Below are 56,625 nucleotides of genomic sequence, written 5' to 3'. Positions count from 1 at the left end.
GCGGCGTCCGTCGTCGCGTCGCTCGTGTCCGGGGTGCTGTTGCGCCCGGGGCCGCCCGGCCCGCCCCCGCCCCCCCCCCCCCCCCGACCGGGTCCGACCGCTATGCGGCCCGACGCCCCCGCGACGGCGCACTGCTGCGCCCGCCGGTACCGCCGGCGCCCCCGGCCCGCCCGGCCCCGGCACCACGACCCGCGCCGCCCGAGCCCGCACCACGACCCGCGGAACCGCCGCCCGAGCCCGCACCACGACCCGCGGCACCCGAGCCCGCACCAGCACCGGCACCGGCACCCGCACCCGCACCCGAGCCACCGCGCCGACCCCGGCCCCGGCTCCCGGAGCGGAAGGACCCACCGGCCGCCGCACCCGCACCAGTGCCCCCGCCACGCGTACGCGGCTTGGGCGGCGTCGGCTGCGGCACCTCGATGACGATCGCGATGCCGGACGGCTCACGCGCACCGGTGATCCGGCTGAGCTCCTCGTCACTGGACTTGATCCGGGTGGTCCGCGGTGCGATGCCCGCGTCCGCCATCAGCCGGGTCATGTCCCGCTTCTCCTCGGGCAGCACCAGCGTGACGACGCTGCCGGACTCCCCGGCGCGCGCCGTGCGCCCGCCGCGGTGGAGGTAGTCCTTGTGGTCGGTCGGCGGGTCCACGTTGACGACCAGGTCGAGGTCGTCGACGTGGATGCCGCGGGCCGCGACGTTCGTCGCGACGAGCGCGGTGACCTCGCCGGTCTTGAACTGGTCCAGCGTCCGGTTGCGCTGCGGCTGGGACCGGCCGCCGTGCAGTGCGGCAGCCCGTACGCCACTGGCGAGCAGCCGCTTGGCGAAGCGGTCGGCGGCACGCTTGGTGTCGACGAACATGATCACCCGGCCCTCACGGGCGGCGATCCTTGTGGCGACGGCCTTCTTGTCGGTCTCGTCCGCCACATGCAGCACGTGGTGCTCCATGGTGGTGACGGCGCCCGCGGACGGGTCGACCGAGTGCACGACCGGGTCGGTCAGGAACATCTTGACCAGCCGGTCGATGTTCTTGTCCAGGGTCGCGGAGAACAGCATCCGCTGCCCGTCCGGCTCGACCTGCTTGAGCAGGGCGACGACCTGCGGCATGAAGCCCATGTCGGCCATCTGGTCGGCCTCGTCGAGGACGGTGATGGCGACCTCGTCGAGCCGGCAGTCGCCACGCTCGATGAGGTCCTTGAGCCGTCCCGGCGTGGCGACGAGCACCTCGGCGCCACGGCGCAGCGTGCCGGACTGCTTGCTGATCGACATGCCGCCGACCACGGTCGCCATCCGCAGGTTCACGGACGTCGCGTACGGCGTGAGCGCGTCGGTCACCTGCTGCGCGAGTTCACGGGTGGGAACGAGGACGAGCGCCAGCGGGGCGTGCGGCTCGGAGCGGCGTCCGGCGGTGCGCGCGAGCAGGGCCAGGCCGAAGGCCAGGGTCTTGCCGGAGCCGGTGCGGCCACGGCCGAGGATGTCCCGGCCTGCCAGCGAGTTCGGCAGGGTGGCGCCCTGGATGGGGAACGGGTCGGTCACACCCTGCGCGGTGAGGGTCTTCTGCAGCGCGGCAGGCATGTCGAGCTCGGCGAACGCCTCGACGGCAGGCAGCGCGGGGGTCATGGTTTCCGGCAGGGCGAATTCGCCACCCTGCGACGGCGCGGGCCGACGGCGGGACGGCGCCTTGGCGGAGCCTCTGGCGTTCACCTGTGCCCGGTCCGTGCCGCGCCCCCTTATCGGGCGGCTGCGGGTCGGTCGGTCCTGGCGTTCGGAGCGGGTCATACGGAATTGCCCTCCTGGGGGATTCCTGGGGTTACTGCCGACTGCTGTGGACTGCTTGATGTGCGCCCCAGGATGCAAGCACAGAGCAGGTGTCCCCGGAGACAGAGCAAACCGGAAACAGCACAAACCGGGGCCCGCACCTTCACGGTGCGGGCCCCGGTTGCGAGGTACGCGTCCGGCAATTAGGCCGGGACGATGTTCTCCGCCTGCGGGCCCTTCTGGCCCTGCGTGACGTCGAAGGAGACCTTCTGGCCCTCCTGGAGCTCACGGAAGCCCTGGGTGGCGATGTTGGAGTAGTGGGCGAAGACGTCGGCGCCGCCGCCGTCCTGCTCGATGAAGCCGAAGCCCTTTTCCGAGTTGAACCACTTCACGGTTCCAGTAGCCATGTCATTCTCCTAAAAGAGGTGCAGTGCCGGAAATCCGCACTTTACGAATTCCAAGTCGCCGCATTGAGCCCCATCCGGAGAAAGCCGGAAAACAATAAAGCGCCTGAGGAGGGTTCCCGTCAGGCGCACATAAAGTTCATGGGTACCAAAACTGCAACTGGGCAACCGTAGCACGTTCTGCCGTCCGGCGGCAGCTCCCACCACGCCGCCGGATGGAAAGGTTCGCTGACCAGCGGGGTCGCGGCGACCGTTCGGCTCGGGTTCCGGAATCGTTCCCGGATGCTTCCCGCGCCGTTCTCCCAAGGGAGACAGGCCCTTCGGAGACGGCGAACGGAACCGAGTCGTCCGCCGGAGCCGCTCGCCGGGAAGTCATTCACCCGAATGACACAGGAGACGCGTCCGGACGGTGCGGGCTCGTGCCGCAGAGCCGTCAGGAGCCCGTGCCGTGTTGCGCCGAGCGGGTGTCGCTGCCGGACCGTACGGCCGCCCGGCCGGCTTCACATCTCGCGGGGTGGACTGTCGTCGTTACCCCGGCGGATCGTGCGCAGCGCATGGCCGGGACGCCAGACCTGCAGGACCAGGTCGTCGCCGTCGAGCCCGGTGCGGACCACTTCTGCCGGCTCGGCGCGGAAGAGGAGGAACGGCTCCGGCGGGGTCACCTCCTCGACGAAGCGTGCCAGGACAGTGGCGTCGGTCACCTCCACGGCCCGGCCGGAGATCCGGACGTCACCGTCGGCCATCTCGGCGTCGGGGCCCGGGTTTGCGTGCATGGCGAATCGCGGGTCGCGCCGCAGGTCGAGCGCCTTGCGGGAGCCCGGCATCATGCCGAACCACAGCTCGTCCAGCCGGAATTCCGCCTCCAGGCCGGTGACCCGGGGCGATCCGTCCTTGCGGAGGGTTGCCAGGACGTGGTGCTTGTACTGCTGGAAGCGTTTCTGCACGGTGTCGGCGAAGGCCGGCTCCGCGGCCCGGAAGTCTTGCCACGAACTCGATGTCATGGGGCCATCGAACCCTTCAATCCCGACACCTTCTGTCGGGATTCGCCGCACGTCACCGGAACGGATGCCGCCTTGTTGCAATCGTGGTGTGCTGGAAGGGGTGTGGCCGTCGCTCCGGCGGCGGGGAGGACCCCGCCGAGGTGATGTCCCATGGCAGTCTTCATGAAAACCGTCCTGCCCGGCACCACGGCCGAGCAGTACGACGCTCTCAACGCCGAGCTGCAGGCACTTCCCGGTGACACCTTCGCAGGATGTCTCTCGCATGTGTGCGTGCCGACCGGTGCGGGCCTGGAGATCTACGACCTCTGGGAGTCCCGGGAGGCGATGGACACGTTCGGCGCGCTGATCATGCCGATCGCCGAGAAGCGGGGCCTCCCCCCGGCCGCCGGGCCGCCGGAGGTCTCCCCGGTGCACCGCTACTGGGTGCCCGGCGCGTAACCGTCCACGATCCGCCGTCACGCGGTGCCGGGCGCGTAACCGTTCACCGGCCCGGCAGGGTGACGACGACTGCGTAGCCCCGTGTGCGCAGGACACCCGGTGAGTCCCCGACGGCCAGCACCGCGTCGTAGCGGGCCAGTTCGACGTCCGCGGCGCCCTCGATCACCGCGCCGTCCTCGAGTGCGACGGCGACGACCGTCCCGCCGGCCGGCGGGATCAGCCGCACCGTGCCGCGTACGACCGCGGTCGACGCCGCGGCACGGTCCCGGCGGTACATCACGTTGAGGTTGACGACCGGGCCGCCCAGGAGGCGGCCTTCGGTTTCCAGGTCCCCGGGGAAGTCGTGCGGCCACAGCGGCTCGTCGACGATGTGGTGTTCGCCGCCGACCACGAGGTCCATTCCCTCGCCCTCGACAACGGTCAGGGTGCGGTCGGTGCCGGCGAAGAAGGAGAACGGGCCGTCCGCGGCCACCTCGGCGAGGCTGATCCGCCAGTCGAAGGTGTCCGTCGTCGCGCCTTCGGGAGCCGCCGCGATCTCCCGGGTGACCCCTTTGCCGTTGTGCCAGGGTGCGGCCGCCCGACCGGCCGCCCTCAGTACGCGCAGGGTCATCGGACGATCCCCTGGGCGCTCGCCGCGGCAGGCCGGTGCGAGCGCCCGGCGACCAGCCGGTCGTACGTGGTGGTGGACGTACCGGCCATGTCGGTCTCCGATCGGGGTTCCGGCTGCGGGACTTCCGAGAGTACGGGCTGTCCCGTACCCGGATGTACCCGTCTCCCCCGGCGTTCGCTATCTTGATCGCCGCCGCCCCAGCGGCCCTCCTCTCCGCCCACGAATGAAGGAGCCGGCCATGGAGGCCGCCGCCACCTCGTGTTACCGCCACCCGTCGTACGAGGCACACGTGCGCTGCACGCGCTGCGACCGGTACATCTGCCCCGACTGCATGCGTGAGGCGTCGGTGGGCCATCACTGCGTGGAGTGCGTGAAGGAGGGGCAGCGCTCGATCCGTCAGGCACGCTCGCTCTTCGGCGGTGCGGTTACGGCGACCGCTGCTCCCGTGGTGACGTATGTGCTGATGGCGCTGAACATCGTCGCGTACGTCGTCGAGGTGGCGCGTTCCGAGACGGTGGACAGGTTCGGGATGCTCGGTGCGGTTCTCGTCGATCCGGCGGGCGGGCAGTACTACTACAAGGGGGAGACGGTCCCCGGCTTCGATCTGGCCGGAGTCGTCGACGGTGAGTGGTACCGGTTGCTGACCGGTGCTTTTCTGCATCTGCCGCCCGACACGTCGTTCGGTGTGATGCACCTCGTCTTCAATATGCTCGCGCTCTGGAATCTGGGCCGGGTCGTCGAGGGACACCTCGGCCGCGCACGGTATCTGGCGCTGTATCTGCTGTCCGCGGTGGGCGGTTCGGTACTGGTCTATCTGGTCTCGCCGGACACCACGGCGGTCGGTGCCTCGGGAGCGGTCTTCGGTCTGGCCGCGTCGTTCTACGTCATCAACCGGCGTCTGCGCAGCGACATGCATGCAGTCAATCGCTTCATGGCCGGTTTTCTGCTCTGGATGGTCGTCTCGGCCGCGTTCACCTCCTGGGAGGGCCACCTCGGCGGACTGCTGACCGGCGGCCTGGTGACGTACGGGCTCGCGTACGCCCCGGCAAAGTTGCGGACCTCCGCGATGCAACTGGCCGGCGGTGCGGTGCTGGTCGCTCTGCTGGCCGTAGTGGTGGCCCTGAGGACGGCATCACTGACCGGCGTCGCCTGACGGCACGTACGGCTCAGCCCTCCGACGCACTCCTCCCGAGGACCGGCTCTCCGGGCCGGGCGGTGCCGCGGGGCCCCGGACGCGCCACGGCGCCCGCCATGGTCCGGTCGGGGACGAGGCGGGCGCCGTGTTCAGTTCCGTACGCCGTTGTACGGGACGTGTGTGTGCCGTGATCAGACCATCATCGAACGGTCCGTCGGGCGGATCGGGGCCGGCAGTGCGCTGGCCCCGGTGAGGAAGCGGTCCACGCCGCGTGCCGCGGAGCGGCCCTCGGCGATGGCCCAGACGATCAGGGACTGGCCGCGGCCCGCGTCACCGGCGACGTAGACGCCGTCGACATTGGTGGCGTAGTCCTTGTCGCGCGCGATGTTACCGCGCTCGTCGAGGTCGAGGCCGAACTGCTGGACGAGGCCGTTGGCCTGGTCGGTGCCGGTGAAGCCCATGGCGAGGGTGACGAGCTGGGCGGGGATCCGCCGCTCGGTGCCGGGCTTCTGCTCGAGCTTGCCGTCCTTGAACTCCACCTCGACGAGGTGCAGCGCAGCCACGTTGCCGTCCTCGTCGCCCTCGAAGTGGGTGGTGGAGACGGAGTAGACCCGCTCGCCGCCCTCCTCGTGCGCGGAGGTGACCTTGTAGAGCATCGGGAAGGTCGGCCAGGGCTGGTTGGCGTTACGGTCCTCGCCCGGCCTCGGCATGATCTCCAGCTGGGTGACGGAGGCCGCGCCCTGCCGGTGGGCGGTGCCGACGCAGTCGGCGCCGGTGTCGCCGCCACCGATGACGACGACGTGCTTGCCCTCGGCGTTGATCGGGGCGACCGTCAGGTCGCCCTCCTGCACCTTGTTGGCGAGCGGGAGGTACTCCATCGCGAAGTGCACGCCGTTCAGCTCACGGCCCGGGACGGACAGATCGCGGGAGACGGTGGCACCGGCGGCGATGACGATCGAGTCGTAACGGCGCCGCAGCTTCGCGGCGTCGATGTCACGGCCGATCTCGATCTCGGTGCGGAACTTGGTGCCTTCCGCGCGCATCTGCTCGATGCGGCGGTTGATGTGCGACTTCTCCATCTTGAACTCGGGGATGCCGTAGCGCAGCAGGCCGCCGATGCGGTCGGCCCGCTCGTAGACGACGACCGTATGGCCGGCCCGGGTGAGCTGCTGGGCGGCGGCGAGGCCGGCCGGGCCGGAGCCGATGACGGCGACGGTCTTGCCGGAGAGGCGCTCGGGCGGCTGCGGGGTGACGTCGCCGCTGTCCCAGGCCTTGTCGATGATGGAGACTTCGACGTTCTTGATGGTGACGGCCGGCTGGTTGATGCCGAGCACACACGCCGACTCGCAGGGTGCGGGGCACAGCCGCCCGGTGAACTCCGGGAAGTTGTTCGTGGCGTGCAGGCGCTCGGACGCGGCCGTCCAGTCCTCGCGGTAGGCGAAGTCGTTCCACTCGGGAATGAGGTTTCCGAGCGGGCAGCCCTGGTGGCAGAACGGGATACCGCAGTCCATGCAGCGGCTCGCCTGCTTGCTGATGATCGGGAGCAGCGAGCCCGGAACGTAGACCTCGTTCCAGTCCTTGACGCGCTCGCCGGCGGGGCGGGTCTTGGCGACCTCGCGGCCGGTGGTCAGGAAGCCCTTGGGGTCAGCCATTGGTCGCCGCCTCCATCATCTTCTCGGTGGTCTCCTGCTCGGAGAGACCGGCGAGCTCAGCGGCGTCCTTGGCGGCGAGCACTGCCTTGTAGGTGGACGGGATGATCTTGCTGAACCGGGCCACCGCGGTGTCCCAGTCGGCAAGCAGCTTCTCGGCGACCGTGGAGCCGGTCTCCTCCTGGTGGCGGCGCACGACGTCGTGCAGCCACTGCTTGTCGCTGTCGTCGGGGGTTCCGACGGCGCCGAGGTTACCGGTGTTGACGTTGTCGGTGTCCAGGTCGATGACGTACGCGACTCCGCCCGACATGCCTGCGGCGAAGTTGCGTCCGGTCTCGCCGAGGACGACGGCGTGGCCGCCGGTCATGTACTCGCAGCCGTGGTCGCCCACGCCTTCCGAGACGACGGTCGCACCGGAGTTGCGGACGCAGAAGCGCTCGCCCGTCCGGCCGCGCAGGAACAGCTCGCCGCCGGTCGCACCGTAGGCGATGGTGTTGCCCGCGATGGTGGAGTACTCGGCGAGGTGGTCGGCGCCGCGGTCCGGGCGGACGATGACCCGGCCGCCGGAGAGGCCCTTGCCGACGTAGTCGTTGGCGTCGCCCTCCAGGCGCAGCGTCACACCGCGCGGTACGAACGCTCCGAAGGACTGGCCGGCGGAGCCCGTGAAGGTGATGTCGATGGTGTCGTCGGGCAGGCCCGCACCGCCGAACTTCTTGGTCACCTCATGGCCGAGCATGGTGCCGACGGTCCGGTTGATGTTCCGGATCGCGATCTGGGCCCGGACGGGCTGGGCGGCCTCTGCGCTCTCGGCGCCCAGGGCGTCGGCGGCGAGCTTGATCAGCTCGTTGTCGAGCGCCTTGGCCAGGCCGTGGTCCTGCTCGGCGATCTGGTGGCGCACCGCGCCCTCGGCCAGCTCGGGCACGTAGAAGAGCGGCTCCAGGTCGAGGCCCTGCGCCTTCCAGTGCGTGATGGCCCGGTCGGTGTCGAGGAGCTCGGCGTGGCCGACGGCCTCCTCGATCGTGCGGAAGCCGAGCTCGGCGAGGATCTCGCGGACCTCTTCGGCGATGAACTCGAAGAAGTTGACGATGTACTCGGCCTTGCCGGAGAAGCGGTCGCGCAGGACCGGGTTCTGGGTGGCGATGCCGACGGGGCAGGTGTCGAGGTGGCAGACGCGCATCATGACGCAGCCGGAGACGACGAGCGGCGCGGTCGCGAAACCGAACTCCTCGGCGCCCAGCAGCGCGGCGATGACGACGTCGCGGCCGGTCTTGAGCTGGCCGTCGGTCTGGACGACGATGCGGTCGCGCAGGCCGTTGAGCAGCAGGGTCTGCTGGGTCTCGGCGAGGCCGAGCTCCCAGGGACCGCCCGCGTGCTTCAGCGAGGTCAGCGGGGACGCGCCCGTGCCGCCGTCGTGGCCGGAGATGAGGACGACGTCTGCGTGGGCCTTGGAGACACCGGCTGCGACCGTGCCGACGCCTACCTCGGAGACCAGCTTCACGTGGATGCGGGCCGCCGGGTTGGCGTTCTTGAGGTCGTGGATCAGCTGAGCCAGGTCCTCGATGGAGTAGATGTCGTGGTGCGGCGGGGGCGAGATCAAGCCGACACCCGGGGTGGAGTGCCGGGTCTTGGCGACCCACGGGTAGACCTTGTGACCGGGCAGCTGGCCGCCCTCGCCGGGCTTGGCGCCCTGCGCCATCTTGATCTGGATGTCGTCCGCGTTGACCAGGTATTCGCTGGTCACACCGAAGCGGCCGGAGGCGACCTGCTTGATGGACGAGCGGCGTGCCGGGTCGTACAGCCGGTCCGCGTCCTCGCCGCCCTCACCGGTGTTGGACTTGCCGCCCAGCTGGTTCATGGCGATGGCGAGGGTTTCGTGCGCCTCCTGGGAGATGGAGCCGTACGACATCGCGCCGGTGGAGAAGCGCTTGACGATGTCGGAGACGGACTCGACCTCGTCGATGGAGATCGGCTCGAGGCCCGACTTGAAGCCGAAGAGCCCGCGGAGCGTCATGAGGCGCTCGGACTGCTCGTTCACCCGGCCGGTGTACTTCTTGAAGATGTCGTACCGGCGGTTGCGGGTGGCGTGCTGGAGGCGGAAGACCGTCTCCGGGTCGAACAGGTGCGGCTCACCCTCGCGGCGCCACTGGTACTCGCCGCCGATCTCCAGCGCGCGGTGCGACGCGGAGATGCCGGAAGCGGGGTACGCCTTGGTGTGCCGGGCGGCGACCTCCTTGGCGACGACGTCGAGTCCGGCGCCGCCGATCTTGGTGGCGGTGCCGTTGAAGTACTGGGTGACGAAGGCCTCGTCGAGGCCGACGGCCTCGAAGACCTGGGCGCCGCGGTAGGAGGCGACGGTCGAGATGCCCATCTTGGACATGACCTTCAGGACGCCCTTGCCCAGCGCGTAGATCAGGTTGCGGATGGCCTGCTCGGGCTCGATGCCCTCGATGAACGTCCCGGCGCGGACGAGGTCCTCGACGGACTCCATCGCGAGGTACGGGTTGACGGCGGCGGCGCCGTAACCGATGAGCAGCGCGACGTGGTGGACCTCGCGTACGTCGCCGGCCTCGACCAGCAGGCCCACCTGGGTGCGCTGCTTGGTGCGGATGAGGTGGTGATGCACGGCCGAGGTGAGCAGCAGCGAGGGGATCGGTGCGTGCTCGGCGTCGGAGTGCCGGTCGGACAGGACGACCAGGCGGGCGCCGTCCTCTATGGCGGCGTCGACCTCGGTGGTGATCTGCTCGATCCGGGCGGCGAGGGCCTCGCCGCCGCCGCTGACGCGGTAGAGACCGGACAGGGTCGCGGCCTTCATTCCCGGCATGTCGCCGTCGGCGTTGATGTGTATGAGCTTGGCCAGCTCGTCGTTGTCGATCACCGGGAAGGGCAGCGTGACGCTGCGACACGCCGCGGCGGTCGGCTCCAGGATGTTGCCCGCGGGGCCGAGCGTGGAGCGCAGCGAGGTGACGAGCTCCTCGCGGATGGCGTCCAGCGGCGGGTTGGTGACCTGGGCGAACAGCTGGGTGAAGTAGTCGAAGAGCAGCCGGGGGCGCTCGGAGAGCGCGGCGATCGGCGAGTCCGTGCCCATGGAGCCCAGCGGTTCGCCGGCGGTGCGGGCCATCGGGGCGAGGAGGACGCGGAGTTCTTCCTCGGTGTAGCCGAAGGTCTGCTGGCGGCGGGTGACGGAAGCGTGGGTGTGGACGATGTGCTCGCGCTCGGGGAGGTCCTCGAGCTCGATCTCGCCGGTTTCCAGCCACTCGGCGTAGGGCTGCTCGGCTGCGAGGGACGCCTTGATCTCGTCGTCCTCGATGATGCGGCGCTCGGCGGTGTCGACGAGGAACATCTTGCCGGGCTGCAGGCGGCCCTTGCGGATGACCTTGGCGGGGTCGATGTCCAGGACACCGACCTCGGAGGAGAGGACGACGAGACCGTCGTCGGTGACCCAGTAGCGGCCGGGTCGCAGACCGTTGCGGTCCAGGACCGCACCGACCTGGGTGCCGTCGGTGAAGGTGACGCAGGCCGGGCCGTCCCAGGGCTCCATCATCGTGGAGTGGTACTGGTAGAACGCACGCCGGGCGGGGTCCATGGACGCGTGGTTCTCCCACGCCTCGGGGACCATCATCAGCACCGAGTGCGGCAGCGAGCGGCCGCCGAGGTGGAGCAGCTCCAGGACCTCGTCGAAGGAGGCCGAGTCGGAGGCGTCCGGGGTGCAGACGGGGAAGATCCGGTCGAGCTGCGCGGCACCGAAGAGGCCGGAGGCGAGCTGGGACTCGCGTGCCTTCATCCAGTTGCGGTTGCCCTTGACCGTGTTGATCTCGCCGTTGTGCGCGACGAAGCGGTACGGGTGTGCGAGCGGCCAGCTCGGGAACGTGTTGGTGGAGAAGCGCGAGTGGACCAGCGCGACCGTGGTGGCGAAACGGCGGTCGGAGAGGTCCGGGAAGAACGGCTCCAGCTGCCCGGTGGTGAGCATGCCCTTGTAGACGATCGTGCGTGCGGAGAGCGAGGGGAAGTACACCCCGGCCTCACGCTCGGCGCGCTTGCGCAGGACGAACGCCTTGCGGTCGAGGGCGATGCCGCTGCTCGTACCGTCCGCGACAACGATCTGGCGGAAGTCGGGCATCGTGGCCCGGGCGCCGTTGCCGAGGATGTCCGGGGTGACCGGTACCTCGCGCCAGCCGAGGACGTCGAGGCCCTCTTCGCCGGCGATCTTCTCGATCTGCTGGACGGACTCGCTGGAGTCGTCCGCGGACAGGAACGCGATTCCGACGGCGTAGGAACCGGCCTCGGGGAGGTCGAAGCCGACCTCTTCGCGGAGGAAGGCATCCGGGACCTGAAGCAGAATGCCGGCGCCGTCACCCGAGTCGGGCTCGGATCCTGTGGCGCCGCGGTGTTCGAGGTTGCGCAGTACGGTCAGCGCCTGCTCGACCAGCTCATGGCTGGCCACACCGGTCAGAGTGGCCACGAACCCGACGCCACAGGCGTCGTGCTCGTTACGGGGGTCGTACATCCCCTGCTGAACGGGGCGACCGTCCATGGGCGACCAGGCGTCGGAACGCATCGGCTCTCCCGTCGTCGTCGTGGCATGTGCTGTGCCGAGGGACGACGTTGGCCCTCTGCGAAATTTCGTGCAGGTTACATGATGGAACGCTTCTCAAAAAGCGGAAAGGCTGTTCCAACATGCGGACACCACGGAGCCGTGGTGGCGGAGGTCTTGAGCGGACGACCTGGAGATTCGCCGTCCGGGAGACCGCAGAGAGCAGGCGTCGTTGCCTGCGGTGTCTACGGCTCTTTCCCAGCGGTCACAGAATTGAAACCGCCGAGTAATGGCTACTTATGTGTAGCGCTGTATAGCGTCCCATTTTAAGCCGCTCCGCCTCATCCGCCCAGTGGTGCACGCCACGACGTACGTCACACCGGGGCCGCGATCACGTCACACGGGAACCGCGGTCACGGGCCTCGGCACGGGGGAAACCGGCGGCCGGCGGCTTGCCCGGGCACACCGCCCCGGGCGCGGAGCAGCGGTCACCGGGCCACGCCGACCATGCCCGGATGCGCCCTGCCCCCACTCGGTAGAAGGGTGCCAAGAAGCGTCTGTTCCGCCGGTGGAGCAGTGTTCCCCCTGTTAACTTCGGTGACGTTTGGCAACGTAAACAGGGGGGACGCACATGCGTCGAATCAAGATCATCAGCATCGCACTCATGCCCACACTCACACTGACGCTCGGCCTCGTCGGCACGGGCGTCACCACGGCCCTCGTCGTGGGGGCTCCGGCGGCCTCGGCGGCCGAGCGGCCGTGGGGGGCGCCTGCCGCGCTGACCGGCACGGACAGCGCCAACTCCGGCGCGGGTGTGAAGGTCACCTCGGACGGCACCGCCGTCACGGTGTGGACCCGTGGCCCAGGGGGCGGGGGCCCGCAGGAGCTGTGGGGCGCGACCCGTCCGGCCGACGCCACGGCGTGGAGCGCCCCGGTGCGCATAGCCGCCGACCAGAAGCTCTTGACCGGCGTGTACCTGGTCACCGGCAAGGACGGTTCGGCCACGGTCGCCTGGAAGCGCTTCAAGACGGAGGGCTTCGACTCGTACAGCACCTCGACGCTCCTTGCGGGCGCCGGGGCGTGGACGGCGCCCGTACCGATCACGTCCGCGCCCTTCGCGAACGACCTCATGCTGGTGAGCGGTCCCGGCAGCCGTCTCACCGCCCTCTGGAACGGCAACCCGACCCCTGGGGAGGACGAGAACGACGTGGGGGTGTACGCCTCCGATCTGGCGGCACCGGGAGCCGCCTGGTCCGAGGCGGTCCATGTCGGCGGGGGGAGCGTCTACGAGCTGGAGGCGGTGGCGGAGAACGACGGTGCGGTGACCGTGGCCTGGCAGGCCGACGTCTCCGGGACGGAAGCACTGCGGGTGTCGACCCGGGCGGCGGGGTCGACCGAGTGGAGCGCCCCGGGGATCGTCAGGACCGGCGGCTCGTCCCTGCTCGACCTCGACGTTCAGGCGGCTGCGAACGGCGCGGCGCTGGTCAGCTGGTCGGAGGTCGGCCTTGACCGCGCCCTCGTCCACCGCCCGGCCGGCAGCGCGACGTGGGGCGGGACCGAATTTCTCCCCGCCGACCCGCAAAGGGGAACCGCCTCCCCGCCGCAGCTCGAATCCGACGGCCGGGTGACGGCATTGTGGGACTCCGACAGCACCATGCTCCGGACGGCGACCCGTGCGCTGGACGGCACGTGGTCACAGCCCCTCACGCTCGCCGCCGACAACCACGTGTTCAACCTCTGGGGTCCGAGCATCGGCGCCGACGGTTCGCTCGCCGCCGTGTGGACGACGCTCGAAGGCGAACTGTGGTCCGTGGTGCGCTCCGACGGCACCTGGGGTGAGCCCGTACGCGTGGGCGAGGTCGATCTCCATGCGCAGGGCTCCGTCGCCGCCGGCACGGACGGCAGATCCGTCGCCGTATGGAACAAGCAGCTCGGACTCACGGCTGACTACTATGCGATCGACCAGGTCTGGACGACGGCCACGGGAGCCGCGAAACCGGTCGTCCCGGCCGCGCGCCGGGACTATGTCGGCAACGACGGCTTCCCGGACCTGTACGCCCGCGGGACGAACGGCTCGCTGCTCGTGTACCAGGGCAACGCGGCCGGGAGGGTGTCGGCCACGGCCGACGGCGGGACCTGGCCCACGACGTCCACGCTGATTCCCTTCGGAGACCTCAACGGTGACGGGGCGAACGACACCCTGGTCACCGACGGGGCGGGCGATCTGTACCGCTACAGCCCGCAGCAGCGGGGCACCGCCGTGACTCCCCGGTCACCGTCGCGGAGGGTCGGCAATGGCTGGGCGGCCTTCGACGGCCTGACCTACTCCGGCGACTTCACCGCGGACGGTCTGCCCGACCTGGTGGCCCGCGAGACCGCCACCGGCGACCTCTACCTGTACGCGGGCACCGGCAGCGGCGGCTTCACCCGTACCGGCAGGATCGGCACCAGCTGGAAGTCCCTCACCATCGTCGGCGCGGGTGACCTCAACGGCGACAAGCACGCCGACCTCGTCGCCCGCACCACCAACGGCGACCTCTACCGGTACTACGGCACCGGCAAGGGCACCGTAGGCGCCGGTGTGAAAATCGGTTCCGGCTGGGGCGGCATGGCCGACTTCGTCGGCATCGGCGACCTCACGGGCGACGGCAAGGACGACATCCTGGGCCGCACGACGGGCGGCGACCTCTACCGGTACGCCGGCAACGGCGCGGGGGCCATCGGCGCAGGAGTCAAGATCGGCACCGGCTGGAAGAACTTCGCCGGCGTGCGGTAGCGGTCGCACGGGAACACCGAAGGCACGGCCCGCGACGGGGCCGTGCCTTCGCCGTACGCCGGAGAAACCCGGCCGCTGGTGCTGCCCCGGCGCGCCCACCGCAGCCCTGGCCCCCCGGGGGGCCCTGACGGGTCCGCGGGGTGCGCCGGGGGGCCATGAAGATCCAGGCCGTGACCGCGGCACCGGCCGTGCCGCCGAGGAGGGCGGCCCGTCAGCCGACGGCCACACCGAAGAGCGCGCCCAGACCGTACGTGATCGCCGCGGCGGCCCCGCCGAGGACGAGCTGGCGCAGTCCGCTGAACCACCAGGTGCGCGCCGTCACCCGGGCCACCACCGCGCCGCAGCCGAACAGCCCGATCAGGGCGAGGAGCACGGCGGGCCACATCCGGTCGGCACCGAGCAGGTAGGGCAGTACGGGCAGCAGGGCGCCCAGGGCGAAGGCGCAGAAGGAGGACAGGGCGGCGACGAGGGGCGAGGGCAGGTCGCCCGGGTCGATGCCCAGTTCCTCGCGGGCGTGTATCTCGAGCGCCTGCTCAGGGTCCCTGGACAGCTGCCGCGCGACTTCCTGGGCGAGCGCGGGCTCGACCCCGCGGGACTCGTAGAGCGCGGCGAGCTCCCGCATCTCGTCCTTGGGGTGTTTGCGCAGCTCACGCCGCTCGACGGCGAGCTCGGCCTCGACGAGCTCGCGCTGCGAGGCGACGGAGGTGTACTCCCCCGCGGCCATCGAGAACGCACCGGCGGCGAGACCCGCGAGACCCGTGATGACGATGGTCTGCTGGGAGACCGCGCCTCCGGCGACGCCCGTCATCAGGGCGAGGTTGGAGACGAGACCGTCCATGGCGCCGAACACCGCGGGCCGCAGCCAGCCGCCGTTGACGTCACGGTGGGTGTGGTTGTCGCGGTGGGCCTCGTGCAGTACGGCGTCGGTCTCGATGATGGACACAGAGCTCTCCCCTTTTCCGGGAGCGGGCCCCATGTTCTCCTCCGCTCCGCACCGTCGAAAGTACGCACGAAAAACGCCTCCCGCCAGCAAGGAAGGCCGAACTTACCTGCCACGAGGGCGTCACCCGGGCGGCCGATCTGTACGAAATGCGCGCCTCTCTTCGACAGGAATGGGGCAAACCTCGCGTATCCGGATGTCTGCGGGTGCGAGCGAAGGGGCGACACGATGGAGCTCATGGCGGACGGTGCGGGCCCCGGCACGGGTGACCGGGCCCGGGGGGCGCTCCTGGGGCTCGCGGTGGGCGACGCTCTCGGTGCCCCGGCGGAGAACATGCGGCCGTCCGAGATCCGCCGCCGCTGGGGCCGGATCGAGGGATTCGTCAGCGACGATCCGGCGGGGACCGACGACACCGAGTACGCGATCTTCTCCGGTCTGCTGCTGGCCCGGCACGGCTCGGCGCTCACCGTCTCGCATGTCGAACGGGCGTGGCACCACTGGATCGCCGATCTCGACGAGGGCCCGTTCCGCGGTGCGGGGTTCAGTGAGCGGGGCACGCTGGAGAACCTGCGGCGGGGACTCGCCGCCCCGATCTCGGCCCAGCACCGGCACGCCTGGAGCGACGGCCTCGCGATGCGGGCGGCGCCGTTCGGGGTGTTCGCCGCGGGCCGGCCCGCGGAGGCTGCCCGGCTGGTGGCGGTGGACGGCGGGGTCAGCCATGAGGGGGAGGGCATCTACGGCGGCCAGGCGGTCGCGGCGGGGGTGGCCGCCGCGATGGTGGGGGCGGGGCTCGCCTCCGTGATCGCCGCGGCGCTCTCGGTGGTACCGATGGACTCCTGGACGGCCCGTTCCCTGCGGCGCGCGGTCACGGCCGCGCAGCGCCCGTACCCGGACCGGCTGGCGCGGGAGCGCGCGGTGCGCTCCGCGGTGGTGATCGGCGGCTACCCGTGGACCGACCTGGCACCGGAGGCGGTGGGCCTGGCCTTCGGCGCGTTCACGGCGGCGCGGGGCGACTTCCGTACGGCGGTGCTGACGGCCGTGAACATGGGCCGGGACGCCGATACGACGGCGGCGGTCGCGGGTGCGCTGGCCGGGGCCCTGCACGGGGCGTCGGCGATCCCGCAGGAGTGGGCGTCCGCGATCGGCCCGGTGCGGGGCAGCTGCCTGCCGTCGATGCGGGGCTACCACGTCCTGGACATCGCGGAGCTGCTGACCCCGGACGATGCGGAGGACGCTCCGGGCGTGCCGCCCGGGGCGCCGGGCGGCACGCCGGTCCGGGACCACCCCGCCCCTGCCTCCTCCTGGTACGAACCGACCGGATCCCGTTCACGGGATACGTCCGGCACCCCGTGGCGCGAAGCCACCCCTGCGGCCCCTGCCGCAGCCACCGGCCGCGGAACCACCCGATGACCGCCGCGCACGGGGACGCCTCGACCACCCCGGAGCCCACGTCCCGCCCGGCGCCGACGAGACCCCCCGGCACGTCCGCGCACGCGACCCGTGCCACGGCGGCCCCGGGCCCGGCCGCTCCCCACCGGGCGGCGGCCTCGTCCGCCCCACCGGACCCGTATCCCGGCCACACCGGCGCTCCTGCCGCCCCACCGCACACAGCCCCCGGCGCGACGGCCCCGGACGCACCGGCCCGCACGGCCTCGGACCATGCGGCCCCGCCGGACGCCCCTCACCGCGTCGCCATCCACATCGCAGCCGAACCGGCCGGCCGTGCCCCTGCCGGCGGGGCAGCCGCCAGGGCCGCGCGGCCGCGCACCGCACCCGGCCGGCAGGCCCGGATCGAGGGACTGCTGCTCGGGCTGGCGGCCGGGGATGCCGCCGGGTGGCCCGCCGCGCGCCACCGGGCGGCGCGGATGCCCGAGTGGACCCGGCGGCTCACCCGGGAGCTGGACACCTTCGCCGAGCAGAACGCGACGACCACGCTGCCCGTACCCATCGCCCTCAACCAGCCGCCCGAGCCCCTCAGGCTCGGACCCTCCGACGATGCCGAGTGGGCCGCGTTCGCCGCCCGGACCGTGCTGGCCGCCGCGGCCGACCACGCCCCCGGCCTCTCCCCCGGCCACCGGATGCGGGACGCGATCGACCGGTCGTGGAACGCCCTGGCCGCGAAGGTGGCCGCAGCCAGCGCACGGGCGCCGGAGGTCGAGTCCGCCGTCCTCCCGCTCCGGGCCCGGATCTCCGTACGGGCCGGGCTCGGGAACCTCGCCGCCGGGCTGCGCCCGCCCGCCACCGGCCACGACAACCCGCACTACTTCGACGACGCGGCCTGCGTCAGGGCCGCCGTTCTCGCGGTCGTGCACCCGGGCGACCCCACCGGCGCAGCCGGACTCGCCGAGTTCGACGCCCGGTACACGCAGGACGGCGACGGGGTGCACGGTGCCCGTGCCATTGCCGCCGCGATCGCCGAGGCGCTCGCGGGGGCGGACGTCGACACCGCAGTGAACGCCGCCCTCGAACAGCTGCCCGAGGGAACCGAGATCGCGCGTAACGCCGTCCACGCCGTGCGCCTGGCCCGGGAGTTCGCGGACGAGGCGGCGGGCGCCTTCGCCCTGGTCCCCGTGCTGGAGCATCAGATCGTCGACCACGTCTACAGCTACGGGATCGCCGCGGCCGAGACCGTACCCGTCGCCCTCGCCCTCGCGACCGCCGCCCGGGGCGAGATCGCCCAGGCCGTGCCCGCGGCGGCCTGCCTGTCCCGGGTCGCCGACTCCGCGCCCGCCCTCGCCGGGGCGCTGACCGGGGCGCTGGGCGGGACCGGCACGATCCCCGCGGGCTGGCGCGAGGCCTGCCGCACGCTGGCCGGGTGCGCGCTGCCCCGCCTCGCCGGTACCGATCTGATCGAACTCGCCGGGCTGCTGGCAGCCACGGAACCAGCCACTACGGGTGGACAATCCCGGCATGACACCCAAAACACCCGCACCGTTCTCGGCAGGTACGACCACCACGACGCTCACCCTGGATGAGCGGATCGCCGGCGCACTCGTCGGCGCGGCTGTCGGTGACGCGCTCGGCGGCCCCGTCGAGGGCTGGACCCCGGAGCAGATCGCCGAGCGCCACGGCGGCCGGGTGCGCGGCATCGTCGGCCCCTGGCACGGCGACGCATGGCGCACCGCGCGCCCCATCGCCCCGTACCACAAGGGCGACGGGCACGTCACCGACGACACCCTGATGACGCATGCGCTGGTGCGGGTCTACGGCACGGTGCGCGCTCACCTGGACGCGTACTCCGTCGCGGACCACCTCGTACCGGATCTGATGTCCCGTCCCCGCTGGATCCCGGAGCTGGAGGCGGAGGCGCTGCCGTTGCAGCGGATCTTCCTGGCGGAGAAGTGGATCGTCACGCGGCTGCACTACGGCCACGCCGACCCGCGGGAGGCGGGCTCGGGAAACATCGTGAACTGCGGGGCGGCGATGTACATGGCGCCGGTCGGCCTGGTCAACGCCGCCCACCCCGAGGCCGCGTACGCGGAGGCGCTGGATGTCGCGGGGGCCCACCAGTCCTCGTACGGACGGGAGGCGGCCGGGGTCCTCGCCGCCGCGGTCGCCGCCGCCTGCGCCCCGGGCGCCACGCCCTCCTCCGTCATCGCAACCTGTCTGGCCCTGGCCAAGGACGGGACGCGGGCGGCGATCGAGGCGGTCTGCGAAGTGGCCGCCCGGTACAACGACTTCGAGTCCGCGCTGGGGCCCATGCGCGCTGCCGTGGCCCCCTTCGACACGGTGGGCCCCGATTACCGCGATCCTTCGCTCGGCGCCCGGCGGCCCTCCCGGCTGCACTCCATCGAGGAGCTGCCGGTCGCGCTCGGCATGCTGCTCGTCGGCGGGGGCGATTACCGCCACACGGTGCTCGGTTCGGTCAACTACGGCCGGGACTGCGACTCGATCGCGACGATGAGCGGCGCACTCGCGGGCGCACTCCACGGCGAGCAGGCCATCCCCGACGCCTGGGTGAAGACGGTCGCCGACGCCAGCCGCCTGGATCTGCACGCCCCGGCACGGACCCTGACGGAGGTGGCCCGCGAGATCTTCGCACGGGACACGGCCCGCCGGCGGGCACACGAGTCGGCGTTCGCGACACTGGCCGGCCTCCGGTGACCGTACGGCTGACCTGGGTGCAGCCCGAGGACCTGGTCGGACACGAGCTGCGCCAGGCGGCGCAGGACGGCCGGGACGCCCGGGACATCGAAGAGCGCTGGTACGGAGTCGGCGGCGCCCCCGCCCCGGAGCGCGCGGGCGTCTCGGAGCCGCCCGCATCGCCCCGGATGCGCGCACTGGCCGAGCAGCTCCTCGACGAACTCGCCCTGCTGCAAAGCCCGTTGTCCCACGATGAGCCGACCGGCCTGGCGGCGATCCGGGACGCCTGTCCCCGCTGGCCGGCCCCCCGCACCCGGCGCGTCGCTCTCGGGCCCGAGCGACTGCACGCGGCCTGGCTGGGCCGGGCCGCCGGCTGCCTGCTCGGCAAGCCCGTGGAGAAGCTGCCCCTCGCCGGCATCCGCTCCCTCGCGCAGGCCACCGGCAACTGGCCGCTCGGCACCTGGTTCACGGCCCGGGGGCTGCCCGGCGAACTGACCGCCGCCTACCCCTGGAACCGCCGCTCGGCAGCCACGTCCCTCGCCGAGAACATCGACGGCATGCCGGAGGACGACGACCTCAACCACCCACTGCTCACCCTGCTGTTGCTCCAGCGCCACGGACACGGTTTCAGCACGGCCGACCTCGCCCGGCTCTGGCTCGACGCACTCCCCGCCGGCCGGGTCTTCACCGCGGAGCGCATCGCGTACCGCAATCTCCTCGATGGCATCGAGCCGCCGGACACCGCCCGCCACCGCAATCCCTTCCGCGAATGGATCGGCGCCCAGATCCGGGCCGATGTGCACGGCTGGACGCACCCTGCCGACCCGGCTGCCGCCGCCGAGCAGGCACACCGGGACGCGGTGCTCACCCACACGGCGAACGGGGTGTACGGCGCGATGTTCACGGCGGCCGCGCTCGCCGAGGCGGCCGGTGGCGAGACGGATGTGCACGGGTGTCTGGCGGCCGGACTGCGCGTGGTGCCGCCCCGCTCCCGGTACGCGCACGCGGTGCGCCTCGGGATCGGTTCGGCGCGCGCCGAACCGGACTTCGACACGGTCGTGGACCGCCTCCACGCCACCTACGGGGCGACCCACCACTGGGTGCACGTCCTGCCCAACGCCGCGGTGCTCGCCGCCGCGCTCACCCACGCCGACGGCGACTTCGGCCGCTCCATCGGCTGCGCCGTGTCCGGCGGCTGGGACACCGACTCGAACGGTGCGACGGCCGGTTCGCTCGCGGGGCTGCTGGCCGGGCGGCCCACCGCGCTGCCGGACCACTGGACCGCCCCGCTGAAGAACCGGCTCGCCACATCCGTCCCCGGTTTCGACTCCATCGGCTTCGACACCCTCGCCGAACTGACCTACCAGGAGGTATGCCGCCCATGACAGCGATCGCAGTGCTCGGCAGCACCAACATGGACCTAGTCACCTACGTCGCCCGGGCACCCGCGCTCGGGGAGACCGTCACCGGACGGGAGCTGCGCACCGTTCCCGGCGGCAAAGGGGCCAACCAGGCCGTCGCCGCGGCCCGGGCGGGCGGCGAGGTGGTGATGATCGGCGCGGTCGGGACCGACGAGTTCGGCTCCCGGCTGCGGACGAATCTGGAGCACGCGGGAGTGGACACGGACCTGCTGCACACGGCCGCCGGTCCCAGCGGCACCGCCCACATCGTCGTCGACGACGAGGGCGCGAACGCGATCGTGGTGATCCCCGGCGCCAACGGCACCGTCACCGCGCTCGGCCCGGGCGAGCACGCCGCCATCGCCGCCACGGGTCTGCTGCTCCTTCAGCTGGAACTCCCGCTCTCCACGGTGACCGAGGCCGCGCGGGCCGCGAAGGCCCTGGGGGTACGGACGATCCTCACCCCCTCCCCCGTACAGCTGCTGCCGTCCGAACTCCTGGACGCCATCGACCTGCTGATCCCCAACGAACACGAGGCGGCTGCGCTCTCCGGGTGCGACGAACCGCATGCGGCCGCCGAGGTCCTGCTCCGCCAGGTCCCGGAGGTCGTGATCACCCTCGGCCCGAAGGGATGCCTGTACGCGGCCCGGGGAGGCGAATCCGTATGGTTCCCGGCGCCCGAGGTGACCGCCGTCGACACGACCGGCGCGGGTGACACGTTCGTCGGAACGCTGGCCGTGGCACTCGGCGAGGGCCGGGGCGTCCCCGAGGCGCTGGCCTGGGCGTCCTCGGCCGCGGCGCTCTGCGTACAGAGACCCGGTGCCTCCACGTCCATGCCGTACCGCAGCGAGATCGATGCCTCATGAGTACGACGACCGCACCTCTTGCCGGCCTGCGGGTCCTGGACGTCGCCACCCTGTTCGCCGGACCGCTCGCGGCCACCATGCTCGGCGACTTCGGCGCCGATGTCATCAAGGTCGAGCATCCGCGCAAGCCCGATCCTTCGCGGGGGCACGGCCCGGCGAAGGACGGGGTGGGCCTGTGGTGGAAGCTGCTCGGCCGCAACAAGCGCACCCTGACGCTCGACCTGGCCGGCCCGGGCGGCCGGGATGTGCTGCTGCGGCTGGCGGCGGACACCGATGTGATCATCGAGAACTTCCGGCCGGGGACGCTGGAGCGCTGGGGACTGGGCTGGGAGGAGTTGCGTGCCGTCAATCCGCGGCTGGTGCTGGCCCGGGTCACCGGCTTCGGCCAGTTCGGCCCGTACGCGCACCGGCCCGGCTTCGGCACGCTCGCCGAGGCGATGAGCGGTTTCGCCGCCGTCACCGGTGAGCCGGACGGGCCGCCCACCCTGCCGCCGTTCGGGCTCGCCGACTCGATCGCGGCGCTCGCCACTGCGTACGCGGTGATGACGGCCCTGGCCGGGCGCGACCGCACCGGTCAGGGGCAGGTGGTCGACATGGCGATCATCGAGCCGATCCTGACCGTCCTGGGGCCGCAGCCGCTCTGGTACGACCAGCTCGGCTACGTCCAGCCGCGTACGGGAAACCGCTCCCGCAACAACGCCCCGCGCAACACCTACCGGACCTCCGACGGCCACTGGGTCGCCGTCTCGACCTCGGCCCAGTCGGTCGCCGAGCGCGTCATGCGGCTGGTGGGCCGCCCGGACCTGATCGACGAACCGTGGTTCGCCGCCGGGACCACGCGCGCCGAGCACGCCGACGAACTCGACGATGCCGTCGGCCACTGGATCGCCCGGCGTACCCGGGAGGAGGCGGTGTCCGCGTTCGACAAGGCGGAGGCCGCGATCGCCCCGATCCAGGACGTACGGGACGTGATGGAGGATCCCCAGTACCGGGCACTGGGCACGATCACCGAGGTGGAGGATCCCGAGCTGGGGACACTGCGGATGCAGAACGTGCTGTTCCGGCTCTCGGAGACGCCCGGGGCGATCCGCTGGGCCGGCCGGCCGCACGGCGCGGACACGGACGAGATCCTGACGGGACTCGGCCTGTCGGCCCCGAGCATCGCGGCCCTGCGGGCCGAGGGTGTGCTGTGAGCACCCTGGCGGTCGCGCTGACCTGGCTGTACGTGCCCGGGGACCGCCCCGAGGTGGTCCGTAAGGCGCTCGGCTCGGGCGCGCACGTGGTGATCGTCGACCTGGAGGACGCGGTCGCGCCGGACCGCAAGGAGTACGCACGGGCGGCGACCACGGAGCTGCTCAGTGATCCGGTCACGGCCGACTCGTCGGCCGTTCCGGTCCATGTCCGGGTCCACGGCGAGGACGACGTCACCGCTCTGGCAGGGCTCCCCGGCCTGTCCGGGATGCGCCTCCCCAAGATCACCCACGCGGCTTCGGTGCACCATGTCGCGGCGCTGGCGCCGGGTGTGCCGCTGTATCCGCTGCTGGAGTCGGCGCTGGCGATCGAGCACGCGTACTCGATCGCCAGCGCCCATCACGAGGTGCGGGGTGTGGCACTGGGCGAAGCGGATCTCCGGGCCGACCTGGGGGTACGGGACGATGCCGGGCTCGACTGGCCGCGCAGCCGTCTCGTGGTCGCCGCCCGGGCGGCCGGACTCGACCCGCCCGTCATGTCGGTGTTCCCGGACGTCAAGGACATGTCCGGGCTGCGGTCCTCCTGCGCGCACGGGCGCGGCCTGGGACTGCTCGGCCGCGCGGCGATCCATCCCCGGCAGCTGTCGGTCATCGAGCGGGCGTTCCGGCCGACGACGCAGGAGGTCGAGGCGGCGGAGCAGATCGTGGAGGCGTCACGGACACAGGCGGGGGCGCTGGCGCTGCCGGACGGGAGGTTCGTCGATGCGGCGGTGGTGGCGACTGCGCAACGGACGCTGGCACTGGCGGGACGCGTGGCATGAGGCCGGGGAACCGGGCCGCACTGGAGCACGCGAAGGGGCCGCCGGACCTGTGTGGTCCGGCGGCCCCTTCGGGTGGCTCCGGGTGCGTCAGCTCTTGTCGGCCGTCTGCGGGGCGTCGTCGCCCTCGGACTCCTTCGCCTCCGCGTCGGCCGTGCCGGAAGCCTCGGAGGTGTCGGCCGCGTCGGCCGTTTCGGACGCCTCGGCCGTGTCGGAAGCCTCGGCCGAAGCAGCCGACTCGCTGTCGTCGCTGCTGCTGTCCTTCGACAGGTCCACCGCCGCCGGTTCGACGATCTCCTCGCGCCCGGGGCGCAGCTTCGCCGAGATCACGAAGTACGTCACCGCAAGGACGAAGACGATGATCGCGGTCCACACGTTGAGCCGCAGTCCCAGCACATGGTGTGCCTCGTCGACGCGCATGTACTCGATCCAGGCACGGCCCGTGCAGTACGCCGCCACGTACAGCGCGAACGCCCGTCCGTGTCCGAGCTTGAACCGGCGGTCCGCCCAGACGACCAGCAGCGCGACACCGATGCACCACAGCGACTCGTACAGGAAGGTCGGGTGGTAGGTGTCGGCCACCCGGTTGGGGCCCTCGCTGATCTTCACCGCCCACGGCAGATCCGTCTGCTTGCCGTACAGCTCCTGGTTGAACCAGTTGCCCCAGCGGCCGATGGCCTGGGCGAGGGCGATACCGGGTGCGAGCGCGTCGGCCCAGGCCGGCAGCGGAATCCCGCGGCGTCGACAGCCGATCCAGGCGCCGACGGCGCCGAGCGCGATCGCGCCCCAGATACCGAGGCCGCCTTCCCAGATCTTGAAGGCGTCGACCCAGTTCTCACCGTCTTTGAAGTACAGCTGGTAGTCGGTGACGACGTGGTAGAGCCTGCCGCCGACAAGGCCGAAGGGCACGGCCCAGACGGCGATGTCGGCCACGGTGCCGGCTCGGCCGCCCCGGGCGATCCAGCGCTTGTTGCCGAACCAGACGGCAACGAAGACACCGATGATGATGCAGAACGCGTAGCCGCGGAGCGGGATCGGGCCGAGCTCGATCACGCCGGTCGACGGGCTGGGAATGAAGGCAAGGTTCATGACGAGGTCGACGCTACCTTGCCGGACGGGACGTGAGGCAAGCCGTCCGGCAACTTCTGGGTAACGAGCCCTGCCCTCGGGACGGCGCGGAGGTCTGGGCGGACACCCTCAGGGCGTCGCCCCGACCGTGCCTGGTTCCTTGCCCTTGTTGGCCTCCGCCACCCACTTCTTGAGATTCGCCACGGAGATCTCCTCGTCCCCCTTCTTCGGGAAGATCGACTCACCGTTGAGCAGCGCGGTCGGAGTCCCCTGGAATCCGCCTTCGCCGAAGGCCGTGTTCGACTTCTCGACCCAGCTGTCGTGCTTGCCGTCCTCCACACAGCTGCGGAAGGCGGGCGTGTCCAGCCCGTCCACGGTGCCCGCCAGCTCGATCAGCTTGCTGTTCTCACCGAAGGCGTCGTCGGTCTCGGCCGGCTGATTGCGGTAGAGCACGTCGTGGTACGGGGCGAACTTTCCGACGTCCTGGGCGCAGGCCGCAGCGTTGGCCGCCCGCAGTGATCCGCTGCCGCCGAGGTTGCCGTCGATGATCGTGGCCAGGTGGTACTCCACCTTGATCTCGCCGCTGTCGGCGAGCTCCGCGATCGTGGCCCGGAAGGCCTTCTCGAACTGGGCGCAGACGGGGCAGCGGAAGTCCTCCCAGATCGTGAGCGTGGACGGTGCGTCGTCCGCCCCTACCTGGAGGGCCAGACCGTCCTTGCCCGTCGCCCCGGACGGGGTGACCGCCGGTCCCGCCTCGCTGTCATTGTCGTTCTTGCCCGCGTTGGCGGCGATCAGGCCGATCACGGCAGCGAGCGCCAGCACCCCCACCACGGCGGTCGCGACGATCAGTGTGCGCCTGCGGCGCTCCCGCGCCCGGTCCAGCTCACGCTGCTGCACGAGCCGGTCGCGTGCGGCTCTCTTTCGCTCATGGTTCTTCTCGCTCACACTGCGCAAACGAACCGGGGAGGCACGTGAGCGCCTCCCCGGTCCCATGTCCACCCGTACGGGTGACGACCGCTATCGGCGCTTTCGAACGCCTTCGGCCAGTTCGCCCGCCAATGCGCGGACAGCGGCGAGTCCGGCGGCCGCGTCGGGGGCGTCCAGCATCCTCTTGACGAAGGCCGAGCCGACGATCACGCCGTCGGCGAAGCCGGCGACCTGTTCGGCGTGCTCGCGGGTGGAGACCCCGATACCGACACAGACCGGCAGCTCCGTGGTGGCACGGGTGCGGCGTACCAGCTCCTGGGCCTGCTCTCCGACCGATTCACGGGTGCCGGTGACCCCCATGAGGGAGGAGGCGTACACAAAGCCCGAACCCGCTGCCGTGATCGTGGCGAGGCGTGCGTCCTTGCTGCTCGGCGCGACGACGAAGACGGTGGCGAGACCGTGCTTCTCGGCGTGCTCACGCCACAGTCCGGACTCCTGGACCGGCAGGTCGGGCAGGATGCACCCGGCGCCGCCCGCCGCGGCGAGCTCGGCGGTGAAGCGCTCCACGCCGTACCGGTCGATGGGGTTCCAGTACGTCATGACGAGAATCGGGACGCCGGTGGCCTCGTGGGCCTCACGGACCGTGCGCATGATGTCGGCGATCTTGACACCGCCCCGCAGCGCGATGTCGTCGGCGGTCTGGATGACCGGCCCGTCGAGCACCGGGTCGCTGTGCGGAAGACCTACCTCGACGATGTCGGCGCCGCCCGCGACGACCGCCTTGACCGCCTCGATGCCTCCGTCGACCGTCGGGAAGCCGCCGGGGAGGTAGGCGATGAGCGCGGCCCGGTCCTCGGATGCCGCCTTGGCCAGTGCCGACTCAAGAAGCTCTCGGTTGCCGCTCACTTCTCCCCCTCCTGGTCGTACAGCCCGAAGTACCGTGCGGCCGTGTCCATGTCCTTGTCGCCCCGGCCCGACAGGTTGATCAGGATCAGCCCGTCCTTGCCGAGTTCCTGCCCGACCTCCAGCGCACCGGCCAGCGCGTGCGCACTCTCGATGGCCGGGATGATTCCCTCGGTACGGGAGAGAAGGCGCAGCGCCTGCATGGCGGCATCGTCCGTCACCGCGCGGTACTCGCCGCGGCCGACGTCCTTGAGGTAGGCGTGCTCCGGGCCGATGCCCGGGTAGTCGAGGCCGGCCGAGATCGAGTACGGCTCGGTGATCTGGCCCTCGTCGTCCTGGAGGACGTACGACCGTGAGCCGTGCAGGATTCCGGGCTCGCCCGCGGTCAGGGTCGCCGCGTGCTCGCCGGTCTCCACGCCGTGTCCGGCGGGCTCGCAGCCGATCAGCCGGACGCTCTCGTCCGGGATGAAGGCATGGAAGAGACCGATGGCGTTGGAGCCGCCGCCCACGCAGGCGATCGCGGCGTCCGGGAGCCGGCCGGCCCGCTCCAGGATCTGGCGGCGGGCTTCGACGCCGATCACCCGGTGGAAGTCGCGGACCATCGCCGGGAAGGGGTGGGGACCTGCGACGGTGCCGAAGAGGTAGTGCGTGCGGTCCACGTTGGCGACCCAGTCGCGGAAGGCCTCGTTGATGGCGTCCTTGAGGGTCCTGGAGCCGGACTTCACGGCGATGACCTCGGCGCCGAGCATCCGCATGCGCGCCACGTTCAGCGCCTGGCGCTCGGTGTCGATCTCACCCATGTAGATGGTGCATTCGAGTCCGAACAGGGCGCAGGCGGTCGCGGTGGCGACACCGTGCTGACCGGCGCCGGTCTCCGCGATGACCCGGGTCTTGCCCATGCGCTTGGTGAGGAGCGCCTGGCCCAGGACGTTGTTGATCTTGTGCGAGCCGGTGTGGTTCAGGTCCTCGCGCTTGAGGAAGACCCGCGCACCCCCGGCGTGCTCGGCGAAGCGCCCGACCTCGGTCAGCGCGCTGGGCCGGCCCGTGTAGTGGACCATGAGCTCATTGAGTTCGGCGGCGAAGGCCGGGTCGGCCTTGGCCTTGTCGTACTCGACGGCCACCTCGTCCACGGCTGCGACGAGCGCCTCCGGGATGAACTTGCCACCGAACGCGCCGAAGTACCCCTCGGCGCTGGGAATCAGACCCTCGGGGTCCGGAATGAAGAAGTCGGACGACATACGACGTGCTCCTCGACCTTGCAACGGGTGGGTTCACCGTATGCGCCGTGAGCGGAGCACCGCGCCGGCCGGTGATCGGTCGGTGCGGTACGGCGTGCGGACCTCCCGTGGACGGGGAGGAGGGCGACGGCCGGGGCTCGCTACAGCGCGGACCCCGTGCGCCATCGCATGCCGTTGACCTGTCCGGGTTCGTCGCCGATCACATACCGGACGCGCCGGCCGTGCACCCGCCGGGCGGGGGCACGGCAGCCCCGCGGCCGGCAGCCGCGCGCCAGGGGCGCGTGGGGGTCCCGGGCCGTCGCCCCGGCGGGGCGCAGGCCCGGCCGGATGCGGGGCGCGGGACAGTCGGACACGGTGCTGGTCAGCCCCGTCCGTGCCGGAGGGCCGGGTGGGCGCCTGCGGCGACCAGATCGGCGACGGCGGACCGCGGGTCCCGGCCGGTGACCAGGGACTCGCCGACGAGCACCGAGTCGGCGCCCGCGTTGGCGTAGGCGATGAGGTCGTGCGGGCCGCGGACACCGGACTCGGCGACCTTGACGATGTGGTCGGGGATCTCGGGGGCGACGCGCTCGAAGGTGGAGCGGTCGACCTTGAGGTCCTTCAGATTGCGCGCATTGACACCGATGATCTTCGCTCCGGCGTCCACGGCACGCTCCGCCTCCTCCTCGTCGTGCGCCTCGACGAGCGGCGTCAGGCCGATCGACTCGGCGCGCTCGATCAGGGAGACGAGGGCCTCCTGGTCGAGGGCGGCGACGATCAGCAGGGCGAGGTCGGCGCCGTAGGCGCGTGCCTCCCACAGCTGGTACGAGGTGACGATGAAGTCCTTGCGCAGGATCGGGATGTCGACCTTGGCGCGGACGGCCTCCAGATCGGCGAGCGAGCCGCCGAAGCGGCGCTCCTCGGTGAGGACCGAGATGACGGACGCGCCGCCGGCCTCGTAGTCCGCGGCGAGCGCGGCCGGGTCGGCGATTGCGGCAAGAGCCCCCTTGGAGGGGCTGGAACGCTTGACCTCGCAGATGACGGTCACGCCCTCGCCGCGCAGGGCGGCGACTCCGTCCTTGGCCCGAGGAGCGCGGGCTGCGCGCTCCTTGAGCTCGTCGAGGCTGACGCGCGCCTGCCGCTCTGCGAGGTCGGCGCGAACGCCATCGATGATCTCGTCGAGCACACTCACGCGAGCGGCCCCCTTCCGGAACGGTGATGAGGGAACAGGATCAGCCATCTCGATGGTATCCGCAGGAGGCCGATGGGCTCGCATCCGGCAGCGGTACGTCCCACTACCTGGGCATTCACGGCGCCAAGCCCGACCCGAACGGCAGATTCCGGACGACGGAGAAGATCAACAGCACCGCTCCGACACCCCACCAGTAGACGGGGGCGAGGCCGATCCGCAGCGGCTCGCCCCGGCTCGCACGGACCATCCAGAGCAGCCACACCACGGCGAAGACGGCGTATCCGACCACGGCCAGGGCATTGGAGCCGAGGGCGGCGGCGATGTCGCCGTGGGCGAAGGCGTGGGCACTGCGCAGCCCGCCGCAGCCGGGGCAGAACACGCCGGTGAACCGGAGCATGGGGCAGACCGGGTAGTGGCCGGGTTCGTTGGGATCGACCGTGGCCACGTAGCCGAACGCACCGATGACGACGGCCATCACGCCGACCGGTGTGCCCAGCCGCCGGAGCCGCGGAACCGGGGCGGCGGCATGGGGCATCACGGGCTCGTGCCCGGCCGCGTCCGGGCGCGCGTACGGCCGGCCGGGAGGGCCGGGCACGGGGGCCGGGTCCGGGGCGGCTGGAGAAGGTGAGGCGTCCACGCGCTGATTGTCCCCGCTCGTACGGAGAGGCGCAGCCCGGTCCGGGCTGCGCCTCGCGTCGTGTCTGCGTACCGGCGTGCGGTTCAGGAGGTGGTCTGGGCCTCTCCGGCACGGGCCCTGGCCGCTGCCAGCTCGGCCGACTCCTTCGGCATGCCGAGGCCTGCGGACTTCATGGCGAGACCGACGAGTCCGCCGACGACGATGACGGCGATTCCGGCCCAGAAGCCGAGCGGGTTCGCCGCGACCATGAAGACGCCTGCGATGCAGAAGCCGATGAAGGCGATGATGACACCGGTCCAGGCGGCCGGGGTGTGTCCGTGGCTGCTGCCCGCCATGAGTTGCTCCTCGTTGGTGTTGCGCTGAAGGTATCGCTGTACAGAAAGCTCGCTGCCATTGTCCCGTACGTGCGGTGGGACCTGAGCCTGGGGGTCATGCCTCGCGCGTCGGGTCCTCGCCGCGGTCCAGGGCCTTCCACAGGTCCTCGGGCCGGTCGGGATCCGGGGCTGCGCGGGGAGCCTTGCGGGGGCGCGGGGTGCCGTCGCGTTCGTACCGTCCCGACATGGCGGGCCATCGGCTGCCGTAGCGCAGGGCGAGCAGTCCGGCGAGCAGGATCAGCAGTCCGCCGACGGCCGTGACGTACGGCCAGGCGGTGTGGCTGAGCGCTTCGACGGTGGCCGAGGTGTGGCCGGTGGTCTGCGCGGCCTTCTCGTCGAGGGCGGCGCTGTCCGACGCACCGAGGTAGGAGCTCAGCCCGGCACCGAGGCCGCTGAGCGCCAGCAGTCCCGCGACGATCATCCGGCCGCCACCGCGCACGGCGAAGACGGCGACGAGGGCGGCCAGGCCGACGACGGCCAGGGCTGCCGGGAGGCCCGTGACGTCCTGGCCGTCCGCGGTCAGGGGCAGGGTGCCGCCTCCGACGGCTGCCGTGCCCTCGGCCCATTTCTGCCCTGAGGCGAGGAGGACGACGGTGGCGCCGGCGGCCCCGAGGAGCAGGCCGGCGCCCAGGCTGCGGCGGCTTCCTGCGCTGTCGGGCGCGGAGGCGGCTCGGGCACGGGGCTGGGGTACGGGGACAGCACTCACGTACCCCACTATCCCTTACCGCCTCAGTGAGCCCGGAGCCGGTTCGCCGTATGCACGGCGCGGAGCACCGCGGCGGCCTTGTTGCGGCACTCGGTGTCCTCGCCGACCGGGTCGGAGTCGGCGACGACGCCCGCTCCCGCCTGGACGTACGCGGTGCCGTCGCGGAGCAGAGCGGTCCGGATGGCGATGGCGGTGTCGGAGTCGCCCGCGAAGTCGAGGTAGCCGACGCAGCCGCCGTACAGCCCCCGGCGGGTCGGTTCGAGCTCCTCGATGATCTGCATGGCGCGTGGCTTGGGCGCACCGGAGAGGGTGCCCGCCGGGAAGCACGCGGTGAGGACGTCGAAGGCCTTGTGGCCTTCGGCCACGCGTCCGGTGACGGTGGAGACGATGTGCATCACGTGCGAGTACCGCTCGACGGACATGAAGTCGACGACCTCGACGCTGCCGGGTTCGCAGACCCGTCCCAGGTCGTTACGGCCGAGGTCGACGAGCATCAGGTGCTCGGCGCGTTCCTTCGGGTCGGCGAGGAGCTCGTCGGCGAGCGCCTGGTCCTCCTGCGGGGTGGCGCCGCGGTGCCTGGTCCCGGCGATCGGGTGGACCATGGCCCGGCCGTCCTCGACCTTGACGAGGGCTTCCGGGCTGGAGCCGACGACGTCGAAGCCGTCGAAGCGGAAGAGGTACATGTACGGCGACGGGTTGGTGGCGCGCAGGACCCGGTAGACGTCCAGCGCGCTTGCCGTGCAGGGCGTCTCGAAGCGCTGGGAGGGGACGACCTGGAAGGCCTCACCGGCCCTGATGCGCTCCTTGATGTCGTCGACGGCGTCCTGGTAGGCGGCGCCGCCCCACAGTGCGGTGTAGGGCGGGAGCTCCGAGGGCGGCAGGGCGGCGGGGGCGTTCTCCACCGGCCTGGACAGATCCCGCTCCATGGCGTCGAGCCGGGCGACGGCGTCCGCGTACGCCTCGTCGACGCCGGTGTCCAGGTCGTTGTGGTTGATCGCGTTGGCGATCAGGAGGACCGTGCCGTCCCCGTGGTCGAGTACGGCGAGGTCCGAGGTGAGCAGCATCGTCAGCTCGGGGAGCTTCAGGTCGTCGCCGCCGTGCTCGGTGATCTTCTCCAGCCGGCGCACGATGTCGTACCCGAGATAGCCGACCATGCCGCCGGTGAACGGCGGCAGGCCGTCGTCGCCGACCAGGTCGCGAGGGGTGTGCAGGGTCTCGACGGTGGCGCGCAGGGCCTGCAGCGGGTCCCCGTCGACGGGGACGCCGACGGGCGGGGTGCCGAGCCAGTGGGCCTGACCGTCCAGGGTGGTGAGGGTGGCGGCGCTGCGTACGCCGATGAAGGAGTAGCGGGACCAGGTGCGGCCGTTCTCCGCGGATTCGAGGAGGAACGTGCCGGTGCGCTCGTCCGCGAGCTTGCGGTAGAGCCCGACCGGGGTGTCACCGTCCGCGAGGAGCCGGCGGCTGACGGGAATGACGCGCCGGTCGACGGCGAGCTTGCGGAACGTCTCGAGATCCATGGCGGCTGACCTTACTGGGGCAGGGCGAGCGGGAGAACGTCCGCATCGAAGCAGGTGCGGTCACCGGTGTGGCAGGCGGCACCGGTCTGGTCGACCTTCACCAGGACGGTGTCGGCGTCGCAGTCGAGGGCGACGGATCTGACCTGCTGGATGTGGCCCGAGGTATCGCCCTTGACCCAGTACTCCTGGCGGCTGCGGGACCAGTAGGTGCACCGGCCCGTGGTGAGGGTGCGGTGCAGCGCCTCGTCGTCCATCCAGCCGAGCATGAGCACCTCACCGGTGTCGTACTGCTGGGCGATGGCCGGGACCAGTCCGTCGGGGCCGCGCTTGAGGCGGGCCGCGATGGCCGGGTCGAGTGTGCTGGCGGGTGTGCTGCCGGGCGTGCTGGTCATGTGCCCCATTGTGCCGCGCCGGGGACGGCCTTCCGGGTGTGCGTCCACTGGGCGGACCGTGGGCGGCGGTCGTACGCTGGCGGGCATGTCGACCCATGCGAAGCGTGAACGTCTTCTGCTCGCCGACCTGTTGGAAGCGGCGGGCCCCGAAGCTCTGACCCTGTGCAACGGCTGGAAGACCCGGGACCTGGCCGCCCATGTGGTGGTACGTGAGCGCCGCGCCGACGCGGCGGGCGGGATTGTGCTGGGTGCGCTGAAGAACCGGCTGGAGCGGGTGCAGGCCGAATTTGCCGAGAAGCCGTACGAGGAACTGATCCAGCTCATCCGTACGGGTCCGCCACGGATGTCACCCTTCGGGCTGAAGCAGTTGGACGAGGCGGCCAACACGGTCGAGTTCTACATCCACGCGGAGGATGTGCGCCGGGCCCAGCCCGACTGGTCGCAGCGGAACCTGGACCCGGTCTTCGCCGATGTGCTGTGGTCGCGCACCGAGAAGTCGGCGCGGATGCTGGGCCGCAGGGCCCCGGTGGGTCTGGTGCTGCGCCGCCCGGACGGTCAGACGGTGGTGGCCCACAAGGGCACCCCGGTGGTGACGGTCACCGGGGAGCCGGGTGAGCTGCTGTTGTTCGCCGCGGGCCGGCAGGACGCGGCGCGGGTGGAGCTGGAGGGCGACAAGGACGCGCTGGCCCGGTTGCACACGGCGGAGCTGGGGCTGTAGCCGGCCCCTCAGGCGTCACGTCCCGCCTGTACGGGGACCCAGTGGGCGGCCCGGTGACGGGGGCCGTCCTGCGGGGTGTCCGGCCGGGTCCTGGATCCCAGCAGGCCCAGGAGGAATCCGGCGGGGATCGTGATCAGGCCCGGTGTCTGGAGCGGGAACACGTGGAAGTCCCATTCGGGGAACAGGGCGATGGGTGTGCCCGAGAACGCGGGTGACAGGACCATCAGGACGACGATCAGCGGAAGTGTTCCGTACACGGTCCAGCGCACCCCTCGGGCGTTGAATCCGGGGCGGAAGAGCGCGTACAGCAGGACGGGCGGCAGGATCGAGGCCGCTGCGGCGAACGAGAGGGAGAGCAGCACCTGGGGGCTGCGGTCGTGGGTGTACGCCGAGAGGAGGACGGCGAGCGCACCGATCGCGAGCACGGCCAAGCGGGCGCGGCGGATCTCCCTGCCGGACGCCTTTCCGGCGCCCTGGGCACCCTTCGCCGCGAAGTCGCGGGCGAGGGTCGAGGCGGCGGCCAGGGTGATGCCGGCCACGGCGGCCAGGGTGGTGGCGAACGCGGCGCACGCGACGAGGGCGAACAGCGGGCTGTCGCGCGGCCCGCTCGCTCCCGGGTCCAGCACTCCGGTCACCATCAGCAGGGCGGTGCCTCCGGCCGGGTCGGCGGCACGCAGGGTGTCCCGGCCCAGCAGGGCGGAGGCTCCGAGCCCGACGACGACGATCCCGGTGCACAGGACGGCGACCGGGGCCACGGCCCAGACACCTGCGCGGCGCGCGGTCCAGGCGTCGCGCAGCGGATGCAGCCGCATCATGATGTGCGGCATGCAGGCAGCGCCCAGTACGAGGGTGAGCTGAAAGCCGATCAGGTCGAGGCCGCCCGCGAACCCGTGGCCGAACTGGAGCCCGGGGCGCGCATAGCCACCGCCCGCCTTGCTGCCTGCCTGGGCGGCATCGAAGAGGGCGAACGGTGACCAGCCGAAACGGGCGAGCACCAGCCCGGCGAGCAGGGTGACGGCGGCCAGCACGACGGCGACCTTGAGGATCTGGATGTAGCCGGTGCCGCGCATGCCGCCGAACGCGGAGTAGCACACCATCAGTGCGCCGCTGGCGACCGTGCAGCCGGTGAGCGCTCCTTCCGGGAGCCCGAACATCGCCGTCATGACATGGCCGGCGGTGGTCAGCTGCACCAGCAGGAGCGGGGCGAGGACGACGAGGGTGGCGACGCCCAGCGCCCGGCGTACGGAGCCGTCCCCGAGCTGGTCGGCGAGGAAGTCGCCGAGGGTGAACACGCCCTTGCGGCGCAGGCGTTCGGCAAGGACCCGCATGACGAGGACGAGTGAGGCGACGGTCGCCAGGGCGAAGAGCACACCGTCGAACCCGGCGAGCGCGACGGATCCGGTGGTGGAGAGCAGCGTGGCGGCGGAGACGTAGTCCCCGGCGATGGCGAGCCCTCCGCCGACGGGCCCGAGGGAGGCTCCGCCACCCGCGTAGAAGTGCTCGGGGTCGTCCTGGTCCGCTGCGGCGAGACCGCAGAGCAGCAGGGACACGGCGACGAATGCGAGGAAGATGACCACGGCCAGGGACCGGGCGTCGATCGCGCCGCTCACCGCGGTGACTCCGCCGGTACGGCCGTACAAGGGGCAGCTGATGGCATGGGCGCCAGGGCACCAGGTGCGGCGGGCGGGGTACAGGGGGCGGGGCGGGGGCGCGGCACCCGTACAGTCCTCGCGGGGCGGATCTGTGCTTCCGCACAACACGGACCGCGGGGGCGCCGAGCCCGCCGGGCCCCGGGGGGCGCCGAGCCCGCCGGACCGCGGGGGGCACTGAGCCCGCCGGACCGCGGGGGGCACTGAGCCCGCCGGGGGGCGCTGAGCCCGCCGGACCGCGGGGGCGCGCCGAGCCCCGCCAGGCCGTGGAAACGCTGAGCCCGCCGGCCCGCAGGGGCGCTGAGCCCCGCCGCCCCGTGGGGGCGCCGAGCCCCGCCCCGGACCTCTCGGGCCCGCCCGGCGGTTGAGGGGCGGAGTCCCGTGCAGCGGCCCCGCCCCGCCCGTCTCAGCCCCCCAGCAGCCGCCGCGCCGCCAGCGCCAGGGACACCTCGACCGCGTCGGAGGGCCGCGTGAGACAGCGGCCCGTCAGCTGCTCGAAGCGCCGCAGCCGGTTCAGTACCGTGTTGCGGTGGCAGTACAGCCGCGCCCCTGCCCGCTGCGCCGAACCGTCCGAGTCGAGCCATGCGGTCAGCGTCTCGATGAGCACGTCCCGGTCCGCGGGGTCGAGCCTGTCGAGCGGCCCGAGGACCCGGCCGGCGAGCGCGGTGCCGAGTCCGGGCGAGGAGACGACCAGGGCCGCCGGCAGGTGCTCGTCGAGCAGGACGGTTCCGCCGGACGCCGGGCAGGCCCGCAGCGCGGTCTCGGCAAGGCGCCGCGCGTCACCGACCGACGCCAGCCCCTCCACCACGGAACTGATCCCGATCCGGGTACCGGGCGGAGCCGTCAGTTCGGCCGCCACCGAGGCGAGTTCGTCCTGTCCGGGGACCTCGGACATCCCTCCGTCGGTGACAGCAGTGTCCGCGTCGTCCTCGCGCGGGCCGGCCGCCACCGGCTCCGCGCCCAGCGGCAGGATCGCAAGTTCGACGTCGCCCCCCGCGTGCCAGAGCACCGGCGTCCCCGAGGCCAGGGTCAGCGGCGGCTGGGACGTGCCGTGCGGGGCACGGCGCGCGGAGGCGACCGCAAGCACCGCGTACCGTCCGTGCACCGGCAGCCCCAGCATGACCGCCGCGTCCGGCAGGTCGGCGATCCGGGCGGTGCCGTCCAGCAGGGCCGACGTCATCAGCCGCTGCTGGTTCTCACGGCGCCAGGTGAGGCGGCGTTCGGCCTGCCGGTACGCCTCGGCCACCACCCCGCAGTGCTCGTCCACGAAGTTCCAGACGTCCGCCGCGACATGGACGAGCAGCCGGATGTCCTCGGGATGGCGCCGCGCGGTGTCGTCGACCAGGTCCTGCCAGACCATCGCCCCGCCCATCCGGAAGGCGTGCAGGACCGCGTCGAGCGGCAGGCCCTGTTCGGCCCGGGTCTCGCCGATCCACCGGGAGGTGCGGTGGGCGGCCTCGCGGAACTCCCGGGGCTGGATCAGGGAGGCCACGTTGTGCCGCAGCGAGTGATGGACCTCCTGCCAGATCTCGGCAGGTTCCGCCTCGATGGCCGCGCGGTAGGCGGGCTCCTGTTCCCGCAGCTGCTCGACGAGCCGGTCCGTGAGCTCCGGCAGCGCCTCCAACAGCACGTGGGCCGCCCTGTGGAGTACGGCAATGGCCTCACGGTCGGCCAGGGAACGGAAGCGGTGCGGCAGCGGTGCTACGGGGGGCGGCCCGTGCAGCGCCCTGATCCGTGAACGTACGACCTGTGGCATGGCGGCCTCCACCGGGAATCGGCCGGCTGCGGACATGCCGGCCCGGTGCGCGCCCGCCCGCCATTGGGCGGGTGCACACCGAATGATCCTGACGCCCGCAGAATGACATACCGCCCGGTCGGTACCTAGGGGTGTGCGGCGTTCTTCTCATCACGGTCCTGCAACCTCGCCGTAACAGCGGGCACGCCGGCACGTCCCGCCCGGCCCGTAACGTCCTCCGGGCCTGCGGCGGGACTGCCGATCCGCCTAGCGGTCCAGCAGCCTCGCGAGCTCGGTCCTGGACCGGACACCCAGCGCCGCGAACACGTTGCGCAGGTGGTGGTCGACCGTCCGCGGGCTCACCGAGAGCCGCACCGCCACCTCGCGGTTCGTGGCGCCCTCAGCCACACAGCGGGCGATCCGCTGCTGCTGCGGGGTCAGCCCGGCGAGCGGCCCCGCCCCGCCCTGGTCCGGCACGTCCACCGCTTCCCCGGCCGCCCGCAGCTCCCCGCCCGCCCGGTCGGCCCAGGCACGGGCGGAGCAGCGTTCGAAGGCGACCAGGGCGTCGCGCAGCGGGCCGCGTGCCTCACGGGTGCGGCGCCTGCGCCGCAGCAGCTGGCCGTGGAGCAGCTGGGTGCGGGCGCGCTCGAAGTCACCGCCCGCACGGTCGTGGTGGGCCAGCGCCTCCTCGTACCGCGCGGCGGCCTCCTCCTGCGGTGCCAGGAGGGCCCGGCAGCGTGCCAGTTGGGCGGGGGCCTGCGGGTCGGTGGTCCGGGAGGTCCACAGCGCGAACTCCTCGACGGCCTCGGCCAGGCCGTCCGTGCCGTCGTCCGCACGGCCGGAGAGTGCCACCGCCTCGATGTAGCACGGGATGGCGAGCATCCTGACGGCGAAGTGCCCCATCCGCGGTCCGGGACGGACCAGTGGCCCGAGCCGGGCAGCCGCCTCACCGGGCCGTCCGGCCGCGAGGTCCGCGCGGGCCACAGCCCAGGTGGCGAGGGTCGCCGCCTGGGTCAGGCCGTGCGGACCCGCGCCGGCCAGTGCGGCGTCGGCATGCGCCGCGCACGCCTCCGCAGGCCCTTCCACCGAGGCGGCCAGCGCCAGTACGGCGTGCAGATGGGTGGCCGCGTTGGGCTGTCCCGTACGCCGGGCGGCATGCAGGCCCTCCAGCGCGTGGGCACGGGCCCTGGCGTGCCGTCCGGCTCGCAGTTCGGCGTACGCGAGGTTCTCCAGGGCGTGCGGCAGCAGGGCCTCGGGCCCACGGGTGCGTACGGCGGCGAGCGCACGGGCCCCCGTCCGGCAGGCCGCGTCGACCTCGCCCAGCACCAGGGCCGAGACCGCGGCCCGCAGCAGCCCCCCGGGGTCCTCGGCCCGGTCGGCCGAGTCCAGGCAGCACCGCAGCAGGGCGTGACCCGCGACGGTGCGCCCGCCGAGTACGGCACACATCCCGGCGCGGTACTGGATCGTGGCCCGGTCGGCCGGGGCCACGGGGATACGGTTCATGGCGTCCAGGTAGGCGATGGCGTCCCCCATGGCCCAGGCGGCCTCCGCCGCGCCGAACAGGGCGTCCAGGGTGCGGCGCGGATCGTGCGGCGCGAGTGATGTCGCCGCGTTCAGGAGCGCCTCGCGGGCGTCGGCCGCCGGCCCGTCACGCAGGGCGAGCATGCCGCGTACGTAGGGTGCGACGCCCCCGGCGGGGTCGGCCCCGACGCGGGCCAGCATCGCGCGGGCCCGGCCGGTGTCGCCTGCGAGCCGGGCCTGTTCGGCTGCGGCCGCGAAGCGCGCGCCGCGCAGCGCGTCGTCGGTGGAGAGCGCGGCTGCGCGGGCCAGCGCGGCCGACCGTTCGGCGTGCGGACGGGGGGCGACCGCCGCCGCCACCAGCTGCCCGGCGAGTGCGGTGTCGGGCCCGGGTGCGGCGCAGGCCCGCTGGACGAGCGCGGGCAGCGGGAGTGAGCCGGACCCGGTGAGCAGCGTGGCGAGCAGTTCGTGCACGGCCCGGCGCCGGGCGGTCGGCGCCCTGTGCAGGACCGCGCGACGCAGCAGCGGATGGCTGAAGTGCACGCGGCTTCCCGCTCGTTGGAGTACCCCTGCGCTTCCTGCGGGTGCGAACAGGACACGGTCCAGGTGGGCGGGGACCAGCCCGGCGCGGGCACCTGCCCGCAGCAGCAGGGCGGCGTCCGCACCTGCCCCGTCGGGTTCGTGTTCCTCCGCCGCCGCGGCAAGCAGGAGGAGGGTGTGGGTGTCCGGGTCGAGTCCGTCGAGATGCGCGGCATGGGCGTCGAGGACGCTCTCGCCGCCGGGCAGCGGGTAGGGGAGCGCGGTGCGCCCGGCCAGCTGGGCGGCGGTGAGGCGGCCGGCGAGGCCGGCGAGCAGCCGGGGGTTCCCGGCCGCTTCCCGCAGGAGTTCGCTGCGCACGACCGGGTCGACGTCGCCCGTGGCGCCGGTGAGCCGGTCCAGGAGTGCGGCTGCCGCGTCGTCGTCGAGCGGTCCGAGGCGCAGGGCGGGCAGTCCGGCGAAGGTGGTCTCGTCGGCGGCGCCGATCACCACGGCGACCCGGCTGCCCGCGCCGAGTCTGCGGGCCACGAAGCCGAGTGCGGCCCGCGAGTCGGGGTCCCAGGCGTGGGCGTCGTCCACGCAGACCAGCAGCGGCCGTTCGGCGCCGAGGCCGCGCAGCAGGCCGAGCAGGCCACCGGGGGCGATCCCGGCGCGCAGGACGCGGTCGGGAGAGACGGGCAGGGGGCCCTGTGCGGAGCAGAGCAGGGCGTGCAGCCCGCTGTAGGGCAGTCGTTGTTCGGCGGGGGCACCGGAGGCGTGGAGCACGGGCCCTTCACATCGTGTGACGTAGTCGGCTGCGGCCCGGCGCAGGAGGGCGGTGCGGCCGAGGCCGGGGGGCGAGGTCAGCACGAGCGCTCCGCCGTCCCCTGCCCGCAGCCGCCCCAAGAGGGTTTCCAGGATGGCGAGTTCACCGCTGCGGCCGTACAGCCGGAGCGGACTGTGCACGGTCGTCGTTAGGGTCACGCTCTCACGTTACTTCCGCGTAAACAGTGTCGGAAGGTTCGCGTCCGCTCCCCCGCCCGGGGCGGCCCGGTGCGGTGCGGGCTCCCAACAGAAGGCGGTGCGGGCTGTGCGGGGGCACAGCACCGGGCCGGTCCGCCGAACCCCACCCGTAACGTCGGTGCATGACTGATGAATTCCGTACACACGACGGTCTGACCCTTCGGTACTGGTCCTGGTCCCGGAGCCCGGCCACCGCGCTGCCCCCGGTGCTGCTCCTCCACGGCTTCGCCGCCCATGCCCGGCTGAACTGGGAGGACCCCGGGGTCGTCGAGGCGCTGGTCGCGAAGGGCCGCCGGGTGTACGCCCTGGACGCGCGCGGCCACGGCGACTCGGACAAGCCGCATGACGACACGTACTACGGCGAGTCGCTGATGGCCCGTGATGTGCGCCTGCTGATCGACCGCATCGGCGCGGAACGGGTGCATATCGCGGGCTACTCCATGGGAGCCGTGGTGGCGCTGCTCGCGGCGGCCGACGACAAGCGGATCAGTCGCCTCGTGGCCGGCGGGATCGGTGCGGGTGCGGTGGAGGTGGGCGGTCTGGACACCCGGGCGATGCCTCCGGAGCTGGTGTCCGCGGCGCTCACAGCCGAGGACGCGGCCGACGCCCCGGAGCGGACCCGGGCCTTCCGGGTGCTGGCCGATGTGTCGGGCTCGGACCGGTTCGCGCTGGCGGCGCAGATACGTTCGGTGCACCGGGGCGCGCTGCCGCTGGACCGGATCGACGTCCCCACACTCGTCCTGGCCGGGGAGAGTGATCCTCTCGCGATACGGCCCCGGGTGCTGGCCGACGCGATCGCCGGGTCGGAGCTGGCCGTGCTGCCCGGCGACCATCTGACCGTCGTACGGGATCCGGGTTTCGCCGAGTCCATCACCCGGTTCCTGGCCGAGGACTGAGGGCCGGGCAGCACGAGGGGGCCGGACCGCGGTACGCGCGGCCCGGCCCCCTCGTCCCCCCGAGGTTACGAGGTGTGCGGGCAGTTGCCCCTGTACTCCGCGATCGCCACGCCGGTCGACGGCAGCGGGCAGAGGAACTGCTCGTAGCGGGTGTCATTGTCGATGAAGCGCTTCAGCCACGAGATGCTGTACTTCGCGATCGTCGTGTTCGACGAGTTCGGGGTGAAGTGCGTGGCTCCGCGCAGCTCCAGGTACGCCTTGTCCAGCGAACTCGGCAGCGAGTTGTAGAACGGCTTGGAGTGCGTGGCGACGGGGGCGATCGTGTCGCCGTCCGCGCCGATCACCAGCGTCGGGGTCTTCACCTCGGGCCAGCTCGTGTCGGTGTTCCAGCCGGTCAGCGGGATCGCCGCCTGGAGCGACGGACGGTCCTTCGCGGCCTCGAGGGTGCCGCCCCCGCCCATGGAGTGGCCCATCACACCGAGCCGTGAGGAGTCGATCCGGGTGCGGATCGAGCTGGACTGGGTGAGGTAGTCCAGCGCGGCGAGCAGCTGGTCACCGCGGCTGGCGGGCTGGTCCGCAGTCGTGTTGGTGTCGATCGTGAAGACGACGAAACCCTGCGAGGCCAGGCGCGTTCCCAGCCAGGAGATGCTCGACTGGTAGGCGGTGAAGCCGGGCGAGATGACGACCGCGCCGAACGTGCCGTCCGAGGTGGACGTCGGGTAGTAGATCGTGCCGCCGCCGAAGCCTCTGACGCTCAGCGAGGACACGGACGTCTGGGACGTCGCGTACGAACCGCGGCTCGCCTCGATACTCGAATTGGTCGGCGCCGGACCCCGCTCGTAGGGGTTGTCGGCAGCCTGCGCGCCCGGCATCAGAACGGTGACCAGACCGGCCGTGGCGGCCGCGGCGGCGACGGCGAGCTTGATGGTGCGGGAGCGGCTCTTCGACATCCGGTGGCGGCGCGGAGAGGTGTCGCCGGAGGGGAGGTGCTGCACGAGGGGGGTCCTCTCGGTTGTGGCGGAGCCACAACGCGGCAGCCTTCGGCCCCGTCTTCCCGGGCCTTCGGGGTGCACCGCGTGGGTACCGCCGTCATTCGTTGGCGGTCGCCACACTCGCGGTGCACCCCGTGCGCACACATCGGCGAGATTGCCGGTCTTCGTAACCGGCCCTTCGTTGCCCCCGGGTCAGCGGACCGGGTGGCCGGCCTCCCGGAGAGCACCCTTGACCTCGGAGATCCGCAGGTCACCGAAGTGGAAGACGGACGCGGCCAGGACCGCGTCGGCTCCCGCCTCGATGGCCGGCGGAAAGTCCGACAGCCGGCCCGCACCACCGGAGGCGATGACGGGGACGGTGACGTGCGCCCGTACCGCCTTGATCATCTCGGTGTCGTAGCCGTCCTTCGTACCGTCGGCGTCCATCGAGTTGAGCAGGATCTCGCCCGCGCCGAGTTCGGCGGCCCGGTGGGCCCACTCGACGGCGTCGATGCCGGTGCCCCTGCGGCCGCCGTGCGTCGTCACCTCGAAGGTGCCTTCGGCGGTGCGGCGGGCGTCGACGGAGAGCACGAGCACCTGGCGCCCGAAGCGTTCGGCGATCTCCCGGATCAGCTCGGGGCGGGCGATGGCCGCGGTGTTGACCCCGACCTTGTCGGCCCCGGCCCGCAGCAGCTTGTCCACGTCGTCGGGGGTGCGGACTCCGCCGCCGACCGTGAGCGGGATGAAGACCTGCTCGGCGGTGCGCCGCACGACGTCGTACGTCGTCTCCCGGTCTCCGCTGGAGGCGGTGATGTCGAGGAAGGTCAGCTCGTCGGCGCCCTCGGCGTCGTACAGCTTCGCCATCTCGACGGGGTCGCCCGCGTCGCGCAGGTTCTGGAAGTTGACGCCCTTGACGACGCGGCCGTTGTCGACGTCCAGGCACGGGATGACCCGTACGGCGAGCGTCATCGCTCACCTGCCCGGTAGGCCTCGACCTCGACCTCGACGACCAGGCTGGGGTCGACGAAGCCGGAGACGATGATCATGGAAGCGGCGGGGCGCACGTCGTCGAACAGCTCCTTGTGGGCGCGGCCCACCTCGTCGACGTCCCGGGCGTGCGTGATGTACATCCGGGTGCGGACGACGTCCTCACGGCCGAGTCCGACCTGCTTCAGGGCGTCGAAGGCGACCTGGAAGGAGGCGACGGCCTGCTCGTACGGACTGCCCGCGGAGATCTGGCCGTTGACCACCGACGTACAGCCGGAGACCAGGACGAGCCCGTTCGGGAGCTCCACCGCGCGGGAGTAGCCGAACTTCTCCTCCCACGGGGCGTCCGAGGAGACGCGGCGTACGGAGTCCGTCATGCCGCGACCGCCTTGAGGGCCTCTTCGAGGGTGAACGCCTTCGCGTAGAGCGCCTTGCCGACGATGGCTCCCTCGACGCCTTCCGGGACGAGCAGGGAGATCGCGCGCAGGTCGGCGAGCGAGGAGACGCCGCCGGAGGCGACGACGGGCTTGTCGGTGGCCGCGCAGACGTCCCGCAGGAGCGCCAGGTTGGGGCCCTGCAGCGTGCCGTCCTTGGCGATGTCGGTCACGACGTAGCGGGCGCAGCCCTCGGAGTCGAGGCGGGCGAGCGTCTCGTAGAGGTCGCCGCCGTCGCGGGTCCAGCCACGGCCGCGCAGCGTCGTACCGCGGACGTCGAGGCCGACCGCGATCTGGTCGCCGTGCTCGGCGATGACCTTGGCGACCCACTCGGGGGTCTCCAGGGCGGCGGTGCCGAGGTTGACCCGGCGGCAGCCGGTGGCGAGGGCGGCGGCGAGCGAGGCGTCGTCGCGGATGCCGCCGGAGAGCTCGACCTTGATGTCCATGGCGCCGGCCACTTCGGCGATCAGCGCGCGGTTGTCGCCGGTGCCGAAGGCGGCGTCCAGGTCGACGAGGTGCAGCCACTCGGCCCCGGAGCTCTGCCAGGCGAGGGCGGCCTCCAACGGGGAGCCGTAGGAGGTCTCGGAGCCGGACTCGCCGTGGACGAGGCGGACGGCCTGGCCGTCGCGGACATCAACGGCGGGGAGCAGTTCAAGCTTCGGCATTACAGCGTCTCGATCCAGTTGGTCAGCAGCTGGGCGCCGGCATCGCCGGACTTCTCGGGGTGGAACTGGGTGGCCCACAGCGCGCCGTTCTCCACGGCCGCCACGAACCGCTCTCCGTGTGTCGCCCAAGTGACCTTGGGGGCACGGATCTTGGCGTTGGTGACTTCGAGGGCCCAGTCGTGCGCGGCGTAGGAGTGCACGAAGTAGTAGCGGGACTCGGGGTCGAGACCGGCGAAGAGCTGGGAGCCCTCGGGGGATTCGACGGTGTTCCAGCCCATGTGCGGGACGACATCGGCCTCGAGGGGTCCGACGGTGCCGGGCCACTCGTCGAGGCCCTCGGTCTCCACTCCGTGCTCGATGCCGCGCTCGAACAGGATCTGCATACCCACGCAGATGCCCATGACGGGACGGCCGCCGGACAGCCTGCGGCCGATGATCCAATCGCCGCGGGCCTGCTTCAGCCCTTCCATGCAGGCCGAGAAGGCACCGACGCCGGGGACGAGCAGCCCGTCGGCGTTCATCGCACGGTCGAAGTCGCGGGTGATCTCCACGTCCGCGCCGACGTGGGCGAGGGCCCGCTCGGCGGAACGTACGTTGCCGAAGCCGTAGTCGAAGACGACGACCTTCTTGCTTTCGCTCACAGTCCTGCCCTCAGTCCCAGATTCCCTGGATCCGCATGACGCCTGCGACCAGGCACATCACGGATCCGATCCCGAGAAGCACGACGACGCCCTTGGGCATCCCCTGCTTCCAGAAGGAGTAGACGCCGCCGGCCAGGAAGAGGCCGACGATGATCAGCACAGTGTTGAGGCCGGTCACAGTGCGCCCTTCGTGGACGGAAGGATTCCGGCTGCGCGGGGGTCGTGCTCGCTGGCGTACCGCAGGGCGCGCGCGAGCGCCTTGAACTGGCACTCCACGATGTGGTGGGCGTTGCGGCCGTACGGGACATGGACGTGCAGGGCGATCTGGGCCTGGGCGACGAAGGACTCCAGGATGTGCCGGGTCATCGTCGTGTCGTACTCGCCGATCATCGGCGCCATCTTCTCGGGCTCGGTGTGCACGAGGTAAGGGCGCCCGGAGAGGTCGACGGTGACCTGGGCGAGCGACTCGTCCAGCGGGACGGTGCAGTTGCCGAAGCGGTAGATGCCGACCTTGTCGCCGAGCGCCTGCTTGAAGGCGGCGCCGAGCGCGAGGGCGGTGTCCTCGATCGTGTGGTGCGAGTCGATGTGCAGGTCGCCCTCGGTCTTGACCGTGAGGTCGAAGAGGCCGTGGCGGCCGAGCTGGTCGAGCATGTGGTCGTAGAAGCCGACCCCGGTCGCGACATCGACCTTGCCGGTGCCGTCGAGGTTGATCTCGACGAGCACGGAGGTCTCCTTGGTGGTCCGCTCCACCCTGCCTACGCGGCTCATGCGTCGTGCTCCTTCTTCAGTTCGCGCACCGCATCGAGGAACGCGTCGTTCTCTTGCGGGGTTCCCGCGGAGACCCGCAGCCACCCCGGTACGCCGTTGTCCCGGACCAGGACACCCCGGTCGAGGATCTGCTGCCAGGCGGTGTGGCTGTCGGCGAAGCGGCCGAACTGGACGAAGTTGGCGTCCGAGTCGGTGACGGCGAAGCCGAGCTCCCGCAGCCCGCCGACCAGCCGGTCGCGCTCGCGCTTGAGCTGCGCGACGTACCCGAGCAGCGTATCGGTGTGCTCCAGGGCGGCGAGCGCGGTGGCCTGGGTGACGGAGGACAGGTGGTACGGCAGGCGTACCAGCTGGACGGCGTCGACGACGGCCGGATCGGCGGCGAGGTAGCCGAGGCGCAGGCCCGCGGCGCCGAACGCCTTGGACATGGTGCGCGAGAGCACCAGGTTCCGGCGGCCCTCGATCAGCGGGAGCAGCGAGGGGTGGTGGCTGAATTCGCCGTACGCCTCGTCGATGACGACCATCGAGGGCCGGGCTGCCTGGGCGGCGTCGTACAGCGCGAGGACGGTGTCCGCGTCGACGGCGGTGCCGGTGGGGTTGTTGGGCGAGGTGATGAAGACCACCTCGGGGCGGTGCTCGGCGATGGCCTTCTTCGCGGCCTCCACGTCGATCGTGAAGTCCTCGTTGCGCGGCCCGGAGATCCAGCCGGTGCCGGTGCCGCGTGCGATGAGGGCGTGCATCGAGTACGAGGGCTCGAAGCCGATCGCGGTGCGCCCGGGTCCGCCGAAGGTCTGCAGCAGCTGCTGGAGCACCTCGTTGGAGCCGTTGGCCGCCCAGACGTTGGCGTGTCCGACCTCGTGCCCGGCGGTGCGGGTGAGGTAGCGGGCCAGCTCGGTGCGGAGCTCCACGGCGTCGCGGTCGGGGTAGCGGTTGAGGTTCCGGGCGGCCTCGCGGACCCGCTCGGCGATGCGGTCGACGAGCGCGTCGGGGAGCGGGTAGGGGTTCTCGTTGGTGTTCAGCCGTACGGGTACGTCGAGCTGGGGCGCCCCGTACGGGGACTGGCCGCGCAGCTCGTCGCGGATCGGGAGGTCGTCCCAGGCGTTGCGCGGGGTGCTGTCGTTGCTCACTGCTGCGGAACCTTCCAGCCGAACCTGGCCTTGAGCGCGGCGCCGTGGGCGGGGAGGTCCTCCGCCTCGGCGAGGGTCACGACGTGGTGGGTGACCTCGGCGAGCGCGTCACGCGTGTAGTCGACGATGTGGATGCCGCGCAGGAAGGACTGCACGGACAGGCCCGAGGAGTGGCAGGCGCAGCCACCGGTGGGCAGGACGTGGTTGGAGCCGGCGCAGTAGTCACCGAGGGACACGGGCGACCAGGGGCCGACGAAGACGGCTCCGGCGTTACGGACCCGGTCGGCGACGGCGGCGGCGTTCTCCGTCTGGATCTCCAGGTGCTCGGCGGCGTACGCGTCGACGACCTTGAGACCGTCCTCCAGGTCGTTGACCAGGACGATCGCGGACTGGCGGCCGGCCAGCGCGGGCTCGATCCGGTCCGTGACGTGCTTGGTCGCGGCGACCTGGGGGCGCAGCTCGGCCTCGGTGGCGGCGGCCAGCTCCTCGGAGTCGGTGACGAGCACGGCGGCGGCCATCGGGTCGTGCTCGGCCTGGCTGATCAGGTCGGCGGCGATGTGCACCGGGTCGGCACTCGCGTCGGCGAGGATCGCGATCTCGGTGGGACCGGCCTCGGCGTCGATGCCGATGCGGCCCTTGAGCAGGCGCTTGGCGGCGGCGACGTAGATGTTGCCGGGGCCGGTGACGAGGTTGACGGGCAGGCAATCCTCGGTGCCGTACGCGAACATCGCGACGGCCTGGGAGCCGCCGGCGGCATACACCTCGTCGACGCCGAGCAGGGCGCAGGCGGCGAGGATCGTGGGGTGCGGGAGGCCGCCGAAGTCCTTCTGGGGCGGGGAGGCGACGGCGATGCCCTCGACGCCGGCCTCCTGGGCCGGGACCACGTTCATGACGACGGACGAGGGGTAGACCGAGCGCCCGCCCGGGACGTACAGCCCGACGCGCTCGACGGGCACCCACTTCTCGGTGACCGTGCCGCCGGGGACGACCTGGGTGGTGTGCGTGGTGCGGCGCTGCTCGCGGTGGACGAGGCGGGTACGGCGGATCGACTCCTCGAGCGCCGCCCGTACAGCAGGGTCGAGCTGCTCCAGCGCCCCGGTGATCGCGGCGGCCGGGACCCGGATCGAGTCGATCCGTACGCCGTCGAGTTTCTCTCCCCACTCGATCACTGCCGCGGAGCCACGATGGCGTACGTCCTCGCAGATGGGCCGCACCGTCTCCAGGGCGGCTTCCACGTCGAACTCGGCACGGGGCAGCAGGTCGCGCAGGGCGCCGCCTTCGGGGAGGGCGGTACCGCGCAGATCGATTCGAGAGATCACCCCGTAATTCTCTCAGACCGCTTCCGGCGTCCGGTCCTCCGTATCACTGGCTGATACATGTCCCGGCTGTCACAGCTGACTACTAGCGTTCACGTCGTCACACAGCGGGAAGAACGGTTGTACGAAGCGCGGGACGAGCCGCGCAGGCGGAGGTAAGGCAGTGACCGAGCCGCACGACGGCGAAATCCCGGACGGACTCAGCGCAGCGGAGCTGGGCATGTGGCAGTCCTTCCGGAACGGCACCACCTACGATCTGCGCTCCCACGACGCGATGCGCGACGATCCGTTCGCGCCGCACATCTGGGGGCCGGAGCGGAGTGTCGGCGCCCGGACGGTGGCGCGGCTGCTGCTGAGCGGGCCTCCAGCGCGGCCGGGGCGGGTGGCCGCCCTGAAGCTCCGGGGCGTGCGTATCACCGGGAAGCTGGACCTGGCGGGCGGCCGGGTCTCTCCGTACGTGGAACTGACGGGCTGCCGCTTCGAGCAGGAGGTCGTCATGCCCGAGTGCCATTTCACGACGCTGCGCATGGTGGGTTGCGCGGTGCCGAGACTGGACGCAGCCCGGTTGCACACGGAGGGCGATCTGCATCTGCCGCGGTGCCGGGTGGAGCGCGGCATCCGGCTGACCGACGCCCAGATCGGCACTGATCTGCTGATCAGCCAGATCAGCGTCGGCCCCGACCGGCGCGGCCGCGCCTTCGTGGGCGACGGGATGTCGGTGGCGCAGGACCTGCAGGCGGAGATGATCGAGACGCGTGGTGAGCTGAGCCTGCGCGGGGCCAAGGTCGGCGGTTCGCTGAGCCTGCGGGGCAGTCGGCTGCGCGCGACGGACGGGCGGCGGGCACTGAACGCCCCGCAGCTGAGCGTGGAACGCACGCTGTACATGACCGAGGCCTGGGTGAGCATCGACACCGGGAACCAGGGCACCACTCCCCCGTTCGGCATCATCCGGGGCATCACCCCTGCGCGCGGGACCCGCGCGCAGGTCTTCGAGTGCCGGGGCGCGGTACGGCTCGACGACGGTCGATTCGGGGACGCGGTGGATCTGCACAAGGGCCGGTTCGTCATGGCCCCGCACGAGGAGCTGTCGCTGCGCCGGATCGTGACGCCCGAGTTGCGGTTCAACGCGGAGCGCCCGCAGGAGGGCCGGGTCGTGCTGAACGGCGCGAAGGTCGTCACGCTGATCGACCTGTCGACCAGCTGGCCGGGCCCCGGCGGGCTGGCGATGGGCGGTTTCGTCTACGAGAACCTCGTCCCCTACGGGCACTTCCCGCTGTCCCGGCGTCTGGAGTGGGTGCAGGCCGCGACGCCGGAGTACGTACCGGAGCCGTACGAGCGGCTCGCCACGGTGCTCAGGAACTGCGGTGAGGACGCGGACGCCCGTGAGGTGCTGCTCGCCAAGCAGCGGCGCCGGCGCGAGACGCTGCCGCCCGCAGCCAGGCTCTGGGGTTATCTGCAGGACTGGACGGTGGCGTACGGCTACCGGCCGGGGCGGGCGGCGGTGTGGATGGCGGTGCTGTGGGCGGCGGGGGCGGTGGCCTTCTCGCAGTACCACCCGGCGGCGATCAAGGCGGAGGAGCATCCGCAGTGGAATGCCCCGCTGTACGCACTGGATCTGCTGGTGCCGGTGATCAATCTCGGGCAGGACGGTTACTGGCGGATGGAGGACGGCTGGCAGTGGGCTGCGGCGGCCCTCGTCATGCTGGGGTGGATATTGGCCACCACGGTGGCGGCGGGTGCCTCCCGGATGCTGCGCCGCGGCTGACCGGAGGCCTGCTCCTGCCGGGCCGGATTCCGGGCCGGCACAGTGATCGAAAGGCCTGTCGATCCACGGCCACAAGCTCGGTAGACAGCAACAGGACAGTCGGAATCAGGCCGGTCACGGCCGTTTCCTTTGCTCTTTCTTGACCCTCTTCAGGGCAACCCTCGCACTCGCTACAGAAGCTTCACAGAGACCCCCTGGCGCGGCCCCGACCAGGGCTTTTCAATGGTCTGCACCATGGCTTTCCTCCGCGCGATGCTGACTTCCGCGTGCTCGCTCCGACGCAGCCCCGGGCTGTCGGCCGGACTGCCCGCGGACAATGCCGTGCTGCTCGACGCCCCCGACGAGCGGCTGTCGCCCGCGCTGGTGGCGGCCGCCCTGGGAGAGTTCGAACCTGCGGCCAAGCTCCTCGCCACCACTCGGGACGCCGCCGAGTGGGAGACCCGCGACCGCTGCCTCGCCCGCCTGGTGACCTTCGCCCGCAGCCGCGACGGCTGGCTCACCGACTGGCTGGCCGCCGCGCCGCGCGACCCGGACGCCCTGCTCGTCAAAGCCGAACTGGCCGTACGCCGCGCCTGGGAGTCCCCCGCCCACGTCGAACTCCTGCGCGAGGTGGCCCCGCTCATCACGGCGGCGGCCGAGGCCGATCCCCGCGACCCGGTGCCCTGGCGGCTCGCCCTCGACCACGCCCGCGGCACGCATGCCTCCCACACCGTCTTCGAATCGCTGTGGGAGCAGGCCGTACGCCGCTCGGCGCACCACTACGGCTGCCATGTCGCCGCGCTCCAGTACCTCTCCGCCGCCTGGTACGGCTCCCACCGCGAGTGCTTCGACTTCGCCGAACGGGCGGCGGAGGACGCCGCGGCGGACTCCCTGGTGCAGGCACTCCCCGTACGGGCGGCCTTCGCGCTCCTGCACGACGAGAGGTCCGCCGGGCGGACGACTTCCGTGCAGGAGGACCGGATCGACGCAGCGGCCGATCTCGCGATCACACTTTCCGCCGCGTATCCGCCCGGCGATCCGTGGCCGGCCGAGGTACGCAATCTCCTCGTCCACGTACTGGTCGCACGGGGGCGATGGGAGGAGGCGCTGGAGCAGTTCCAGCTGATCGGACGGTTTGCGACGACGTTCCCGTGGGCGTCCGTGTCCGACGATGCGCTCAGCGGGTTCCTCGACGCGAGAGCGGATGTCCGGCTCCGGGTGGCCTCTTCCACGCCCTCGCGTGGACGGGCCGGACACGGCGGGCTCCGCGGCCATTAGGCTTGACCGTTGTGACCACCGCTCGTCTCCCCCTGTTCCCGCTGAACGCGGTGCTGTTCCCCGGCCTCGTGCTGCCTCTCAACGTCTTCGAGGAGCGTTATCGCGCCATGATGCGCGAGCTGCTCGAGATCGACGAGGACGAACCGCGCCGCTTCGTCGTGGTCGCGATCCGCGACGGCCGCGAGACCGCCCCGACGGCCACCGGGATGCCCGACGCGGTCGCCGCCGCCGGCCACGTCGAGCGCGCCCCTGCCGACGGCTTCGGCCCCGATCCGATCCAGAGCTTCCACCGGGTCGGCTGTGTCGCCGACGCGGCGAAGATCCGTGAACGCGCCGACGGCAGCTTCGAGGTCCTCGCGACCGGCACCACCCGGGTCAAGCTGCTCTCCGTCGACGCGAGCGGCCCCTATCTGACGGCCGAGGTCGAGGAACTGACCGAGGATCCGGACGACGAGGGGCGCGGCAGCGACGACCCCAAGGCCTCGGACGAGGCCGGCGCACTGGCCGAGGGAGTCCTGAGGGCCTTCCGCAGTTACCAGAAGCGGCTTGCCGGGGCCAACGAGCGTTCCCTGACGACGGGTGCGGACCTGCCGGACGACCCGTCCGTCGTCTCGTACCTGGTGGCCGCCGCGGCCGTCCTCGACATCCCGTCGAAGCAGCGGCTGCTCCAGGCGCCCGACACCGCGACCCGGCTGCGCGAGGAGCTGACGCTCCTGCGCAAGGAGACCGCGGTCATCCGGCATCTGCCGTCGCTGCCCGCGATCGACCTGACCCGCGGACCCACGCACCCCAACTGACCCGAGGACCCCGCCGGTGGCGAAGAAGGCCAGGAAACAGCAGCAGCCCGGCGGTACCCCGGCCACGGTCGCACTGACCGCGGCGGGCACCGCCTTCACGGTCCGCTCCTACGATCACGACCCGGCCTCCCCGTCCTACGGCGAGGAAGCGGCCGAGGCGCTCGGGGTGCCGCCCGAGAGGGTGTTCAAGACCCTGGTCGCCGATGTCGACGGCGAGCTGATCGTCGCGGTCGTCCCCGTCGCCGGGTCCCTGGATCTCAAGGCACTGGCATCGGCGGTGGGCGGCAAACGGGCGGCGATGGCGGACCCGGCGGCGGCCGAACGCACGACGGGCTACGTCCGCGGCGGCATCTCCCCCCTGGGCCAGCGCAAACGACTGCGTACGGTCCTCGACGCCTCGGCACGGACGCACACCACGATCTGCGTCTCGGCGGGCCGGCGCGGCCTGGAGGTCGAACTGTCGGCGGACGACCTGGCGGCATTGACGAACGCGGTACTGGCCCCGATCGGCCGCGGGTAGCTTGTGAGTCCGTCCGGCGGATGAGAACCGCGGTCGGGGCGGAGCCCTGGCCGGGGAAAGGGCGGGCCCGCCCTTTCCGGGCGCCCCACCCGCACCGCTACGACCGCTCCGGCCCTTCCACCGCCCCGTTCTCGGGCCACTGCCGCCCGGCAGAAGCAGATCCGGATGCAGAACCGGCGGCCGGCCCGGAGTCCGCCCCGTATCCGGCCTCCCACTCCGGTTCCGGGTCCCGCGGCCCGAACAGCGCCGTCAGACCCAGGTGCACGATCATCGCCGCAATCGGCCAGGCAAGCATCGCCGCCCCCACCGCATGCAGCTCCAGCGGCGCATCGAACGTCACCCCCTTGCCGACCTCCTTGGCATGGGCGACCACATCCGACGTCGGCCCGAACCACGTGCCGATCCCCCACGCCAGCAGCGAGCCGAGCAGTCCGCCCAGGGCGAGCGCGACCACCGGTGCGATCCCTCCGCGCCTGCGGAAGAGGAAGACGGCGGCTGCCGATACGAGGCCGAACGCGAGCGCCAGCAGAACGAACGTACCGTCCGCCCCGATGGCCTCCTCGCCCTCGCTGTTCTTGAGGAACACCGCCGTCTCGTCGGAGATCAGCGGCACACGAGGCGCCAGCCACAGCCACAGCAGCCCGAGCGCCGCACCGGCCACCGTCAGCAACCCGGTGACCACGGCGGCCCGCCGCACTTCGGCCACGAGATCCGTCCCGGCCAGCGGCTCCTGGCCGCCGGGCGCGGCATGGGATCCCGACGGCGTAGCCTGCCAGGGATCATCGGACGGGGGCTGGTGAGGCGGCGTCAACGGTGCGGTCACGCTGCCATCGTGCCAGGCCGCCCGGCACGCCGCCTCACCGGACCGCCGACAGGGCGAGGGCCTCCCGTTCGGAGCATGCCGGGCTCGCGTGCCCCGGCACGCACGCCGGTCCGCCCCGGCCCCGGCGGGAGGGCCCGCCGAACCGCCGTCGGTCCTACCGGACCGCCGCCCGCCGGTAGGCCCACGTCGCCACGGCCAGCGACAGGACACCGACCACCGCGCACACCCCGAGGTCGAGGGCGACGACCGCCCAGTCGGGGTGTGCGTCGAAGGACCGGGCCAGCGCCTCGACGCCGTACGTCGAGGGCAGCAGGTCACGGGCCCATCCCACCGGCCCCGGCAGCCGGTCGGCCGGCAGCACGCCGAGCAGCAGTGCGGCGGACATCCCCAGCTGCCCGAGCAGCGTCGCGAGCTCCTGCCGCGGCGCCAGGAGCCCGAGCGCGGCGCCCAGCCCCGAGAGCGCGGCCCCGGACAGCGGAATGACTGCGACGAGCACCCACAGATGTGTCATGGGCAGCCCGAACAGCACGCTCCCCGTGACCGCCGTGACGATCGTGCCGGGCACGGTGAACGAGGCGTACGCACCCGCCGCCCCCAGCACCACCGCCGCGGGCGGCACCGGCAGTGTGGCGTAGTGGTCGAGACCCCCGTCCGCCCGCAGCCGGCCGAAGTACTGGGCCAGCAGGTTCAGCGCCACGAAGGCCACGACCAGCACGCTGGACCCCGCGACCACGGCCCGCGCCTCGGAGCCGCCGTCGACGACGCCCCGCATGAGCACCATGATTCCGATGGACTGGAAGGTCGCCACGAACAGCAGCGGGATCCGGGCGACCCTCGCCCTCGACAGCTGCGCCCGGTACACGGCGGCCAGCGCGGGCAGGAACCGGGCCCGCGGGGCGAGGGGTGCCGGAGTGGTACGAGCGGGCCGGCCGGGCCGGTTGCCGGCCGTCGTCCGGACCGCCGGCACGGACACCTTTTCCACGGACTCCACAGGAAGGATGCTCGTCACCTGGCGCTGCTCCCCTTCGACACGTTCATGATCACGCCTTCACCAGCCCCTCGGTCGCCCTCGCCGCATCCCCGCCGAGCGCCAGATAGACGTCCTCCAGGCTGGGCGTGGCCAGCGTGAAGTCGTCCAGCGAGGAGAACGCCGCCCCGCCCGTCACCGCGGCGACCGCCGCCCGTGCCTCGTCCGGCCCCAGCCGCAGCACCCAGCGGCGCCCCGACTCCTGGGCAGAACCTCGCAGCGCGGCCACCTCGGGGACGTCCAGCGGCGCCCGCTCGCGCCACACGAGCTCGACCCGGACCTCGCCGGCCACCCGTTCCTTGAGCCCGGCCGGGGTGTCGCAGGCGATGACCTTGCCACGTTCCATGACGGCGACCCGGTCGAGTACGGTCTCGGCCTCGATCACATTGTGGGTCACGAGCAGGACCGTCGCGCCGTGCTCGGCCCGGCGCCGGTCGACGGCGGACCACACCGCACGCCGGGCAACGGGGTCCATGCCCGTCGTCGGCTCGTCGAGGACCAGGACGGGGCGCTCCCCCACCAGCGTGGCGGCGAAGCAGGCGAGCCGCCGCTGGCCGCCGGACAGATTCCTCAGGGGCCGGCCGGCAAGCTCCGTGAGCCCCAGTTCCTCGAGTACGGCATCGCGCGCGGCCCGGGCCTCCCGCACCGGCATGCCCCTCAGCCGACCGGTGGTCTCGGCCGCGAGGGACACCGTCAGCTCGTCCAGGGCGGTGGACTCCTGCCCGAGGTACCCGATGAGCCGGGAAGCCCGCTCGGGGTGGCGTACGAGATCGTGCCCCAGCACCTCGACGCTGCCGGAGTCGGGGCGCATCAGCCCCGTGAGCTGGCGTACGAGTGTGGACTTGCCCGCACCGTTGGGTCCGAGCAGCCCGAAGATCTCGCCGCGCCGGACATCGAGGCTGATCCCGTCGGTGGCCCGCACCTCGGGGGTGGCTGCCCGACCGCGTCGGCCGCGGACGGCGGGATAGGTCCTGACCAGATCACGCACCGCGCACACGGTCCCGGTCCCGGTCTGTGCCTGTGCTGTGCCCGTACTCACGAGGTACGAGAGTACGGGGTCGGATGCCCCGTATTGCGCCCGGGGCCGGGCAGCGCCCCGTTGTTGCCGCCCTGCCTACTCCGCGACGGGGACAGGGTCCGCGGCGGCCCGCACATCGATCTCGCGCCAGAAACCTGCCCGGATGGCGTAGCGGTCGTGCTCGTCGATCTGGTCGTCCTTGTGGGCGAGCAGCCCGAACCGTGCCGCGTACCGCAGCAGCTCCCCGTCGATCCGGTGCGGGATACGCGGGTACATGGTGGCCAGTTTCTGCAGGTGGACGGTCTCCGGCAGCCGCTCCATCCAGCGCCGGGCGAAGACCTGGCCGACCTCGAAGGGGTCGCCGCCGACGGTGGTGATGTCCTCCTCCCGGTCCGCCCAGCGCTGCTCGGCGCTGGTGAGCTGGGCCAGGGTCGGCAGGGACGCGGTCTCCGCGGGTTCGCCGAGGGGTCCGCCGCGCTCCACCCAGCCCTTGTCGGACGACCAGCGCAGGGTCGCGTTGGGGGCGGGCAGCTGTACGGGGTGCTGGGCGGTCTGCGAGCCGGGTGCCCGCAGACTGGCCAGGTCCTTGGGGGTGGGAACTCCTCTGCTGCCGGCGGCGGGCTGCGGATGCGTGGCCGTCTCGTCGGCCGGTGCGCCGCTGCCGTTGCGCGCCGCGGCGGCCTGGGCCTCCGACGCCCGCTCGGCCGAGGCGGCCAGCGCGGCCTCGGGCAGCGGCGCGGAGAGGATCGCGGCGATCTCGGGGCGTGGAACGGGCGGCGGCGCACACACACCGCCCGTGTCCTTGGCCCGTACGGCCTTGGTGATCCAGGCCCGGTCGAGCACCCGGCGTTCGTCCGCCTCGGCGACGAGGTCCTCGGACTGGTTGTAGTCGCCGTCGGCGGCCTGGACCGCCCAGAGGTGGACGGCCACGCCATGTTCCTTGGCGGACATCAGTCCGGGCAGCAGGTCTCCGTCGCCGGTCACGAGCACCACATCGGAGCAGGCGCGGTTTCTGGCCAGTTCGGTGAGCTCGGCGTGCATCGCCGCGTCGACGCCCTTCTGCGCCCACCGTCCGTCACTGCGGGTGAGCGCCCCCAGCCGAACGGTCACCCGCGGCATCACCCGGAGCCGGCGGTGTTCGGGCTGGGGTACACGGTCGGGGGCGCCGTCGAACCAGTAGATCCGGAGCAGGGGCTGTTCCGTGTCGGCCTCGGCGCGCTCCCGCAGTCCCTGGATCAGGGCCGTGTGGTCGACGGTGATGCGGGAACGGGCGGGCTCTCCGGCCAGCAGACTCGCGGCTGCGCCCAGCAAGTAGCCGGCGTCCACCAGGACGACGCAACGGTCCACGCGTTCCACCCTCTTCCAGGAATTCGGGAACGGATCAGCGGACCCGGTCATGGGGGGTGGGTCCGCTTGCTCGGGGTTCGCTTACTCAGGGTTTCCTTCGAGTCTGCCCGACCGTACGAGGGTTAAGGTCCGGAACTCGATCATCGGCGTGGCGGATCCGGGAAACGGCGCATGATACCGCCCGAATTACACTGGGTAATGATCCAACATGCGGCTTATGGGGTGCTATGTGAGTCTGACATCGGTCCTGGCCCCGAGATTCCCCACAGGAGGCATCACCATGGCCAAGAACAAGAACCGCAAGCAGGGCAGCCAGCACGACCGCGCGTCCGCCGCGGAGCGTGGTGCGGAGGAGGCGAGGTCGACGGCCTACGAGTCGCAGACCCAGCCGCAGTCGCAGGCCCAGGGCAGCCCTTCCGATGTTGCCCGTAAGCACCAGAAGCGCTTCGGCCACAACTGACGGTTCCGTAGGGCCGACAGGCCGAGAGGGGCGGGCCCCCCGGGGGGGGGGGCGCCGCCGCCCCGGGCGGGGGGGGGGTGTGTCGCGGCCCCGGCCGGCAGGGCGGGGCGCGCGCGC

General features: G+C 72.0%; 51 protein-coding genes. 17 read left to right on the top strand and 34 right to left on the bottom strand.

The genetic code is table 11. The annotated features are described in order from the left end of the window. Positions 1–100: 100 nt before the first annotated feature. The 3 genes from ACFWBQ_RS20655 to ACFWBQ_RS20645 form a co-directional block, all read right to left on the bottom strand. Positions 101–1,780 (bottom strand): DEAD/DEAH box helicase, encoded by a 1,680-nt coding sequence (locus tag ACFWBQ_RS20655; RefSeq protein ID WP_385490851.1) that lies wholly within the window; start codon positions 1,778–1,780, stop codon positions 101–103. A gap of 182 nt (positions 1,781–1,962) precedes the next feature. Further along, positions 1,963–2,166: a cold-shock protein gene (locus ACFWBQ_RS20650; RefSeq protein ID WP_015607926.1), complete on the bottom strand. Its 204-nt coding sequence runs from the start codon at positions 2,164–2,166 to the stop codon at positions 1,963–1,965. 497 nt (positions 2,167–2,663) lie between these two features. Then, the gene (locus tag ACFWBQ_RS20645) at positions 2,664–3,164 is read right to left on the bottom strand and encodes a pyridoxamine 5'-phosphate oxidase family protein (protein WP_385490847.1); all 501 of its coding nucleotides are present in this window, start codon (positions 3,162–3,164) and stop codon (positions 2,664–2,666) included. Positions 3,165–3,314: 150 nt separating this feature from the next. Here ACFWBQ_RS20645 and ACFWBQ_RS20640 point away from each other — a divergent pair, with 150 nt between their 5' ends. Further along, entirely contained in the window at positions 3,315–3,602 is a 288-nt protein-coding gene (locus ACFWBQ_RS20640; RefSeq protein ID WP_385490844.1) for a hypothetical protein, read from the top strand. A gap of 43 nt (positions 3,603–3,645) precedes the next feature. On the opposite strand, the gene ACFWBQ_RS20635 is transcribed toward ACFWBQ_RS20640, so the two are convergent. Continuing rightward, positions 3,646–4,212 carry a HutD family protein gene (locus ACFWBQ_RS20635; protein WP_385490842.1) on the bottom strand — a complete coding sequence of 189 codons (567 nt, stop codon included), beginning with the start codon at positions 4,210–4,212 and terminating at the stop codon, positions 3,646–3,648. Between the two features lie 238 nt (positions 4,213–4,450). Between ACFWBQ_RS20635 and ACFWBQ_RS20630 the strand changes: the two genes are divergently transcribed. After that, positions 4,451–5,365: a rhomboid family intramembrane serine protease gene (locus ACFWBQ_RS20630; protein WP_385490839.1), complete on the top strand. Its 915-nt coding sequence runs from the start codon at positions 4,451–4,453 to the stop codon at positions 5,363–5,365. A gap of 173 nt (positions 5,366–5,538) precedes the next feature. Here ACFWBQ_RS20630 and ACFWBQ_RS20625 read toward each other — a convergent pair whose 3' ends face one another. Both ACFWBQ_RS20625 and gltB read right to left on the bottom strand, forming a co-directional pair. Continuing rightward, complete coding sequence (locus ACFWBQ_RS20625) at positions 5,539–6,999, bottom strand: glutamate synthase subunit beta (RefSeq protein WP_385490836.1); 1,461 nt, start codon at positions 6,997–6,999, stop codon at positions 5,539–5,541. Next, positions 6,992–11,551, bottom strand: coding sequence for a glutamate synthase large subunit (gene gltB / locus ACFWBQ_RS20620; protein WP_385490834.1), 4,560 nt, complete (start codon positions 11,549–11,551; stop codon positions 6,992–6,994). The genes ACFWBQ_RS20625 and gltB overlap by 8 nt, the downstream gene beginning before the upstream one ends. A 640-nt stretch (positions 11,552–12,191) precedes the next feature. On the opposite strand from gltB, the gene ACFWBQ_RS20615 reads away from it, so the two are divergent. Then, on the top strand, positions 12,192–14,303 hold the full coding sequence (locus ACFWBQ_RS20615; RefSeq protein WP_385490832.1) for an FG-GAP repeat domain-containing protein: 2,112 nt from the start codon (positions 12,192–12,194) through the stop codon (positions 14,301–14,303). A 211-nt stretch (positions 14,304–14,514) separates the two neighbouring features. On the opposite strand, the gene ACFWBQ_RS20610 is transcribed toward ACFWBQ_RS20615, so the two are convergent. Continuing rightward, positions 14,515–15,246: a VIT1/CCC1 transporter family protein gene (locus ACFWBQ_RS20610; protein ID WP_385490829.1), complete on the bottom strand. Its 732-nt coding sequence runs from the start codon at positions 15,244–15,246 to the stop codon at positions 14,515–14,517. 225 nt (positions 15,247–15,471) lie between these two features. On the opposite strand from ACFWBQ_RS20610, the gene ACFWBQ_RS20605 reads away from it, so the two are divergent. From ACFWBQ_RS20605 to ACFWBQ_RS20575, 7 genes are read left to right on the top strand one after another with little or no spacing between them, the layout of a single operon-like run. Further along, positions 15,472–16,653, top strand: a complete 1,182-nt coding sequence (locus tag ACFWBQ_RS20605) for an ADP-ribosylglycohydrolase family protein (RefSeq protein WP_385490826.1) — start codon at positions 15,472–15,474, stop codon at positions 16,651–16,653. Next, positions 16,650–18,218: an ADP-ribosylglycohydrolase family protein gene (locus tag ACFWBQ_RS20600; protein WP_385490823.1), complete on the top strand. Its 1,569-nt coding sequence runs from the start codon at positions 16,650–16,652 to the stop codon at positions 18,216–18,218. The genes ACFWBQ_RS20605 and ACFWBQ_RS20600 overlap by 4 nt, the downstream gene beginning before the upstream one ends. After that, positions 18,154–19,347: an ADP-ribosylglycohydrolase family protein gene (locus tag ACFWBQ_RS20595; RefSeq protein ID WP_385490820.1), complete on the top strand. Its 1,194-nt coding sequence runs from the start codon at positions 18,154–18,156 to the stop codon at positions 19,345–19,347. The genes ACFWBQ_RS20600 and ACFWBQ_RS20595 overlap by 65 nt, the downstream gene beginning before the upstream one ends. Beyond that, complete coding sequence (locus ACFWBQ_RS20590) at positions 19,344–20,711, top strand: ADP-ribosylglycohydrolase family protein (protein ID WP_385490817.1); 1,368 nt, start codon at positions 19,344–19,346, stop codon at positions 20,709–20,711. Before ACFWBQ_RS20595 ends, ACFWBQ_RS20590 begins: the two co-directional genes overlap by 4 nt. After that, the gene (gene rbsK, locus ACFWBQ_RS20585) at positions 20,708–21,592 is read left to right on the top strand and encodes a ribokinase (RefSeq protein ID WP_385490815.1); all 885 of its coding nucleotides are present in this window, start codon (positions 20,708–20,710) and stop codon (positions 21,590–21,592) included. The genes ACFWBQ_RS20590 and rbsK overlap by 4 nt, the downstream gene beginning before the upstream one ends. Next, positions 21,589–22,785, top strand: a complete 1,197-nt coding sequence (locus tag ACFWBQ_RS20580; RefSeq protein ID WP_385490812.1) for a CaiB/BaiF CoA transferase family protein — start codon at positions 21,589–21,591, stop codon at positions 22,783–22,785. The genes rbsK and ACFWBQ_RS20580 overlap by 4 nt, the downstream gene beginning before the upstream one ends. Beyond that, positions 22,782–23,603 carry an HpcH/HpaI aldolase/citrate lyase family protein gene (locus ACFWBQ_RS20575; RefSeq protein ID WP_385490810.1) on the top strand — a complete coding sequence of 274 codons (822 nt, stop codon included), beginning with the start codon at positions 22,782–22,784 and terminating at the stop codon, positions 23,601–23,603. The genes ACFWBQ_RS20580 and ACFWBQ_RS20575 overlap by 4 nt, the downstream gene beginning before the upstream one ends. 87 nt (positions 23,604–23,690) lie before the next feature. Here ACFWBQ_RS20575 and lgt read toward each other — a convergent pair whose 3' ends face one another. From lgt to hisI, 11 genes are all read right to left on the bottom strand, one after another. Then, the gene (gene lgt, locus ACFWBQ_RS20570) at positions 23,691–24,689 is read right to left on the bottom strand and encodes a prolipoprotein diacylglyceryl transferase (RefSeq protein ID WP_385490807.1); all 999 of its coding nucleotides are present in this window, start codon (positions 24,687–24,689) and stop codon (positions 23,691–23,693) included. Between the two features lie 108 nt (positions 24,690–24,797). After that, positions 24,798–25,613 carry a thioredoxin domain-containing protein gene (locus tag ACFWBQ_RS20565; protein ID WP_385490804.1) on the bottom strand — a complete coding sequence of 272 codons (816 nt, stop codon included), beginning with the start codon at positions 25,611–25,613 and terminating at the stop codon, positions 24,798–24,800. Between the two features lie 72 nt (positions 25,614–25,685). Next, the gene (trpA, locus tag ACFWBQ_RS20560; protein WP_385490801.1) at positions 25,686–26,501 is read right to left on the bottom strand and encodes a tryptophan synthase subunit alpha; all 816 of its coding nucleotides are present in this window, start codon (positions 26,499–26,501) and stop codon (positions 25,686–25,688) included. Then, positions 26,498–27,736: a tryptophan synthase subunit beta gene (trpB, locus tag ACFWBQ_RS20555; protein ID WP_385490799.1), complete on the bottom strand. Its 1,239-nt coding sequence runs from the start codon at positions 27,734–27,736 to the stop codon at positions 26,498–26,500. Before trpB ends, trpA begins: the two co-directional genes overlap by 4 nt. 140 nt (positions 27,737–27,876) lie before the next feature. Then, complete coding sequence (gene trpM, locus ACFWBQ_RS20550) at positions 27,877–28,089, bottom strand: tryptophan biosynthesis modulator TrpM (protein WP_385490797.1); 213 nt, start codon at positions 28,087–28,089, stop codon at positions 27,877–27,879. A gap of 8 nt (positions 28,090–28,097) precedes the next feature. Further along, complete coding sequence (gene trpC, locus ACFWBQ_RS20545) at positions 28,098–28,907, bottom strand: indole-3-glycerol phosphate synthase TrpC (RefSeq protein ID WP_329212096.1); 810 nt, start codon at positions 28,905–28,907, stop codon at positions 28,098–28,100. Between the two features lie 115 nt (positions 28,908–29,022). After that, positions 29,023–29,544, bottom strand: coding sequence for a DUF2752 domain-containing protein (locus tag ACFWBQ_RS20540; RefSeq protein ID WP_385490794.1), 522 nt, complete (start codon positions 29,542–29,544; stop codon positions 29,023–29,025). An 83-nt stretch (positions 29,545–29,627) separates the two neighbouring features. Beyond that, positions 29,628–29,879: an HGxxPAAW family protein gene (locus ACFWBQ_RS20535; RefSeq protein WP_385490792.1), complete on the bottom strand. Its 252-nt coding sequence runs from the start codon at positions 29,877–29,879 to the stop codon at positions 29,628–29,630. 94 nt (positions 29,880–29,973) lie between these two features. Then, positions 29,974–30,633, bottom strand: a complete 660-nt coding sequence (locus tag ACFWBQ_RS20530; protein WP_385490790.1) for a TIGR02234 family membrane protein — start codon at positions 30,631–30,633, stop codon at positions 29,974–29,976. Positions 30,634–30,647: 14 nt separating this feature from the next. After that, entirely contained in the window at positions 30,648–32,141 is a 1,494-nt protein-coding gene (locus ACFWBQ_RS20525) for an anthranilate synthase component I (protein ID WP_385490787.1), read from the bottom strand. Positions 32,142–32,152: 11 nt separating this feature from the next. Next, complete coding sequence (gene hisI / locus ACFWBQ_RS20520) at positions 32,153–32,533, bottom strand: phosphoribosyl-AMP cyclohydrolase (protein WP_385490784.1); 381 nt, start codon at positions 32,531–32,533, stop codon at positions 32,153–32,155. 85 nt (positions 32,534–32,618) lie between these two features. Here hisI and ACFWBQ_RS20515 point away from each other — a divergent pair, with 85 nt between their 5' ends. Continuing rightward, positions 32,619–33,251 (top strand): TIGR03085 family metal-binding protein, encoded by a 633-nt coding sequence (locus tag ACFWBQ_RS20515; RefSeq protein WP_385490782.1) that lies wholly within the window; start codon positions 32,619–32,621, stop codon positions 33,249–33,251. 8 nt (positions 33,252–33,259) lie between these two features. Here the strand turns inward: ACFWBQ_RS20515 and ACFWBQ_RS20510 are convergent, their stop codons facing one another. The 3 genes from ACFWBQ_RS20510 to ACFWBQ_RS20500 all read right to left on the bottom strand — a co-directional run bounded on the left by ACFWBQ_RS20510 (position 33,260) and on the right by ACFWBQ_RS20500 (position 39,653). Next, entirely contained in the window at positions 33,260–34,861 is a 1,602-nt protein-coding gene (locus tag ACFWBQ_RS20510) for a cation acetate symporter (protein WP_385490779.1), read from the bottom strand. A gap of 445 nt (positions 34,862–35,306) precedes the next feature. Further along, entirely contained in the window at positions 35,307–36,656 is a 1,350-nt protein-coding gene (locus ACFWBQ_RS20505; protein ID WP_385490776.1) for a helix-turn-helix domain-containing protein, read from the bottom strand. Between the two features lie 246 nt (positions 36,657–36,902). Then, positions 36,903–39,653: an AAA family ATPase gene (locus ACFWBQ_RS20500; RefSeq protein ID WP_385490773.1), complete on the bottom strand. Its 2,751-nt coding sequence runs from the start codon at positions 39,651–39,653 to the stop codon at positions 36,903–36,905. Between the two features lie 161 nt (positions 39,654–39,814). Here ACFWBQ_RS20500 and ACFWBQ_RS20495 point away from each other — a divergent pair, with 161 nt between their 5' ends. Continuing rightward, positions 39,815–40,588 carry an alpha/beta fold hydrolase gene (locus ACFWBQ_RS20495; protein ID WP_385490770.1) on the top strand — a complete coding sequence of 258 codons (774 nt, stop codon included), beginning with the start codon at positions 39,815–39,817 and terminating at the stop codon, positions 40,586–40,588. Positions 40,589–40,653: 65 nt separating this feature from the next. Here the strand turns inward: ACFWBQ_RS20495 and ACFWBQ_RS20490 are convergent, their stop codons facing one another. The 9 genes from ACFWBQ_RS20490 to hisD form a co-directional block, all read right to left on the bottom strand. Beyond that, complete coding sequence (locus ACFWBQ_RS20490; RefSeq protein WP_385491066.1) at positions 40,654–41,538, bottom strand: alpha/beta hydrolase family protein; 885 nt, start codon at positions 41,536–41,538, stop codon at positions 40,654–40,656. 234 nt (positions 41,539–41,772) lie between these two features. After that, positions 41,773–42,528 (bottom strand): imidazole glycerol phosphate synthase subunit HisF, encoded by a 756-nt coding sequence (hisF, locus tag ACFWBQ_RS20485; protein ID WP_385490767.1) that lies wholly within the window; start codon positions 42,526–42,528, stop codon positions 41,773–41,775. After that, positions 42,525–42,923 (bottom strand): RidA family protein, encoded by a 399-nt coding sequence (locus ACFWBQ_RS20480; protein WP_385490765.1) that lies wholly within the window; start codon positions 42,921–42,923, stop codon positions 42,525–42,527. The genes hisF and ACFWBQ_RS20480 overlap by 4 nt, the downstream gene beginning before the upstream one ends. Further along, positions 42,920–43,645: a bifunctional 1-(5-phosphoribosyl)-5-((5-phosphoribosylamino)methylideneamino)imidazole-4-carboxamide isomerase/phosphoribosylanthranilate isomerase PriA gene (gene priA / locus ACFWBQ_RS20475; RefSeq protein WP_385490762.1), complete on the bottom strand. Its 726-nt coding sequence runs from the start codon at positions 43,643–43,645 to the stop codon at positions 42,920–42,922. Before priA ends, ACFWBQ_RS20480 begins: the two co-directional genes overlap by 4 nt. Then, positions 43,645–44,286 (bottom strand): imidazole glycerol phosphate synthase subunit HisH, encoded by a 642-nt coding sequence (gene hisH, locus ACFWBQ_RS20470; protein WP_385490759.1) that lies wholly within the window; start codon positions 44,284–44,286, stop codon positions 43,645–43,647. The genes priA and hisH overlap by 1 nt, the downstream gene beginning before the upstream one ends. A 10-nt stretch (positions 44,287–44,296) precedes the next feature. Beyond that, entirely contained in the window at positions 44,297–44,464 is a 168-nt protein-coding gene (locus ACFWBQ_RS20465) for a hypothetical protein (protein WP_385490756.1), read from the bottom strand. Continuing rightward, positions 44,461–45,054: an imidazoleglycerol-phosphate dehydratase HisB gene (gene hisB / locus ACFWBQ_RS20460; protein WP_031098999.1), complete on the bottom strand. Its 594-nt coding sequence runs from the start codon at positions 45,052–45,054 to the stop codon at positions 44,461–44,463. Before hisB ends, ACFWBQ_RS20465 begins: the two co-directional genes overlap by 4 nt. Then, complete coding sequence (locus ACFWBQ_RS20455) at positions 45,051–46,178, bottom strand: histidinol-phosphate transaminase (protein ID WP_385490753.1); 1,128 nt, start codon at positions 46,176–46,178, stop codon at positions 45,051–45,053. Before ACFWBQ_RS20455 ends, hisB begins: the two co-directional genes overlap by 4 nt. Continuing rightward, positions 46,175–47,497: a histidinol dehydrogenase gene (gene hisD, locus ACFWBQ_RS20450; RefSeq protein WP_385490750.1), complete on the bottom strand. Its 1,323-nt coding sequence runs from the start codon at positions 47,495–47,497 to the stop codon at positions 46,175–46,177. The genes ACFWBQ_RS20455 and hisD overlap by 4 nt, the downstream gene beginning before the upstream one ends. Positions 47,498–47,657: 160 nt before the next feature. On the opposite strand from hisD, the gene ACFWBQ_RS20445 reads away from it, so the two are divergent. From ACFWBQ_RS20445 to ybaK, 4 genes are all read left to right on the top strand, one after another. After that, the gene (locus ACFWBQ_RS20445; RefSeq protein WP_385490748.1) at positions 47,658–49,259 is read left to right on the top strand and encodes an oxidoreductase; all 1,602 of its coding nucleotides are present in this window, start codon (positions 47,658–47,660) and stop codon (positions 49,257–49,259) included. Between the two features lie 222 nt (positions 49,260–49,481). Then, a complete protein-coding gene (locus tag ACFWBQ_RS20440) occupies positions 49,482–50,516 on the top strand; it encodes a hypothetical protein (RefSeq protein WP_385490746.1) in 1,035 nt (344 codons plus the stop codon). Positions 50,517–50,527: 11 nt separating this feature from the next. Further along, positions 50,528–51,313 (top strand): LON peptidase substrate-binding domain-containing protein, encoded by a 786-nt coding sequence (locus ACFWBQ_RS20435; RefSeq protein ID WP_385490743.1) that lies wholly within the window; start codon positions 50,528–50,530, stop codon positions 51,311–51,313. Positions 51,314–51,329: 16 nt separating this feature from the next. After that, positions 51,330–51,833 carry a Cys-tRNA(Pro) deacylase gene (gene ybaK, locus ACFWBQ_RS20430; protein ID WP_385490740.1) on the top strand — a complete coding sequence of 168 codons (504 nt, stop codon included), beginning with the start codon at positions 51,330–51,332 and terminating at the stop codon, positions 51,831–51,833. A gap of 97 nt (positions 51,834–51,930) precedes the next feature. On the opposite strand, the gene ACFWBQ_RS20425 is transcribed toward ybaK, so the two are convergent. The 4 genes from ACFWBQ_RS20425 to ACFWBQ_RS20410 all read right to left on the bottom strand — a co-directional run bounded on the left by ACFWBQ_RS20425 (position 51,931) and on the right by ACFWBQ_RS20410 (position 56,057). Further along, complete coding sequence (locus ACFWBQ_RS20425) at positions 51,931–52,656, bottom strand: ABC transporter permease (RefSeq protein ID WP_385490738.1); 726 nt, start codon at positions 52,654–52,656, stop codon at positions 51,931–51,933. A 154-nt stretch (positions 52,657–52,810) separates the two neighbouring features. Beyond that, complete coding sequence (locus ACFWBQ_RS20420; RefSeq protein WP_385490736.1) at positions 52,811–53,665, bottom strand: ABC transporter permease; 855 nt, start codon at positions 53,663–53,665, stop codon at positions 52,811–52,813. 31 nt (positions 53,666–53,696) lie between these two features. Next, positions 53,697–54,680, bottom strand: a complete 984-nt coding sequence (locus tag ACFWBQ_RS20415; protein ID WP_385491063.1) for an ABC transporter ATP-binding protein — start codon at positions 54,678–54,680, stop codon at positions 53,697–53,699. A gap of 117 nt (positions 54,681–54,797) precedes the next feature. Then, complete coding sequence (locus ACFWBQ_RS20410) at positions 54,798–56,057, bottom strand: NYN domain-containing protein (RefSeq protein WP_385491060.1); 1,260 nt, start codon at positions 56,055–56,057, stop codon at positions 54,798–54,800. A 271-nt stretch (positions 56,058–56,328) separates the two neighbouring features. Between ACFWBQ_RS20410 and ACFWBQ_RS20405 the strand changes: the two genes are divergently transcribed. Beyond that, positions 56,329–56,508: a hypothetical protein gene (locus ACFWBQ_RS20405; RefSeq protein ID WP_385490733.1), complete on the top strand. Its 180-nt coding sequence runs from the start codon at positions 56,329–56,331 to the stop codon at positions 56,506–56,508. Positions 56,509–56,625: the final 117 nt, after the last annotated feature.

Source organism: Streptomyces sp. NPDC060035, assembly GCF_042736635.1.
Lineage (GTDB): Bacteria > Actinomycetota > Actinomycetes > Streptomycetales > Streptomycetaceae > Streptomyces.
This window is presented reverse-complemented; position numbering and strand designations above follow the sequence as displayed.

Excerpts from the sequence above, each read along its gene's own strand:
- ACFWBQ_RS20525 (WP_385490787.1), bottom strand. The coding sequence starts at position 32,141 with ATGGATCTCGAGACGTTCCGCAAGCTCGCCGTCGACCGGCGCGTCATT.
- ACFWBQ_RS20630 (WP_385490839.1), top strand. The coding sequence starts at position 4,451 with ATGGAGGCCGCCGCCACCTCGTGTTACCGCCACCCGTCGTACGAGGCA.
- ACFWBQ_RS20405 (WP_385490733.1), top strand. The coding sequence starts at position 56,329 with ATGGCCAAGAACAAGAACCGCAAGCAGGGCAGCCAGCACGACCGCGCG.
- hisI (WP_385490784.1), bottom strand. The coding sequence starts at position 32,533 with ATGACCAGCACGCCCGGCAGCACACCCGCCAGCACACTCGACCCGGCC.
- ACFWBQ_RS20635 (WP_385490842.1), bottom strand. The coding sequence starts at position 4,212 with ATGACCCTGCGCGTACTGAGGGCGGCCGGTCGGGCGGCCGCACCCTGG.
- priA (WP_385490762.1), bottom strand. The coding sequence starts at position 43,645 with ATGCCGAAGCTTGAACTGCTCCCCGCCGTTGATGTCCGCGACGGCCAG.
- ACFWBQ_RS20490 (WP_385491066.1), bottom strand. The coding sequence starts at position 41,538 with ATGTCGAAGAGCCGCTCCCGCACCATCAAGCTCGCCGTCGCCGCCGCG.
- ACFWBQ_RS20640 (WP_385490844.1), top strand. The coding sequence starts at position 3,315 with ATGGCAGTCTTCATGAAAACCGTCCTGCCCGGCACCACGGCCGAGCAG.
- ACFWBQ_RS20625 (WP_385490836.1), bottom strand. The coding sequence starts at position 6,999 with ATGGCTGACCCCAAGGGCTTCCTGACCACCGGCCGCGAGGTCGCCAAG.
- ACFWBQ_RS20440 (WP_385490746.1), top strand. The coding sequence starts at position 49,482 with ATGGTCTGCACCATGGCTTTCCTCCGCGCGATGCTGACTTCCGCGTGC.
- ACFWBQ_RS20580 (WP_385490812.1), top strand. The coding sequence starts at position 21,589 with ATGAGTACGACGACCGCACCTCTTGCCGGCCTGCGGGTCCTGGACGTC.
- ACFWBQ_RS20515 (WP_385490782.1), top strand. The coding sequence starts at position 32,619 with ATGTCGACCCATGCGAAGCGTGAACGTCTTCTGCTCGCCGACCTGTTG.
- ACFWBQ_RS20505 (WP_385490776.1), bottom strand. The coding sequence starts at position 36,656 with ATGCCACAGGTCGTACGTTCACGGATCAGGGCGCTGCACGGGCCGCCC.
- ACFWBQ_RS20595 (WP_385490820.1), top strand. The coding sequence starts at position 18,154 with ATGACACCCAAAACACCCGCACCGTTCTCGGCAGGTACGACCACCACG.
- ACFWBQ_RS20480 (WP_385490765.1), bottom strand. The coding sequence starts at position 42,923 with ATGACGGACTCCGTACGCCGCGTCTCCTCGGACGCCCCGTGGGAGGAG.
- ACFWBQ_RS20615 (WP_385490832.1), top strand. The coding sequence starts at position 12,192 with ATGCCCACACTCACACTGACGCTCGGCCTCGTCGGCACGGGCGTCACC.
- ACFWBQ_RS20495 (WP_385490770.1), top strand. The coding sequence starts at position 39,815 with ATGACTGATGAATTCCGTACACACGACGGTCTGACCCTTCGGTACTGG.
- ACFWBQ_RS20645 (WP_385490847.1), bottom strand. The coding sequence starts at position 3,164 with ATGACATCGAGTTCGTGGCAAGACTTCCGGGCCGCGGAGCCGGCCTTC.
- hisB (WP_031098999.1), bottom strand. The coding sequence starts at position 45,054 with ATGAGCCGCGTAGGCAGGGTGGAGCGGACCACCAAGGAGACCTCCGTG.
- ACFWBQ_RS20655 (WP_385490851.1), bottom strand. The coding sequence starts at position 1,780 with ATGACCCGCTCCGAACGCCAGGACCGACCGACCCGCAGCCGCCCGATA.
- hisF (WP_385490767.1), bottom strand. The coding sequence starts at position 42,528 with ATGACGCTCGCCGTACGGGTCATCCCGTGCCTGGACGTCGACAACGGC.
- gltB (WP_385490834.1), bottom strand. The coding sequence starts at position 11,551 with ATGCGTTCCGACGCCTGGTCGCCCATGGACGGTCGCCCCGTTCAGCAG.
- lgt (WP_385490807.1), bottom strand. The coding sequence starts at position 24,689 with ATGAACCTTGCCTTCATTCCCAGCCCGTCGACCGGCGTGATCGAGCTC.
- ACFWBQ_RS20600 (WP_385490823.1), top strand. The coding sequence starts at position 16,650 with ATGACCGCCGCGCACGGGGACGCCTCGACCACCCCGGAGCCCACGTCC.
- ACFWBQ_RS20650 (WP_015607926.1), bottom strand. The coding sequence starts at position 2,166 with ATGGCTACTGGAACCGTGAAGTGGTTCAACTCGGAAAAGGGCTTCGGC.
- trpB (WP_385490799.1), bottom strand. The coding sequence starts at position 27,736 with ATGTCGTCCGACTTCTTCATTCCGGACCCCGAGGGTCTGATTCCCAGC.
- rbsK (WP_385490815.1), top strand. The coding sequence starts at position 20,708 with ATGACAGCGATCGCAGTGCTCGGCAGCACCAACATGGACCTAGTCACC.
- ACFWBQ_RS20605 (WP_385490826.1), top strand. The coding sequence starts at position 15,472 with ATGGAGCTCATGGCGGACGGTGCGGGCCCCGGCACGGGTGACCGGGCC.
- ACFWBQ_RS20535 (WP_385490792.1), bottom strand. The coding sequence starts at position 29,879 with ATGGCGGGCAGCAGCCACGGACACACCCCGGCCGCCTGGACCGGTGTC.